We start from the raw sequence: 57,186 nt of genomic DNA, 5'->3' as shown, positions 1-57,186 counted from the left end.
GAACGGATACCGTGCGCACCGGGGGTGGACGCATGACCGAGCACGACGGCCGGGACCAGCCCGGGCCGCCGGACGGGACCGGAGGGACCCGGCCCGGCGAGGGCGCCCGCGGCCGCATGTCGCAGCAGGACGCGTCGACCGCGCCCCGCGAACCCACCCTCGCCGAGCGGCGCGCCCGTGAGCAGGGCGCCCGCCGCCGCGCCGAGGAGGCCCGGCAGGCCGAGGCCGACGCGGCAGCGCGGAAGAAGCGCAAGCGCGTCCTCGTCGGGTCGGGCGTGGTGGTCGGCGTGGTCGCGCTGATCGCCGTCGGCTACGCCGTGTCCTCGACCGGCGAGGAGGTCGAGGCCCGCTGCGTCGACGAGAACAACGTGGTCGTCGACGACGCGAACTGCGCGACCCCCGCCTCGAACAACACCTACTACGGGGGCGCCGGCTTCTACCCGATCTTCATCGGCGCCGGCGGCCGCCAGTACCACTACAACTACGGCGGCTCCGGCTCCGTCGGCCAGGTCGCCCGCGGCGGCACCACGACCGTGCCGCAGAACGCGACCGTCCGCACCCCCTCGGGCAAGACCATCTCCCGCGGCGGGCTCGGGGTGAGCGGCGGGAGCTCGTCCTCGGGCGGGTCGAAGGGGTCGTCCGGGTCCTCCGGCGGAAGCAGCGGGAGCTGAACCGTGCGCCGTGAACGCGGGGCCGTGCGCCCCGGCTGGCAGCAGATCGTCCGCGACCAGGGCCTGGTGTACGACGCCCCGGGCCGGGGCCGGAACGGGCAGGCCCGCCCCTACTGGGACGAGTCGGTGCACTACGTCTTCGAGATGGACGAGATCCTCTCCCTCGAGGCGGACGTCGAGCTGCTGCACTCGATGTGCCTGGAGGCCGTCGACCACAGCGTGACCACCGAGCGGTTCCGCGACTTCGCCCTCCCGGAGTGGGTGTGGGAGAAGGTCGCCGAGTCGTGGAGGCGGCACGATCCGCACGTCTACGGGCGCTTCGACCTGCGCTACGACGGCTCCGGGCCGGCCAAGCTGCTGGAGTACAACGCCGACACCCCGACGACGCTGCTCGAGGCGTCGATCCTGCAGTGGTACTGGCTGAAGGACACCCACCCGGACGACGACCAGTGGAACTCGCTGCACGAGCGCCTGGTCGAGCGGTGGGGTGAGATCAAGGGTGCGCTGCCGAGCTCGGAGGTCCACTTCACCTGGTCCGGCGGCGACTCGACGGGCGAGGACCACGTCACCGTCGGCTATCTGCAGGAGACCGCGGCGGAGGCCGGGCTCGACACCGTGGGCCTGCGGATCGAGGACATCGGCTGGGACGTCGACCTCGACCGCTTCGTCGATCTCGCCGAGGCGCCGATGGCGACGGTCTTCAAGCTCTACCCCTGGGAGTGGGTGCTCACCGAGGAGTTCGGCAAGCACGTCGCGCGCAGCCTGCCCGAGACGCTGTGGCTCGAGCCGCTGTGGAAGACGCTGCTGTCGAACAAGGCGATCCTCGCGGTGCTCTGGGAGATGTACCCCGGCCACCCGAACCTGCTGCCCGCGTACCTGAACGACCCGGGTCTGCTCACCGAGTACGTCCGCAAGCCGATCCTGGGCCGCGAGGGGGCCAACGTCGACATCGTCGCGCCCGGCTCGCAGGTCTCGACCGGCGGGGTGTACGGCGAGGAGGGCTTCGTCTACCAGCTCTTCGACCCGCTGCCCGAGTTCGACGGCTTCCGGCCCGCGCTGGGCGCCTGGCTCGTGGGCGACGGCTCGGCGGGCCTCGGCATCCGGGAGACCGCGGGCCTGGTGACCGACGACGGCGCCGCGTTCGTCCCGCACCGCATCCCCGAAGGCTGACCCCGGCGGCCGGCACCGGCCCCCGGACCCCCGTACCCCCGCGCTCCCCGTCCGCTTCCACCCGGAGGACCCCATGACCCTGGCCCTCGACGCGACGTACTTCGGCATCATCGGCCGCGGCGTCGGCGCGATCTTCCTCTACGCGCTGCTCGGCGCGCTGCTCATGCTCATCGGCTTCTGGGCCATCGACATCACCACGCCCGGCAAGCTGAACCGGCTGGTCCGCGACGGTCGGCCCGGTGCGGTGCTGGTGACGGCCGCCGGGATCCTCTCGATGGCGTTCATCGTGGTCGTCGCGATCTGGACCGCCTCGGGCCTGCTGGCCGAGGGCCTGCTCGCATCGCTGATCTTCGGCCTGGTCGGGATCGTCGCGCAGGTCGCGGCGGTGCGGCTGCTGGAGTGGGTCACGGGCATCCGGATCGGCGAGGTGCTGGCGGCCGAGGAGCTCAGCCCGGCGGCCTGGGTGGTCGCGGCCGCGCACGTGTCGCTCGGCCTCGTCGTGGCCGTCGCCATCATCTGAGCCCTCCCCGGGCCGGCCTGCCCTCCTCGGGCCGGCCTGCCCTCCTCGGGCCGGCCTGCCCTCCTCGGGCCGGCCTGCCCTCCTCGGACGGCTCGCCCTCCTCGGCCGAACGGCGCGATCCGGCCCTCGGTCAGGAGGTCTCCCGCACCCTCTCGACGACGTCCTGTGCGAGCGCCGCACGGGTCAGGGCGGCGGCGAGGTGGGCGAGCTCGCCGTCGGGCACGAGCGCGGCGAGGTCGTCCCGGTCGGTCGGCAGGCCCAGCCGTTCCGCGCCCTGCCGCGCCTTGCCGTCGAGCGCCGGACGCAGCTCCGGCCAGACCTCCTGGGCCTCCCGGCAGAAGATGTCCGCCCCGGTCGGCCCGAGCCGCGGGAACGCGGTGAGCAGCTCGCGGATGCGGCCGGGGTTGCCGCGGCCCTCCTCGCGCAGCCGCCGCAGGTCGCCCTTCCAACGGTCGAGGAGCAGCTCGGCGCCCTCGCCGAGGGCGGTGGCGGTGCTCTCGTCGTAGCGGGTGTAGTGGGCGCGGCCGAGGGCGTCGACGCGGTCCTGCCAGCTCGCGGCGCGCATCTTCTCCGGTGTGCCCATGCCGGAGCGGACCAGCTCGTGCGCCGCCTCGACGGCGATGTCCGCGCGGATCCGTGTCGACAGCAGCACCGCGAGCACCAGCAGCCGGTACAGCGGTGCCGGAGTGTTCCGGAGCGTGATCCCGGCCTGCTCGGCGTAGGTCTCACCCGCCTCGTCGAGCAGCGCGGTCACGGTGTCCCGGTGCGCACCCATACCGGCGGCTACCCGCCTCGGGGGACCGTCACGCACGCGCGTGCACGTTCTTCCCCGGCGGGTCACCCTCGCGAGTGGGCCATGGAGTACCGACGCGGATCAGGGGGAGATCGCGTGCACGGCCCGGCGGCGGGCGCGCAGACCGAGGACGGCCAGCGCGACCAGCACCCCGACCACCGTCGCGACCAGCCGGTCCAGCAGCAGGGTGCCGGTGGGGACCGGGTGCATCGTGGTGCCGACGACGAGCGCCAGCGGCGTGACGGCCAGCAGCGCGACCGCGTAGTTCCGCATCACCAGCAGCTCCGCCGCGGTCTGCAGCACCACGGCCGCGACCACGATCTCCCCGTCCGCCAGGTGCAGGTCCAGCAGCGCCGCGGCCACCCCCAGCCCGCCCAGCGTGCCGCCGATCCGCATCAGGGCGCGGGTCACGCGGGCGCGCGGGCCGGGCACCGACAGCGGGACGACGGCCGCGACCAGCGCCCAGTACACGTGCTCCACCCCGAACAGGACGGCCAGCGGCGCGGTGACCGCACACGCCAGCAGCATCTCGAGCACGATCTCGCGCCGGACGGCCGCGCGCAGCGGGACCGCGACCAGCGGCGCGCGTCGCCGGACGTGCCCGGGCAGCAGCGCCCCGGCGCTCCCGACGAGTACCGCGAACCCGGCCGAGCCCGCGGCCACGGCCACGACCTGGAGCGCGGCGGAGGAGCCGAGCGCGGGCGCCCCGGCGAACGCGCCGGCCGCGAACACGAAGAACAGCGGCCCACCCGGCTTCCAGCCGACGACCTCCCCGCCGATCGTCCCGGCGACCGCCACGCCGACCAGCACGAGCAGGGCGAGCCAGGGCGAGGCCGGCAGGCGCGCGGCGAGCAGGCCGATCGCCACGCTCGCGACCAGACCGAGGCCGGTGACCGCCTGCACCCCGGTGCGCGCCGGCACGGTCAGGTTCCGGCCGTAGATGGCCGCGAAGGCGCCGAAGGTGGCCGCGCCGAACAGGTCCGGCCGGTCCACGACCAGGAGCAGGACCATCGGGACACCCACCGAGATCCCGCACCGCAGCGCGGGCCGGTGCGCGCCGGCGTGGGCCTCGAACCGGACCAGATCACGGGCCATCGTCCCCTGCACGCGAACTCCTTTCACCGGTGTAAGAATGTACTTCACTGGTGAATGAACGGGGAGGCGATGGTGGCCGAACGTGACGCGGTCGACGAGATCCGGGCGGTCTGGGCCGCCCGCCGACCGGACCTGGACACCGAACCCGTCGCCGTCGTCGGGCGGATCCTGCGGGCCGCGCGGTTCCTGCAGCAGGCCGCCGACGACTGGCTGGCGGACGCCGGGGTGACCCGTGCGGAGTTCGACGTCCTCAGCCAGTTGCGCCGCACCGACGGTCCGCTGCGCCCCGGTGACCTCACCGCCGGCGTCGTGGGCTCACCGGCCGCCACGACGAAGCGGCTGCACAAGCTGACCGGCGCCGGGTTGGCGACCCGCACCCCCGATCCCGACGACGCCCGGGCCGCCCGGGTCAGCCTGACCGCGGCGGGGGAGCGGCTGGTCGACGAGGTCCTGCCGCGCCAGATCGCGGCCGAGGCGCAGCTGCTCGAGGCGCTGACCCCCGCGCAGCGCGACCAGCTCGCCGGCCTGCTGCGGACCGCGCTGCTCGCCTGGGAGCCGTGAGCGGCGAGGGTCGTCGCGACCACGGTGGAGCCGTCGGGTCCTCAGCGGTGCCGGCGGGAGCGGGAGGCGCTCAGTCCAGGGCCGCGACGTCGGGGACGCGGGCCTCGGGCGGCGGCATCGCCTCGAGCTCGGTACGGACCTCGCGGGCGTTGGCGGCCAGCTCCCCGTCGGCGACCAGGCGGTTTAGCGCCTCCGCGGTGACCCGCCCGGACAGGCCCGCGCCGCGCCGGGCGACGAGCTCGGCGTTGTGCCGCCGGTCCCCGGCCCCGGGCACCGCGAGCTGCGGGATCCCGGCGGACAGTGCGCCCATGGCGGTGCCGGACCCGCCGTGGTGGACGATCGCCGCGCACAGCGGCATGACGTCGACCAGCGGCACCCAGCCCACGGTCCGGACCCGGTCGACCCCGCGCGCCCGGCGCTCGACCCGGGGCTCCGGCCGGACCAGCACGATCTCGGCGTCGACCTCCGCCGCGGCCGCGAGCGCCGCCGGCATCGGGTCCGCGCCCGGGCCGGGGGCGGTGCTGCGCGAGACGAGGATGCGCGGCCGGTCCGCCGCGTCCGAGGGCACCCGCAGCCACGCCGGGATGTCCCCGCCACCGCGCTGCACCGGCCGCATGGGTAGCCCCGTCCGCTCGCCGACCACGCTGCGCGGCGCCGTCGTCAGCACCACCTCGGGCGCCGGGAGCCCGCGCTCCTCCAGCCCGTGCCGGCGCAGCGCCCGGCGCATGAGCTTGGACGCCGCCGTGACGCGGACCAGCGACGGCCCGTCGAACAGCGAGTTCTCCAGCAGCACGGTGGGGAGGTCGTGCCGGGCCGCCGCGGCCGCGGCGGCGACCGCGAGCGGCTCGTGCACCACGACGTCGGGCCGCCACTGCTCGACCACGGTGACCAGCCCGTCCGTCAGCTCCTCGTTCACCGCACCGAACAGCCGGGCCACCATCCGGGTGCCCGCGGTGCCGGTCAGCTCGGCGCGCGCGTCGAGCGGGTGGGTGGCCATGGTCCGCGCCGCGATCCGGGTGAACGACAGGTCCCGCGCGACGTCGACCACGGGGAGGTCGCCGGTGTCGGCGCCCATGGCGTCCCCGCCGGTGGCGACGAGCACGTCGTGCCCCGCCTCCCACAGCGCCTCACCCAGGGGCAGCATCGGCAGCAGGTGCCCGGTGAGCGGCGCCGACACCACCAGCACGCGCATGCGCGCACGCTATATCGGAGATCGCGTCCGCCGCTGCCCGTACGCTGGGGGCGTGTCCGGGCGGGTGGTGTAGCAATGGAGGCCCCGCGCCTCGTCGCGAGCGACGTCGACGGCACCCTGCTCGGCGAGGACCACGAGGTGAGCTCGCGCACGGCGGCCGTCGTCGGCAGGCTCGTCGCGCGTGGTGTGCCGTTCGTGCTGGTCACCGGCCGCCCACCGCGGTGGATCCCGCCGGTGGCGACCCAGCTCGGCGTGGTGCGCTACGCGGTGTGCGCCAACGGCGCGGTGCTCTACGACATCGAGGCCGACCGGGTGGTCGGCTCGCGGCCCCTCGCCCCCGACGACCTCGCGCGGCTCGAGGCGGCCGTCGCCGAGGCGCTGCCGGGGGCGACCCTCGGGGTCGAGCGGGTGGGCGAGCACGCCTTCGACGACCAGGTGGCCCAGTTCGTGGCGGAGCCGGACTACGAGCACGCCTGGCCCGGTGGCGGGCCGCCGACCGAGGAGCGCGGCCGGCTGCTGGCCCATCCGGCGGTCAAGCTGCTGGTGCGGGCGAAGGGCCTGTCGAGCGACGCGATGGCCGCCGCTCTGGAGCCGCTGGTCGGCGACACGGTCGACATCACCTTCTCCCACCCGGGCGGGCTGATCGAGGTGGCGCCGGGGGGTGTCTCCAAGGTCACCGGGCTGCTCGACCTCATGGGGCGGATGCCCGAGTTCGCGGACATCGCCGCCGACGAGGTCGTCGCCTTCGGGGACATGCCCAACGACCTGGCGATGCTCCGCTGGGCGGGGCACGGGGTGGCGATGGGCAACGCGCACCCCGAGGTCGTCGCCGCGGCGGACGAGACCACCGCGACCAACGTCGACGACGGCGTCGCGCTGGTCCTGGAGCGCTGGTTCTGACCCCGGGCCGACCAGCGGGGGACGGCGACCGGTACACCGGGTCGGGCGCGGTGCCCCGCCGCGTAGCATGCTTCGCCGTACACCCCCGCAGATCGGTGCCCGCGGACCCCCGCCGTGTGCACGAGGAGGCCTGCCCGTGACCGACCGGTCGCTCGACGTACCGGCCGTGCCGGACGCACCCCACGCTCCGGAGGTACCGGCCGCCGCGTCGTCCGACTCCCTCCCGGTCGCACCGGAGCTGCGGGTGCTCGCCGCCGTGCAACGCGGGGTCGCCCGGCCGCGGACGGTCCCGGCGGCCCGGGGCCTGTCGCACTTCGGGGAGCACGCGGCCGGCTGGCTCGCGCTGGGCCTGGTCGGCGCCGCCGCCGACCGTCGCCGGCGCACCGAGTGGCTCGGGTCCGCCGCCGCCGTCGCCCTCGCCCACGGGGTGTCCATCGGGGTCAAGCGGGTCGTGCGCCGGCCCCGTCCCGAGCACCCGTCGGTCGAGGTGCTGGTGGGGACGCCGAGCCGGCTGTCCTTCCCGTCCTCGCACGCCACGTCGACCACCGCCGCCGCCGTGCTCTACGGCGGGTTGCTGCGGTCCCGCACGCCCCTGGCCGTCGTCCCGGTGATGGCGCTGTCCCGGCTGGTCCTGGGTGTGCACTACCCGTCCGACGTGGCGACGGGCGCGGCGCTCGGCGCCGGCGTCGCCCTCGCCGCCCGGCGCGTGATCCCGGGTCTGACCCACAGGAAGAAGCGCTGATGACCAGCACGGACGTACCCCCGACGGTGGAGGCCCCGCAGCGGACCCCGATCGGCCTGGTGGTCGGTGTCGTCAAGACGATGCGCCCGCGCCAGTGGGTCAAGAACGTCCTGGTGCTGGCCGCCCCGTTCGCCTCCGGCGACCTGTTCCAGGGTGCGGTGGCCGTCAAGCTTGCCGTCGCGTTCGTGGCGTTCTCGCTGGCCGCCTCGGGGGTCTACCTGGTCAACGACGCCAAGGACGTCGAGGCCGACCGGGCCCACCCGACCAAGCGCAACCGCCCGATCGCCGCCGGCATCGTCCCGGTCCCGGTGGCCTACACCGTGGCCGCGGTGTCGTTCGCCGCGGCGATCGCCCTGTCCCTGCTGGCCTCGCTGCAGCTGCTGATCGTGCTGGTCGTCTACGTCGCCGTGCAGCTCGCCTACTGCTTCTGGCTCAAGCACCAGCCGGTGCTCGACATCTGCATCGTCGCCTCCGGCTTCCTCATGCGTGCCATCGCCGGTGGTGTCGCCGCCGCCATCCCGCTGTCGCAGTGGTTCCTGCTCGCCGCCGGCTTCGGCTCCCTGTTCATGGTCGCCGGCAAGCGGTACGCCGAGATGATGCTGGCCGAGCGCACCGGCGCGAAGATCCGCAAGTCGCTGGAGTCCTACTCCCCGTCCTACCTGCGGTTCGTGTGGGCGCTCTCGGCCACCGTGCTGATCATGACCTACGGGTTGTGGGCCTTCGAGATCCGCGAGGCGCACCACAACTCGGTGTGGTCGGTGATCTCCATCGTCCCCTTCGTCGTCGCGGTGCTGCGCTACTCGGTCGACGTCGACAACGGCGACGGCGGGGAGCCCGAGGACATCGCCCTCGGCGACCGGGTCCTACAGGTCCTCGCGGTCGCGTGGGTCGCGATGCTGACCCTGGCGGTCTACGTCTGAGGGAGCTCCCTGATCCAGGCCAGCGTCGCCCGCAGGCCCTCGACCAGGCTGGTCCGCGCCGAGAACCCGAGTTCCTCGCGGGCCCGGGTGACGTCCAGGCAGCTGCGCAGCACCTCGCCCGGCCGGGCGGGCCGGAAGTCCGGTGCGAGGACGTCGAGTCCGGCGGCCGTGCGTACCTGCTCGACGAGCGTCAGCAGGTCGACCTCGGTGCCCGTGCCGACGTTGTAGACGGGGTGCGGGAGGTCGGCGGCGTCCACGGCAGCCAGGTTCGCCGCGACGATGTCGCCCACGAACACGTAGTCGCGGGTCTGCGTGCCGTCGCCGAAGATCGTCGGGCGCTGTCCGGCGAGGGCGGCTTCGCAGAAGATCGCGATCACGCCGGCGTCACCGCGGGGGTCCTGCCGTGGCCCGTACACGTTCCCGTAGCGCAGGGTGACGACGTCGAGTCCACGGGCCGAGCGGAACCACTCGGCGTAGGTCTCGACCGTCCGCTTGCTCAGGCCGTACGGGGACAGGGGAGCGGCCGGCGCGGCCTCCGGGGTCGGCACGACGCTCGTCTCGCCGTAGATCGCACCGCCGGTCGAGGTGTTGACGACGCGGCGGGCGCCGGCCTCGTGCGCGGCCGCGAGCACGTTCACCGAGCCCACGACGTTGATCGCGGCGTCGAGGGCGGGCTCGGCCATGGACTTCCGGACGTCGATCTGCGCGGCGAGGTGGCACACGACGTCGGGCCGGAACTCCGTCATCGCCGTGCGGAGCGTCGGACCGTCGCGGATGTCCGCCTCGACGAGCCGTGCGCCCTTCGCCAGCGCAGACCGCAGGTTGGCGAGGGAGCCCCGGCTGAGGTCGTCGACGACGAGCACCGTGGCCCCGCGGCCGAGCAGGGCGTCGACCAGGTGCGACCCGATGAACCCGGCCCCGCCGGTGACGACTGCACGCACGGGCGGGCAGTCTAGGCCGTCCGAGCCGATCGCCCGGGCAGCCGTGCCCCGGTGGCCCGGTGTCGTGGAGAGCCGTCTCGGGGGAGGAGCACCGCGACGATACGCTGCACCGACTTGACTGCACGGCGACCGGAGTACCTGATGTCCTTGTCCGACGGCCGGAACGACGACGTCTGGATCGTGATCCCGGTGTTCAACGAGCAGACGGTCATCGCGGAGGTCGTCGAGGAGGTCCGGCGCACCTTCCCGAACGTGGTCTGCGTCGACGACGGCAGCAGGGACGGATCGGCGGCGGCCATCCGCGCGACGGGCGCCCACCTCGTCCAGCACCCGATCAACCTGGGGCAGGGCGCTGCGCTGCAGACCGGTCTCGACTACGCGCGCCGGCGCGGCGGCGCGGAGCTCTTCGTGACGTTCGACGCCGACGGCCAGCACCGGGTCGCGGACGCGCAGCGGATGGTCGAGGTGGCCCGGTCCGGGGACGCGGACGTCGTGCTCGGCTCCCGGTTCCTCGACGACGCCCGCGAGGTGCCGCTGCTGAAGCGGATCGTGCTGCGCGTCGCCGCCGCGACCAGCAGCTCCGCCCGCCGGCTGAACCTCACCGACGCGCACAACGGCCTGCGGGTCTTCACCCGTGCGGTGGCCGACTCGCTGCACATCTCGATGAACGGGATGGCCCACGCGTCGGAGATCGTCAATCTCCTCGCCGTGTCGAACTGGCGTGTCCGGGAGGTGCCGGTGTCGATCCTCTACACCGAGTATTCGAAGAGCAAGGGTCAGTCGCTGGTCAACGGCGTCAACATCCTCTTCGATCTCTCGATCCGGCAGCGGGGGGCGTGATCGCAGGTGTTGATCCAGCTCGTCCTCCTGGTCGCGATCCTCGGCCTGCTGTTCCTGTTCGTCCGCAACAAGCACAGCGTGCGGATGCAGGCGGGCAAGCGGATCGGCCTGGTGCTGTTCGCCCTGGTCAACGTCTTCGCCGTGCTGCGGCCGGACGACGTGACGCTCGTCGCGCGCTGGCTCGGCGTCGGACGAGGGACCGACCTGCTGCTCTACCTGCTCGTGGTCGCGTTCCTGCTGGGCATGCTGAACTTCTACCTGCGCTTCCAGGGTGTGGACCGCCGGCTCACCGATCTGGCGCGTGCACTCGCGATCCGCGAGGCGGAGATCGTCAACCGCGAGCGGGGGGTGCTGCGGGCGGCGGACCCGCCGGAGCCGTACCCGACCGAGCGGCCCTCCGCCGAAGGCGAGTCGAGCAGCGGTGCGGCCTAGCGGGACCCGGCGGCCCGGCTCCTCCGCGGCCGTGCGCTCGACCCTCAACCTGGGCCTGGCGCTCGGTGTGTTCGGGGTGGCGGGGTACGTCTTCGTCGGGGTCGTCGGACACACGTTCGCCGACGACGCGCTCGCGGCCAGCCTGGGCGCGCTGACCTCGTTCTACTTCCTCACGAACATCATCGGGCCCGGGCTGTTCGGCGCGATCGAGCCGGAGACGAGCCGCGCCGTCAGCGCGAGCATCGCGCTCGGCCGACCCATCGGGCCGGCGGTCGGTCGGTCGGTCCGCGTCGCGGTCCTGCTGCTGCTCGGGTTCGTCGTCGTCACCGTGGGCCTGTGGCCGGTGATGTTGTCCCGGGTGCTCGCCGGTGACCTCGGTCTGCTGTTCGCGTTGCTCGTGGGTGGGGTCGGGGCGGCCGCGGTCTACGTGGTCCGCGGTGTGCTGAGCGGGACGCAGGCCTACGGCCGCTACGCCGCGACGTTCTACCTCGAGGGCGGGCTGCGCCTGGTGGTGTTCTCGGCGTTCCTCGCGTGGGGTGTCGCCGAGCCGGACGCCTTCGGGTTCGCCTTCTCCCTCGCCACCGTCGTGGCGGCGGCCGCCCTGATCCCCGCCCTGCCCCGCGACCGGTCGTCGACCGCCGGCGACGACGCGAGCGGCGCGGACCAGATCGGCCGGATGGGCAGGTCGACGGTCCAGCTCGCCGTCGCGGCCGTCCTGGTCCAGCTGATCGCCAACATCGGCCCGGTGGTCGTGACCTACCGGATGCCGGACCAGCTGCTCGAGGCCGGGTCCTTCGGGACCGCCTTCATCCTGGCCCGCATCCCGCTCGTCCTCTTCTCGCCGATCCAGGCGCTCCTGGTGCCGCGGCTGAGCGCCGCGGCGGCCGCGGGCGACCTGGCCCTGGTCCGGACCAGGATCACCCAGGCGGTGCTGGTCGTCCTGGCGGTGGGCCTCCCGGTCGTCGCCCTCGGCACGGCCGTCGGGCCGTGGTTCGTCCGCGTGGTCTTCAACGCCGCGGCGCCGCCCCAGCGCATCGTCTTCGGGCTGCTGGCGGTGTCCGCGGTGCTCATCATGCTGGCGCTGGTCCTGCAGCCCGCGCTGGTGGCCCTGCGGCAGCAGGGGACCGTCACCCTCGCGTGGGTCGTGGGTTCGGTCCTCTGCGTGGGGCTGCTCTTCGCCCCGCTCGACCCGATGGCGGCGGCACTGGTCGGCCAGCTCGTGGGGCCCGGGGCGGTACTGGCGATCAACGCGTTCCGGCTGCGGAGCATCTTCCGCGCCGGCGACGGGCGTCAGCCCGCGCCGCAGGCGGTGAGCCGGTAGAGCTGGTTCCCGCGCCCGTCGGCGGCGACGAGCCGGAAGCCGGTGTCGGGGGCGGCCAGGCCGGGGTAGTCCGCCGAGCGCTTGTCCCACGGCCAGAAGTCGGGCCGCCCGACCAGCAGGTGGTCGACGTGCAGCCGCCCTGCCGCCGCGCACACGTCGGGGTCGGTGGCGGCGTCCCGCAGCCGGGCGGCGAGCAGCAGTTGGTCGGCCGACCACGAGCCGACCATGTGGGGGAACAGCACCCTGTCCCCGTCGAGTGCCCAGAGCAGGGCACTGCCGCTCCACGGGTTCTGCGCCACGACCGAGCCGGGCGGGACGAGCGCCGCGACCCGGGCGAAGAAGGCGCGCTCCGCCGGGTCGACGAGCTCCAGCGCGCCGGTCGGGGCGTAGGTCTCGCGCAGGAAGTCGGCGTGGTCGCGGACGTAGAGGCCACTGGAGGCCAGGACGAGGAGGGTGAGCACCACGACGGTGCCGACGGTCGAGCGCCGCAGCCGGCTGCGCGTGGTGGTCGCGACGTCGGACCAGCCCGCCGGGGCCGACGGGTCGCCGCCCCGGAGGCGGACGGCGCCGAGGGCGGAGCCACACCACAGGATGCCGAGAACCGCGAGTGGCACCCCGGTCACGGGGACGAGCGCCGCCAGCCGGTAGGGGTCGTTGTACCAGAAGCCGGTGAGCAGGGCCGCCGTCGGCGTTTCGAGCCCCGAGGCCAGCACGAAGAGGCCTGCTGCCAGCAGGTGCGCCGGGACGAGCCAGGAACTGACGGTCCTGCCCGCCGCGACGACGATGCCCACCACGACGAACGCCGAGATCGCCCACGCCGCGTCCTGACGGTTGGTCGCGTTGAGCAGGACCTCACCGGCGGCCTGCGTGGGTCGCTGGTAGGCCGGCCAGTCGAAGGCCCGGACGCCGTCGAACAGCGGTGAGGTCGCCAGGAAGGCGCCGATCCCGACCGCGGCGGCGGCCACGACCCCCAGGATCACGAGCGACAGCCACCACCGGCCCCCGCGCCCGATCGTCAGCACGCCGCGGACGAGCGCCCACAGGAGCACGGGCAGGGCGAGGACACCGAGGCCGAGCACGGCGTTCGGGTGGGCGAGGCCGAGCGCCACGGCACCCACGACCAGCAGGAGCAGCGCTGCCGGGCGGGTGAGGGCGGCGTCGTCACGGCCCACCCGGAACAGGACCGTGACCAGTGCCAGCTCGGCCGGGACGAGCGCGGTGCCGAGCAGGTTCGGCCAGAGCACGCCGAAGGTCATCAGCGCCCAGGGGAACGCGATGAACCCGACCGCCACGAGCGGGGTGGCCAGTGCTGCGGTGGCGGAGCATCCCGCGACCCGGCGGACCAGCGCGAGGCAGCAGAGTGGCCAGGCGAGGGCGGCCACCGCGATGGCGAGCGCATTGGAGGCCAGCGGGATCGACGCCCCGGTGGTCAGCACGACCAGCGAGACCAGGTCGTGCCAGGCGGCCGGGTAGAAGGCCGAGGCGGCGCCGGGATTGTTCAGCGTCCCGACCGCCAGGGACGACGCGTTGCCGGTGGCGAGGATCTGGGCGACCGCGTTGTCGTGGAAGACCGCGTCGTAGGTCTGGGACAGGGCATCGGGGGTGCCCATGCCCAGCCGCGCGGTGACGAGCGTCAGCAGGGCCGCGCCGAGGAGCCCGGCGAGGGCCCCCGCCACGGGCCGCCGCCCGTCGGACTCGGTGCTCGGTCCGGACGAGGGCCGCACACGCCGCACTCCGAGGCGCACCAGGAGCGTCAGGGCGGCGAGGGCGGCAGCCGGGAGGACCGCGACCACGGCCGACCACCGGATGCCGGCCGCGCCCGCCAGGACCCCGGCCACCGCGGCCGAGCCCACGCCGACCAGGGGGGCGAGGGCCCAGGCGGTGACGCCCCGCAGCCGTGCCGCGTACGTGACGAGGAGACCGGGGACGACCAGCCAGCCCGCCGCGACCAGGACCACAGGCACCGCCTGCAGCCAGCTGCCCGCTCCTCCACCCATGAATGCCGCTCCGAACCCGTGCCGACGTGCGGTGGGACACGCTAGCGCGTGCCCTCGACGGTGCACTCTGCCGTGCCGGGGGTGTGCCCGTGGTGCGCGCACGCCCTACGGTGCGCAGTCGCTCCTTCCCGACCCGCCCCCGGCGAGCCCGCCGGCGACGCGTGATGCCGCTTCGCTAGCGTTGCGGCGCAACTACGGCCGGGAAGGGTTCATGAGCGTCGTCGACATCATGCTGCCGTTCTACGGTGATCCGGCGCTGCTGCGCCGCGCCGTCGAGAGCGTGCGCGCCCAGCGGTGCACGGACTGGCGGATGACGGTCGTCGACGACGGCTACCCGGACCCCTCGATCGGCCCCTGGTTCGCCGGGCTCGGCGACGAGCGCATCCGCTACCGCCGCAACCCGGCCCGCCTCGGCGCGCAGTCGAACAACCGCTGGTGCCTGGAGGCGGTCGAGCTCGAGTACTTCGTCATGATGGGCGCGGACGACCTGATGCTGCCCGGCTATCTCGACCGGGTCCTCGCCCTGCACGACCGGTATCCGTCGGCGGCGGTCGTGCAGCCCGGGGTGGAGGTCATCGACGGAGAGGACCGCGTGGTCCGCACGCTCGCGGACTCGGTCAAGCGGCTGCTCTCGCCGGGACGCGGGGTCCGGGAGCTCGGTGGGGAGGCGCTCGCCGCGAGCCTCCTGCACGGCAACTGGCTCTACAACCCGTCGCTGTGCTGGCGCAGCTCCGCCCTGAAGACGATCGCGGTCCCCGAGTCCACCGACGTCTTCGACCTCGCGCTCCCGCTGGAGGTGGTCTCCGCGGGTGGCACGATCCTGGTCGACGACGAGGTGTGCTTCCGGTACCGGCGCTACCGCACCAGCGACTCGGGGTCCGCGGCGATCAGCGGAGACCGGTTCGCGGAGGAGGCCCGGTTCTTCCGCTCCGCCGAGACCGCCATGGTCGCGAGGGGCTGGCCGCGGGCGGCGAAGGCCGCGCGCCTGCACTTCTCGTCACGCCTGAACGCGGCGTGCCGGCTCCCCGGCGCCGTCCTGCGCCGGGACACGGCGGCGCTGCGGCTCCTCGCCGGGCACCTCGCCGGCTGACGTCGGCCGCTGCGTCGCTCACAGCGCCGTGGCGCCTCGCTCCAGGGTGTCCCCGCAGGACGCCAGGGGAGCCGCCTTTTGGTAGTGCGCCCACCGGGGCATGACGGTCCGCTCAGCCGCGTCGCGGAGCATCTGCAGCTGTGCCGGGGAGACGAGGTCGGCCCGGACCCAGAGGCCGGAGACGGGATCCACGTCCTCCACCTTCACGTACCCCGCCATCCTGGGATCCGCGAGCAGACCGGTCGACGTCGACCACCACCCGTGTGTCTTGAGCAGTTCCGGCCGGACGACGTCGAACACGTGGTCCCGAAGCCCCGCCATGTCGTCGGCCGCCCAGAGCGCAGCCATCTTCGCGTCCGTGAGGCCGACGAGATCGACGAGCCTGAGTCGGCTCACGAGGCCGGCTCCCCCCATGTCCGGTGCGACCAGGGTGGCGCGGTCGAGATGCAGCAGGTCGGCGTACAGGTTCGGGCCGGCACCGGTGTTGGCGGCGACGACGCACAGCGGCACGGTCGGGGCGGCGCGGAACTCGCGGGCCTGCCCCACGAACCCGAAGCAGGAGGATGCGGCCCCGACCACCACGACGGCCGCGGCCAAGGCTCGCCCTCGCCGAGCGAGCAAACCGGCGACGGACCCACCGGCCAGCACCACGGCGAACGAGAACAGTGGCCACACCGGGGAGGCGAACCGCTGCTGTCCCATTTGGTCCGGCTCGAGGACGACATATGCGACCACGGCCAGTGCGAGCGGCACCAGCCAGACGATCAACGCGTCCCGCAGACGTGACGGACGGGCCAGCGCGGCACCGACCGCGAGAGCGCCGATCACGACCGTCGACCAGCCGAGGTGGACGACGAGCTCACCGGGGCGAGCCAGGCTCTCGATGCCCGGCAGTCCCTGCGCCTTCGCGAGAGCGGTGTTGGGGAGCAACTCGCCGAAGGTGGCTGCGCGCCAGGCGAAGTACCCCGCGACGGGGAGCGCGAAGGCTCCCAGCGAGGTCGCGACGGCCCGGCCGACCACCCGGGCAGGCTGGGGGCGGGCGCTCACCAGCACCGCGAGGGGGAACGCCGCCCCGTAGACCAGGCCGTCCGGGCGGGTCAATGCGGCGAGAGCCGCGAGCAGACCACAGATCGTCGCCGTCCTGGAGGTCGTCAGGCGACCGGCGGCGGCCGCCCGGGCCAGGACTGCCGCGATGCCCGTCGCAGTGAGCGCCAGCAGCGAGTTCTCCAGTCCCGACACGACCCAGATCACGAACGAGGGCACGGTGGCCGTCGCCGATCCGGCGATCACGGTGACGAGCACCGGCCGACGAGTCACGTACCGTGCCGTCGCGTACATGCACGCGAAGACGCCGGCGGCACACAGCAACCCGAGCACCTTGGGAAACAGCACGTAGTCGGGAATGCCGAACCAGGCGCCGTGGTCGAACACGCCGAGCCAGCGACCGAGTACCAGCAGCGCCAGCCACGCCGGATTCGAATAGCCCTCGACGGGGTCGACGCCGGGCTGCAGCACGGGGCCGGCACCGGTCGCGATCGAACGGGCGTAGGCGAAGGTGATCGCGGCGTCGTCCACGATCCAGCGGCCGTACACCAGGCCGTGCAGGCCCGTCAGCACGGTCGGGATCGCGACGGCCAGTGGGGGACCGAGCCTGCTCGTCGTCGAGCGCGCCCGTGAAGGGGTGGCTGCAATCCCTGCTTCGGGGGTTCGTGCGACAGTCACGGTCACCTCGAGGAGTGTCTCGGGCGAGGCGTTCGAACGGATGGACGAGCCGCTGACCCGTTCAGGCGTTCCCTCGGTCGTTCGTCGGCCGCTGCTTCACCGCCACGACCAGCAGCGCTTTCGAGATCGTCCAGAGCGCGGGCCAGCGGCGCAAGGCCCGGACCCCCCACCGGTAGAGGGCCGACCCGCCACCCTCGGCGAGCGAGACGTCGCCGGGCAGGGTGAAGTGGGGGTCCAGGCCCGGCGCGTCCTCGACGAGCCGCCGCAGCCGGCGCGCGGTGGGCGCGTAGCTGGCGTCGCGGTAGTCCGTGCCCCTGCCCGAGAGCCGCAGGTAGCGCGTGGCGAGCGGCAGCGGCAGGTAGCTGAGGAAGGGCAGCGTGTAGTGCGCCTCGATCGGCCAGAGCTTGTTCGGCACCAGGATGTACACCACCCCGCCCGGGCGCAGGCAGTGGCTCACGCGCTCGAGGGCGAGATGCTGGTCGGGCAGGTGCTCCAGCACGTTGTCCAGGACCACGACGTCGAAGGCGCCGCCGTCACTGCCGGTGCCGAGGGACTCCACCCCGGCCCTGCGGAAGGCGAAGGGGGGCGTGGAGGTGCGGGCGAGCTCGCCGGCGTGCTCGGCGAGGAGTTCGTTCGGCTCGACGCCGACCACCTCGTGAGCCAGTCGGGCGAGCTCGGCGGAGGTGTGTCCGTAGCCGCACCCGACGTCGAGCACCCGCGCATCGGCGAACGGGATGTCGAGGAAGGGTTCGGTCGTCAGCTTGATCTGGGTCGCGAACCCCGCCGCGAGTCGGCGGCGCTCCGCCATCCGCAGCGAACGACGTTCGTACTCGGGCAGTGCGCTCACGTTGCCGGCCACGCCTCCCAGCGTGATGGGTGGCGGACGACGCTCACCCGGCGACCCGGTAGATTCGCACGTCGCCGTCGACCCGGAGGAGCTCCAGCCCCGCCGCCCGCTCGAGCCCCGTCATTCCGGGCACATGGCGGTCGCCGGCGATGAAGCCCTGTCCGATCACGGCGTACCGCACGCCGAGCCGGTGTGCTGCGGCTGTGACGGCGTGATCGGTGCCGATGCGGTTGAAGGCCTGGTAGAGGAGCTTCCGGTCGGCGTCCAGCTCGACGTGTGCCTGCTGTCGGCGCAGGGGAGTGGCGAACACCGGCCGCACTCCCGCCAGCGCCCACATCGCTGCGGACCCGTCGTTGGGGTCGTTCATCACCTTCTCCCCGGCCGGAACGAGGCGGGAGAGCTCCTCGTAGGTTCGTTGCTCCGCTGCGTCCACGGACCCGTCCGGCACGAACTCGACCGCCAGCCGCGCTTCGTTGCGCTCCTGGTACAGGCCGCCGGTGGCCACGACGAGAACGGTCGCGACGGCGAGGCCGGCGCCGTAGGGCACGATGCCCGATCGACGGAGCGACGGCCCAGGCACGGGTCGGAGCCTGTCGACCAGGGACCGGAGTGCGTCGTGGACGACGACGAGCCCCGCGGCCGCCGGGACCACGGCCGCCATGCCCCACAACGCCGCGAACCGCCACCTGTCGTTCCACCACGGCGCGGTCAGCAGGGCGACCGTCCCGCCCTCGTACGAGGCGGCCGCCACGTACAGCCCGGCGAACAGCGCACCTGCCACGACGATCCACGCCATCGGCGCGAGTGCGCGTCGCTGGAGCACCGCGAGCACCACGAGGCCGGCGAGCCAGTACTGCGGGTAGGCCTGACCGTGACTGAAGGTCAGCATGGCGCCGACCGCATCACCGGCACGGACGTCGGCCGGCCAGTCGTACGCGAGCCCGCCGGCCGCGCCGAGGCCGGCGACCACGAGCGGGAGACCCAGCACGAGGGCGGCACAGGCGGACGCTGCAAGGGCGCCGAGGTCCCTCGGCGTGACTCCCTCACCCCGCGCCACCTGGACGAGCAACGCGGCTCCGAAGACCACCGCCGCGATGAGCACGCTCGGGTGGACGGCCAGCGCACCGAGCGCACCCGCCCCCAGCGCGACCGGAAGACCGACGGGCGCCGCGCCACGCTGATGCAGGACCGCGGCCACCAGCGCGAGGAGAGCCGGAACCAGGGCGACGCCGGTGGCGAAGGGGAAGAGCGGGCCCCACGACAGGACGTCGTAGGGGAAGGCGGTGAACGCGCAGGCGAGCAGGGCAGCGGAGGCCGCGAGCGCAGCGCGGGCCCTGCAGGCGCGCAGCAGGGCGACCAGACCGAGGGCGAAGGCCCCGGGCAGCACGACGACGACGGCGTTGATCACCGCGACCGCGGATGCGCCCGTGAGCATCACGGCCGTCGCTCCGAGCACATGGAACCCGTTGGGATAGAAGAAGTCGTCCGGGGTCGATCCGGTGAGCACCTGCAGCGCGCTCGGCGCGGATTGTCCGCTCTCGGCGATGAAGGTGATCCCGTTCATGTGCCAGAACGCGTCCCACCACTGCGGAGTAGCCGTGAGTCCCCGTGTGGCGAACCACCCGTTCATCGCGCCGACGGCGCCACTGACGACGACAGCGGATGCGACGGCGACGTGTTGCGGCGCCTTCCAGTGCGGCCGCTCTTCCGCGGCGGGCGGATCCGCGGGGAAGAACGTGGACAGGAGGCGTCCGCACAGGAATACCGCACACGACAACACCACCGCAGACCCGGCGAGTGCGATCGGGGACCAGCGCAGGCCCAGCAGGGGCAGCAGCGACCCGGCGGCGCCGATGAGACCGAGCGTCAGCAACGGGCCCGCAGCGGCGAGTAACCAGCCTCGGAGACCGGCGCTCGCCCCGATCAGGAGACCGGGCAGGAGAGCGACGAGGACGACGGGGATGAGGACGTTCAGCGTCACAGTCGCTCCTGCCCGTTCAGGGTCGATGAGGCTGGGGTGCGTCGGACGCTAGTGAGGCAGGACGTCCTGGACGCGACGACGTCAGTAGCGCGTCCGGGTGCACTTCCGGCGAATGCACGCGGCGTACGAGATGCGGCGGTTCCGCGAATCGGCTTCTCGCGTCGCTGCGGCCTTCGGGGCCCGTACTCGGATCGATTCACGGACACCTCCTCGCCGGGCGCTCGGGCGAACGCCGTCACGGTGTTCCCGTGACCGGTTCACCTCGTTCAGGCCGTCCGTCCGCCGCCTGCGCCCGACGGATGTCGTCCAGCAACTCGGGCACGTTCGCGACGCATCGTGTCGGTGCGGAGTACGCCGGGCATCGGCCGTCCGGCTGCCGCACCATCTGCGCGGCGTAGGCGAGCACCCCCACGGAGTTGTCGGCACGGGGCATGTGGCGGTCGGCGACGGACGATCCCATCCACAGGGCGAGCAGGACCGCTCCGGCGAGCACCCCGGCGTGCGGGAGCCCCGCCCGGGTGCCCCGCACCCGGGAACCGGAGGCCTGTGCGGCCCGCACCCGCTTCGCTGCTGCCCGAACCGCGAGGACGGTCAGGACGAGGAGGCAGAACAGGATCTGCGCCGACGTGCGGGGCCACAGCTGGACCGACTGGGTCCCGTACATCTGCGAGGCGAGCCAGAGCCGCAGGAGCCAGGCGCTCACCAGGAACGAGCACATCACGACCACCGTCGTCGAGCGGCCGGCGAGACCGACGGCGGCACAGAGCCCGACCACGAGGAGCACGGCGAACACGCCGACCCCACCGAGCTCACCGGGCGGTGGCCAGGTGCCGACGTCGCCGGGCAGGTCGCTCCGCCACATCGAGATGTAGGCGGGGTCGACGAACGTGTCGAAGTAGAAGTAGGTGTCCCTGGTCGAGCTCGCGTTGGCGAGCATGTCGACGAGCTGGCGACCCACGACGACCAGGAAGCTCGCCGCGGCGACGAGCACCAGGACGGCACCACGCGCCGCCCGTCGCCAGGGGAACAGCGCGAGCGCCGCGACGAGCGCGCCCGGGACCGACCACACGAACCAGCCGTAGTAGAGGAGGAACAACAGGCCGGCGGCGACCCCGAGCCCTGCCCCCGTGGCGAGGATCCGGCCCCACGGCAGGTCGGCCGAGCGGCGGAGCGTCCCCACCAGCGCGACCAGCAGGGGCAGCAGCACCACGAGGACCACGTTGGCGTGCGGCTTGTACGGCTCGATCAGGGGGACCGCCGCGACGAGTGTGACGGCGAGCGCCCAGCCTGGACCGAGGACGAGCCGCCAGGCGAGGTAGGCCACCGGACCGAAGAGGGCGGTCCCGGCGATCTGCCACCAGCGCAGCGCGGAGGCCGTCGACATCCCGGACCAGTCGGTGAGCCGGGCGACGAGGTGGAGGATGCCGGGGGGATAGCTCACCGGGATGTTCCCGGTGGTGCGGAGGACCTCCGCCCACTCGGCGAGGCGGCCCGAGTCGCCGGCGTCGGCGAAGAGCGGCCAGGTGGTGCCCCTGAGGGCCAGCGCGACCCCTGCGGCGACCAGCCCGGTGGCCAGACCCGCCAGCACCGCGCAACCGAGCCGGAAGGCCGTGGCCCGCCAGGCGGGTTCGGCACCGGCGGCCGCGACGAGCAGGACCACCGGGAGGGCCAGGACCAGGAACCGGAGGTCGAGGCCTGCGAGACCGCTCACCTGGCCGACCCGGTCGAGCGGGTCGACCGTGACCGTGCGCCCGAACAGGAGGAGGAGAGCGGCGGCTCCGACGGCCGACACCGCCTCCAGCGCCCACCCCGTCGCACGGCGCGCCGGCCCGAGACCGGGACGGAGCCGGCCGGGCAGCAGTCGTCGCACCTCGGGGCGTCCGGGGTCGGTCCGGGCGAGGTCCGGCCCGCTGCCCTGGGTTCGTCCGACGATGCCGACCTTCGAGACCGTCGGGTCACCCTCCATGTGCAGACGCTAGCGCGAGCAGCGCTCCGTGCCGGGACCTGGTGGTGACGGCGTGGTGCCGGCGGGCACCAGGTCCCTCGGTTCGGCAGGTCGGCCGGGGCGCGCACGATCCGCGAGGTCAGCGCCGCTACCCTCGGTGCCCGTGACTGACGCACAGTTCGACCTGGTCGTGGTGGGCTCGGGCTTCTTCGGGCTGACGATCGCGGAGCGGGCCGCCGCCGAACTGGGCAAGAAGGTCCTCGTGCTCGAGCGGCGGCCCCACATCGGCGGCAACGCCTACTCCGAGCCCGAGCCGGAGACCGGGATCGAGATCCACAAGTACGGGGCGCACCTCTTCCACACGTCGAACAAGCGGGTGTGGGAGTACTGCAACCGTTTCACCGACTTCACCGGCTACCAGCACCGGGTCTTCGCCCGCTACCGGGACCAGGTCTACGCGTTCCCGATGAACCTGGCCCTGATCAACCAGTTCTTCGGCAGGTCGCACACGCCCGACGAGGCGCGGGCCCTGATCGCCGAGCAGGCCTCCGAGGTCGACACCGCGCAGGCGGAGAACCTCGAGGAGAAGGCGATCTCGCTGATCGGGCGCCCGCTGTACGAGGCGTTCGTGAAGGGCTACACGGCCAAGCAGTGGCAGACCGACCCGACGAAGCTGAGCCCGTCGATCATCACGCGCCTCCCGGTCCGCTACACCTTCGACAACCGCTACTTCAACGACACCTACGAGGGCCTGCCCGTCGACGGGTACACCGCGTGGCTCGAGCGGATGGCGGACCACCCCGACATCGAGGTCCGGTTGGACACGGACTACTTCGCGGTCCGCGACGAGCTGCCGGCCGGCATCCCGACCGTGTACACCGGTCCGCTCGACCGCTACTTCGGCTACGCCGAGGGCGAGCTCTCGTGGCGGACGCTGGACTTCGAGATGGAGGTCCTGCACGACACGGGGGACTTCCAGGGCACCTCCGTCATGAACTACAACGACGAGGGGGTCCCCTTCACCCGGATCCACGAGTTCCGGCACTTCCACCCGGAGCGGGACTACCCGAAGGACAAGACGGTCATCGTCCGCGAGTACTCGCGCTTCGCCGAGTCCGGCGACGAGCCCTACTACCCGGTGGGCACCGCCGAGGACCGGGCCAAGCTCGAGCGGTACCGGGAGCTGGCGCGCAAGGAGACCGCGGACCGCAACGTGCTGTTCGGCGGCCGCCTCGGCACCTACAAGTACCTCGACATGCACATGGCGATCGGCTCCGCGCTGACCATGTTCGACAACCGCATCACCCCGCACTTCGTCGAGGGCAAGGCGCTGAGCGGGACCGAGGCCGAGGACTAGGAGCCGAGGACCAGGAGCCGAGGACCAGGAGACGGTGGGGAGGCGGCCCCGGGCCTCCGTACCGCCCGGTTCAACGAGGTCCGGCTCCGCGTCCGGCCAGGATCAGATCGGCGAACTCCCGGAAGGCCCCGGAACCACCGGCCACCCGCCCGTGCACGTCGGAGGCCGCTGCGGCGGCCGGCATGGCGTCGACCGGGCACCCGGCGAGCCCGACCCGTTCGAGCAGCGGGACGTCGTGGACGTCGTCGCCGATGAACGCGACGTCGTCGAGCTGCAGGTCCCACTTCCGGCAGAGCGCCCGGGCATCGGCGAGCTTGTCCCCCGAGCCCATCACGAGCGCATCGACGCGGAGCTTGTCGGCCCGTGCCTGGATCTGCGGCCCCGTCTCGCTGGTGATGATGCCGGTGAGCAGGCCTGCGCGGCGGAGCAGCTCGAAGCCCTTGCCGTCGCGCGCGCTGTAGGTCTTGGACTCGCTGCCGTCCGTCGAGTACGTCATCCCGTTGTCGGTCAGCACCCCGTCGACGTCCGTCAGCACCAGGCGGATGCGCGAGGTGTCGGGTGCCGGCCGCCGCCGGCGGAGCAGCGCGTCGACGACGGTGAGGTCGGCGGGTTCGTCGACCTCGGTGTAGCTCTCCTCGGCCATCTCGTGGAGGCCGATCCGGCCGCTGATCCGGACACCGGTCCGGCGCAGCGCGTCCGCGCCGGTCAGGTACAGCGCGCCGTTCTCGACGAGGTGGCCCTCCAGCTCCTGCCGCCGCGGGCGCGCCGCGGGGTCGTAGTCGGGCACGGCGCCCTCGGTGCCCCGCCGCCAGAGGAACCTGCGCTGCCGGACCACGGTCAGGACGCTGTCGAAGCCGGACCGCAGGAGCGCGTGGGCCGCGTCGATGTCGGCCGGGGTGAGCAGCGGACTCGTCGCCTGGACCAGGCCGATCTCGGTCAGGCCGGCGGCCTCGGGACGGTCGAGGACGTCGAGCAGGACGCTCTCGGTGCCGGCGACGTCCGTGGCCGTCGCCGGTGCCCGTTCGGGGAGGAGGACACGATCGCCCCAGGTGTCGGCGACGTGGCCGCGCATCCGGGGGTCGTCGGTCGACACGAGGACCCGGTCGACGGAGTGGGCGCCGAGCGCCGCGTCGACCGTCCAGTCGACGAGGGGGCGGCCGCCGACGGACCGCAGGTTCTTCCCGGGGACGCCCTTGCTCCCGGCCCGGACCGGGATGACCACGCCGAGGGTCACGGCCGCCACTTCAGCTTGTCGCGCTGGGTCTCCTCGATCGGGAGGACCTCGGCCGGCTTGAAGGTCAGGGCCTTGGCCACGTTGCGCAGGTCGCGGGTGAGGCGCCGCAGCCCGTCCGGTTCGAGCGAGGCGGCGTGGTCGGTGCCCTTGCTCGTGCGGTCGAGGGTGAAGTGCCGTTCCACGAACCGGGCCCCGAGCGTCAGGGCGGCGACGTCCGCGGCGATCCCGAGGTGGTGACCGGAGAAGGCGACGGCGTGCACGTCCCGACCGTAGGTCTCCTGCAGCCGGGTCACCTCGAGCAGACAGACGTCCTCGAACGGGACCGGGTATCCGGAGGTGCAGGCGTACAGCACCAGGTCCCGGAGCCGTCCGTGCCGGCGGAAGCGCTCCACGATCGCCTCCTCCTCGGCCCGTGTCGTCATGCCCAGCGAGACGTGCACGGTGCCGCCGAAGTCCGCGCAGAGCAGCTCCAGGAGCTCGGCGTTGGTGTTGGTCGCGGACGGGACCTTGAGGAAGGGGGGAGCGAGCCCGAGGATCTCCTTCGCCGAAGGGACGTCCCAGACGCTCGTGCTGTAGGCGACGCCGCACTCGCGCGCGAACTCGGCCAGCTCCGCGTGCTGCGCCAGGTCGAACTCGAGGAACTCGCGATGCTCGCCGTAGGTGGCGCCGAACGCGTGCATGACGTTCGGGTGCGGGGCGGCGTACTGCTCCGGCGTGAGCAGGGTGCGGGGGTGCCGCTTCTGGAACTTGACCGCGTCGACCTCGCAGAACTGCGCGGCGACCGAGATCATGCGCTTGGCGAGCGCGAGATCACCCGCGTGGTTGCAGCCGACCTCGGCGATCACGTAGGGCGCCGTGAGCGTGTCGGGATCACGATCGGCGGCTACCGTCATCGTCACGTCCTTCGTGGCGGGGAGCGGGGTCCCACCGTCGAGGGACCCGTGAAGGGACCGTCAGCTTACGTCCACTACTTTTCCGACCATGACGGCGAGCATCGCCCGGGCATCGGTCGACGGGCGTCAGGCGCTCCGGGACCTCGTCACGTCGTACGCGCGTCGGGAACCTCCGCGGAGCGTGGCCGTCGTGGGTAACGCGCCGGTGTCGGAGAGCGCGCCCCGCGCCCGCGAGATCGACGACAGCGACCTGGTCGTACGGATGACGAGCTTCGCCACGGACCGGCCCGGCGAGCACCGGCTGGGTACGCGGACGGACGTGGTCCTGGTGCACCGCGCCGTGCGGGCCGGTCCGGCCACGTTCGCCGACCACAGCTCGCGCCTCTACCTGCTCGTCGAGCCCGGCCGGTTGTACTGGGAGCGCGAGGACCGTCCTGCGTGGTGGCCGGGCTCCCCGATCTCCGTCTCCAACCGCGACTTCACCGTGCCGCTCAAGGAGCTCTTGGGCCTCGACCCCGCCGAGGCCTCCTGGCCCACCACGGGCACGCTCGCCGCCTACATGATGAGCGAGCTCTTCCCGGAGGCACGGACGAGGCTCTACGGGTTGTCGATCCTCGAGCGTCCGGACCAGTCCCGGTTCGAGCACTCGTGGGGCTCGGCCGTCCCGGTGACACCGGAGCACCGGCTGCACGCCGAGTCGGCGCTCCTGCGGGTCTGGCACGACAGCGGCAGGATCGAGGTGCGGAGGTGAACGGCGGGCCTCTGGTCAGGAGCGCCGCGCGCAGGGTCCTCGCCTACCCGTGGCGCCCGGTCTGGGCACGGTTGCGGCCGCGCATCGAGCAGGTGGTGGCGCTGGAGAGCCGCGTGCAGGACGAGCGGCTCCGCTACGCGATCGAGACGCTGCGCAACGAGGTCCGCGAGGAGTTCCGTGCGGACGACGGCCGGCTCGCCGCGGAGCTGCGGGCCCGGGTGGACGACCTAGCGCACCAGTTGGAGCTGCTGTCCGTCCACATGGTCGCCCTGGAGGAGCGGCTCGGGACGCTCGAACGTCGGCAGGTCGACCTGCACAGCACCGAACCCGAGCGTGCGGAGGCGAGGTCGTTGGTGGAGGAGGTGCGCACCGAGCACCGGCGGGCCAGTTCGAAGCTCGCGGCGATCGCCTTCTACGAGGAGCGGATCTCGCGGCTGGAGGAGCTCACCGGATCGACGCGCGACCGGGCCTCGTGAGCCGGTCGTCCCACCGTCCCGTCACGGCGCTCCGCCGGCCCGAGTAGGGGGTGCTCCAGCCGTCCTGGCTACCCTCGCCGTTGCCCCACCGGTAGCGAGACACCGAGGACCGTGTGACGACCACCGCTGAGAAGCCCGCCTCCGCGCCCAGGCGCGAGGGGACCGCCGACACGCTGCTGCAGCGGATCATCCTGCCCCGCCCGGCGGACCCGCTGGCGGTCCGCGCGCTCTACGTCGACGAGCGGACCGGCACCACCCTGGCGCCGACCGAGCCGACGCCGGGGTCGCAGGAGAAGCCGATGACGCTCACGGTCTCGGCGAGCACCGGGCGGGCGCTGCGCGTGACCTCGCGGACCTCGGCCGTGCTGCCGGCGCAGAGCGAGGTGTCCTTCGGCGCCTACTTCAACGGCTTCGCCGCGGGCTACTGGCGCGCCTGGTCGACCCTCACCGACATCCGGCTGATGCTCTCGCTCGAGGGCTCTGGCCGGGTCGACGTCTACCGGTCGAAGGCGGACGGCTCGCACATCTACGTCACCGGGCAGCGGGTCGAGGGCCGCCACGAGCTGGACCTGCCGTTGGACCTGCGCCCGTTCGAGGACGGCGGCTGGTACTGGTTCGACCTCACCACCGACGACGGCGAGCTCGTCCTGCACGAGGGCGGCTGGCACGCGCCGTCGGCCGCCCCCGGCCGCGCGGCCGTCACGATCGGCATGCCGACCTTCAACCGGCCGGCGGACTGCGTCGCGACCCTCACCGCGATCGGCGAGGACCCGGCCGTGCTCGCGGCCGTGACCGCGGTGATCCTGCCGGACCAGGGCACGCAGAAGGTCCGGGACCAGGCCGGCTACGAGCAGGCCGCGTCGGTGCTCGGCGACCGTCTGCGGGTCATCGACCAGGCGAACCTCGGCGGCTCCGGCGGTTACGCGCGGGTGATGTACGAGGCGCTCGGGTCCACGGACTGCGAGCAGATCCTGTTCATGGACGACGACATCCTGCTCGAGCCGGACTCGATCCTCCGGGCCGTCGCGTTCTCCCGGTTCGCCCGCGAGCCGATGCTGGTCGGCGGGCAGATGCTGTCCCTGCAGGCCCGCTCGCAGCTGTCGACGATGGGTGAGGTCGTCGACCGCAACACCTTCATGTGGCGGGTCGCGCCGGACACCCACCCGCACCACGACCTGGCCGAGCGGACCCTGCGGCAGACCCCGTGGCTGCACCGTCGCGTCGACGTCGACTACAACGCCTGGTGGATGTGCCTGATCCCGCGCGCCGTCGCCGAGGACCTGGGCCTGCCGCTGCCGCTGTTCATCAAGTGGGACGACGCCGAGTACGGCCTGCGTGCCCGCGGCCGCGGTTACCGCACGGCGACCGTGCCGGGCGTCGCGATCTGGCACATGTCCTTCATCGAGAAGGACGACTCCAGCGACTGGCAGGCCTACTTCCACTACCGCAACCGCTACGTCGCGGCGGCGCTGCACGGGCCGGACTCGCCGAAGGCGTTGCTGCAGGAGTCGTTCAAGCGCACCCTGCGGCACCTGATGCTCATGGAGTACTCGGCCGTCGCGCTGCAGATCAAGGGGCTCAGGGACTTCCTGGCCGGTCCCGAGGCGCTGTTCGCGAAGCTCCCGGTGGTGCTCGGCGAGATCCGGGCCGAGCGCGCGGAGTACGACGACGGGCGCCCGCTGCAGTCCGCAACCGAGGTGCCGCTGTCGACCCTCGACGCCCTGGGCGCCCAGCTGTTCCCGGAGCCTCCGATCGGCAAGGTGAAGGTGGGCCTCGGCCTCGCGAAGGGCGTGCTGCGCAACCTCCGGACGCCGAACGCGGCGCACGCCGAGGTGCCGCAGCGCAACGTGCCGTGGAAGCAGGCCCAGTGGTTCGTGCTGGCCGGGCTGGACTCCGCCACCGTCTCGACGCCCGACGGTCGCGGGGTCACCTTCCGCCGCCGCGACCCGCAGCTGTTCCGGCGGATGGTGAAGGAGTCCTTCGAGCTCCACCGCGAGGTCGCCCGGCAGTGGCCGCTGCTGCGCACCCGCTACACCGACGCGCTCGCCTGGCTGACCAGCCGGCAGGCGTGGTCGGAGGAGATCTTCGACCGCTGACCTTCCCGACCCGACGCCAACCGCAGCCCTCAGGAGCGAGAACCGGTCTCCGAGGGCTCAGGCCGGGCGATCACCTCACGCAGGGGCGCGACGGTGACGGCCAGCTGGCTCAGCGCGGTCTTCGGCGCCCCGTGCTCCGCGAGGACCCCGAGCAGGCTCTCGATGGCGGCGTCGTAGACCGCGGGTGTGATGGCGCGGCCCCGCGAGTCGGTGACGGGCAGGTGCGCCTCCTGCAGCCGGCGGACCGTGCCTTCGGTCAGGCCGCTGCCGGTGAGCACCAGGAGAGCACGGACGAAGTGCTGCTGCAGCCGGACCATGTCCGTGCCGCTGAAGTAGTCGGCGATCTCGGGGACGGCGGCCGCCCGGGCGTAGAACGTGGCGACCACCGAGGGCCACACCTGGTCGCCGCTCAACGAGTAGTGCACGAGCCAGTCCCGCAGCGGCAGGTCGTCGACCATGGGCGGCGGCGCCAGGACCCGGCGGTCCGGGTGCAGGTAGGGCTCCGGCTCGGCGGGGGGACGCTGGGCCGGGACGAACGCCGCCCCCGGTGCCTCCGGCCGCGGAGCCGGCGGATCCTGCGTACCGACCCGGGCGGGCTCCCGCCGATCTTTCAGGAACAGTGCGCCGCCGGCCGCGAGGGCGGCCACGACCAGGACGACAAGGACCACGACGGCCCAGAACGGCATCGAGCACTCCGAGAAGCGAACGCGACTCCGGCCCCGAACCTCGAGACCGTCGGGCCGACACTGTCCGTCCGGCCACCTCCACTATCACTTGTCCGGGTGATGACTCGTGGCGTTGTGTGACGCTCGTGTCACGAGTTGACGCTCACGTCGCCGTCGTCGGTCAGCCCGTACAACCGCGTCCAGTTCTCCCGGCTCGTCAGCTCCGGCACCGCGGCGCGGTAGCGCTCGGCCACCGCCGGGCCCTCGGTGTGCAGCCGGCGCATCGCCTGCAGGCCGCGGCGGGCCAGCGCGATCAGCTTGGCCTTGTCCCGCTGCCGGATGCGGACGCCCTGCTCGCCCATGTCCGTGACGACGGCCCGCTCGAACAGCCCGACGTGCCACCAGTGCGCGTCCCCGGCGGGGATGAGGCCCATCGGGTACGGCGCCTTGCCGAGCAGCTGGTAGACGGCGCGCTTGATCCAGGTGAGGCTCTCGTTGCTGGGCTCACCGCCGGCGCGCTGCACGGTGAGGGCGCGGAAGTCCTCGGGCAGGTCGGTGAGCTTGTGGACCGTGGTCTCGGGGTAGTCCGCGCGGACCCGGCGGATGCGGGCCGCGGACCCGGCCGAGCCGTCCCGCAGGATCTCCGGGCCCTCGAGGAAGTCCTCCACGGCCTGCAGCAGCGTGGCCGACAGCCCGTAGTGCATGCCGATCAGGTACACCGACAGCAGGTGCCGGACCCGGGCGACGATCGTCTTCGTGGAGAAGCCGGTGTGCAGCGCCGCCATGATCAACCCGTTGCGCAGGTTGAAGTAGCGGTGCCACTCGTCCCAGTCCTTCCAGCCGAAGTCGCCGTGCCACACGCCGGCGCCGGGGAGGGAGACGGTCGGGAAGCCGGCCGCGCGGGCGCGGTAGCCGAACTCGACGTCGTCCCACTGGAAGAAGATCGGCAGCGGGTAGCCGATCCGGCGGACGATCTCGGCCGGGATCAGGCAGGACCACCAGCCGTTGTACTCGGTGTCGGTGCGCCGTTCCTGGTTGATGGGGAGCAGCCGCTCGTCGAGGCCGAGGAGGTACGCCTCCCTCAGCGAGCCGGGCGTGGGCAGGCCGTTGACCAGGTTCTCGGGGTCGGCCCGCTCGCCGGAGATGTGCAGGTGCGCCGGGTGGAGCAGGTTCAGCATCTGCCCGCCGACGATCGCCGGCTGCGGCGTGCAGGCCGCGAACGAGGTCAACCGGATCAGGATCTCGGGCTCGAGCATCACGTCGTCGTCCATGAGCAGGACGTCGTGGTGCTCCTCCGGTGCGCCGGCGGTGGCCTCGTAGAGGCCCCGGGTGAACCCGCCCGCGCCGCCGAGGTTGGGCTGGCGCAGGTAGACGAGCTTGTCGCCCAGCGCCTTCGACACGGCCGCGAACCGGTCCCGCGACGCCAGCGGGTCGCTGCCCTGGTCCACCACCCGGACCGTGCCGACCACGGCGAGGGCCTCGGGGTCGTCGGCGAGGGCCTGCATCGTGTCGAGGCACTCCTCGACCCGGTTGTAGGTGCAGATCACGATGTCGGTCGGCGGCACCGGCCGCGGGGCGAGGACGCTCCAGCGCACCTCCGACACGGTGAGCTCGCCGGTCTCGGTGGTGATCTCCAGCCACATCCCGCCGCCGTCGAGGAAGCGGTCGATCGGGCCCGACAGCCGGATCTCCCGCGTCTCGGGACCGGCGGCGGTGCCGACGTCGACCGCGTCGACGATCCGGGAGACCTTGTTGGTGTCCGAGGCGAACAGCCGGACCCGGCCCTCGCCCGCGGCGACCGCCGTGACCTCCACCCGGTCGACGGTCGTCCAGCGCTGCCAGTAGGTGGCGTGGAGCCGACCGAAGTAGGTGTTGGTGTGGACCCGGGTGCCCGGGGTGAGGCGGACCCGGCCGCGCTCCCGGCGCGCCACGCCCTTCTCGACCACCGAGTAGAGGTCCTCGGGCGCCAGCGCGGAGGGACCGAAGAAGAGCCCGCGCTGCGCGGTCAGCCGCACCGGGCCTTCCGCGCGACGCTCCGGGGACGCCGGGGCGGCCAGGGGTTCGTCCGGCGTCTCTGTGCGAAGCATGGGTGCGGCTCAGTCCTCCGGTGCGGGGTCGGACCGGCGGGGCCGGGCCGAAGGGCGTCGGTCGCCCCATTGTGGGGTATGACCTGCCTCGCAGGCGGGTGGGCGCGCCTCAGCCGACGGGATCGAGGCCGGGGACACGGGTACGCCCGGTGTGCACCCACCCACCGACCGTGCGCTCCGTGACCTGCGGCGTCGCGCCGGCGAGGGGCCGGATGGGCACCCAGCGGTAGACCTGGGCGGCGTCGCGGGTCGGGTCGCCGGCGAGATAGGTCGCCATCCGCTGCTCGACCACGAGCGTGCGGGCTGCGGCGAACGGTCCCCCGTAGTCCGGTGCGTAGGTGATCACGGCCGAATCGTCGGCCTGCGACGGGGCGACCCGCCACTGCGGGAGCACCGTGGTGCCCAGCGGCAGTGGTGCCGGGCTGAGGCACGGGAAGACGAAGGCGACGGGCCAGTCGAGGATCGCCTCGGTCTCGGCCGGCAGGACTTCGGTCATCGGCGTGAGCCGCGGGACCCGGGGCAGGGTGGCGACGGCCGGGATGTCGGCCGGCTCCCGGACGTCGACGACGAGCCGGACCCGCGTCGCGCCGTCGGGGGCGAGCAGCCGGACGTCCCGCGGGACCTTCCCGTCGGGCTCCAGCGCGGCGCGCTCGAGCGGCTCCCCGTCGTCGCCCGCGAACTCGGCGGCGAGGGTGTCGCCCGGTCGCAGCGCACCCGCGACCGTCACGACCACCGGGAGCCCGCGCGTCCGCTGCACCGGGTCGAGGACGAACCACGCCGTGTCGCCGGTCCCGGCCGCGCGGATCCCCGGCAGCTCGGTGCCGCCCGCGTCGACCGGCTCCGGCGGCAGCGCCGACGGTCCGGGCAGGGCGGGCAGCAGCCCGGCTGCCGGGTCGGTCTCGACGGACAACCGCTCCTGCAGCCCGCACGGTGCGTCGCGGGCGGTGGACACGGTGTCGGACAGGAGCGTGTAGCTGTCGCGGTGCTGCCAGCCGGTGCGCGCGAACGACCCGACCTGCAGCAGGATCACCGCCGTGAGCAGCGCGGTCGTGACGGCGGCCGGGCTGGGGAGCCACCGCGGCGGCCGCCCGTTCCGGCCGCCCGAGCGCTGCCAGGCGAGCACGAGCAGCGCCACGGCGACGACGACGAGTCCCACCACCAGCCAGACCGGCGCGAGCTCGACCCCCGCGACGAACGGCGGGAGCGTGCTCCAGGTCAGGCCCCACCAGTTGGAGACGAAGGGCCACACGTTCCGTCCCGCGAGCACCAGCGACCCGACGACGGCGAGCGCGCCGAGCCCGGCGAGCCACGGCGCCGTCCGCCCGGCCAGGGCCCGGCGCCCGACCGCGACGATCCCGACCAGCAGCACCGCCGCGCCGATCCCGGCGAGGTCACCGAAGTGCTGGGTCCACTTCGTGGGCGTGGCGGTCATCGACGCGAGCCCGAGCAGGAACACGACCGCGATCCGGCGCGTCGGCCCGGCCGGGATTTGGCGCCCGGCGGCCGCCCACAGCGCCGCCACCGCCGCGAGGATCGTCAGTAGCACCGGTGCCCGTTTCGCGAGCGAGCCCTGCATGTCGTCCTGCGTGAGCAGCAGCGCGTACCGGTCGTACTCCTCGTACCAGGGTTGCCCGCCGCCGATCAGGGTGCGCACCCGGGTGGCTTCGAGCATCGCCGCCAGGCTCTGGTCGGACACCATGAGGAAGACCGCGGCGGCCGGGCCGGCGAGCAGCACGAGCGCGAGCGGCACCGGCCCGAGCCCGCTGCGGCGCAGCGTCCGCAGCACCGGCACCAGGCCGGCGACCACGGGCGCGAAGGCCATCAGCCCGCCCGGCGTCACCGCCGTCGTCACCCCCGCGGCCAGCAGGGCCAGGACCAGCGGGGTCACCCGCCGCAGCGCGATCGCCCGTTCCACGCCCACGAAGACCAGCACCGTGCCGACGGCGACCCACGGCTCGGGCCGCAGGCCGAGCGTGTAGGGCAGCCACCAGGCGAGGAACGTGAGCGCGGAGAGCCAGGCGACGCCGCGGCCGGCCCGCGGCAGCAGCCGGGGCACCACGCAGCGGGACAGCAGCGTCCACGTGACCAGGCCGAGCAGGATCGACGGCAGCCGCATCCAGACCGTCGACGCCGAGACCTGCGACCAGGCGTAGTAGAGGTCGTAGAACCAGCTGAAGGGCGCCTCGGGGGCGTTGAGCCAGCGGTAGACGTTGCCCACGAAGCCGCTGCTGCCGCGGTCCCGGACGATGCCGGCGATGTAGCCGTCGTCGACGGTCACCGGCCCGGACACCCACCAGACCGCGAGCACGGCGGTCACGGCGAGGTCGGGGAGCCGGGGCCGCCACCAGCGGAGGGGCAGCACCCGGACCGCGCGGCGCCGCTCGCCGCAGGCCAGCACCACGACCATCGCGACCAGCGCCAGCGCTCCGACGACGGCGATCGCGGCCTTGCCCGGGGTGATCGTGGTCTGGAAGCGGGTGTCGGCGGTCAGCTGCAGCCGCAGGCCGGAGGGGTCGGGGGCGTCGGTGAGGGCCGCGGCGACGGCAGGCCGCAGGTCGCCGGGGCGGGAGACGATGGGCGCGCCGTCGAGCAGCAGCGTGGTGGCCGTGGTGTCGCTGCGGAACTCGACGGTGCAGTCGCCCGCGGGCAGGGGCAGCGGGTCGAGCCCGACGCCGGCGGTGGTCACGCGGAGCGAGCCGGCGGCGACCTCCATCCGCAGGCCGTCGAGCGGGGTCGCGCGGGGGTCCGGTGCGGCAGGGGTGGTCGCGAGGAGCGTGCCCTCGCCCAGCGCGCGGGCGGCGTCGCACGTGGCCCTGGCCGTGAGGGAGACGGGCTGGTAAGGCATCAGCGGCAGTGCGGTGGGGACCGCGCCCGGGCCGCCCCAGTCGTAGCGGGCCTCGGGCTGCACCACCGGCGCGAACGGGAAGGCGACCGCGCACGCCAGCACGACGAGCCCGAGCAGGGCGGCGAGGACCCCGGGCCGCCGCGGCGGGGCGACGGACGCCGCAGGGTCCTCCCGCGTCGCGTCGGGCGCGGGGCGCGCGGGGGAGACCACGCGGCCACCCTGCCAGCCCGCTCGTGAGCCACCGTGCCCCGACCCGCCGTCGGTCACGGTCGCCGAGCCGTCGGTCCGGGCGCGCAGCCCGCCCGGCGGATGCCCGGACTCACGGTCGGTCCAGGGGCGGGTCCGCGGGGGCCTCACCCATCTCGCCCACCTGCTGCCAGCCCCACGTCGTGCGGGTGCCCCGCTCGACGTCCGGGCCGCCCGGGGTGGGCGACCACGGCTCGAGCATCCGCAGCTGGCCCCAGTCGAAGTCCCACCGCCCCTGCAGGTAGGTCGGCAGCACGCGCTGCTGCGCCACCTGGTCGACCCACGCCTGGGGCCCACCCGTGGACGGGAAGCCCCAGTTGTCGCCGACCTCGCGCTGCTGGGTGTCGGCCAGGATGCGGTAGCCCGGCAGCTCGGCGACGCCCCGGTGCACCCCGAAGGGCCGCAGGCACGGGCTGGGGAAGGCGGTGGGCCAGTCGGTGTACCCGGCCGTCCCCGCGGTCACCGTGGTGAGCGGGGTCAGCTGCGGCACCCGCGGCTCGGCGACGGCGATCCAGCCGTCCTGGCCGAGGGCGCGGTCCGTCACGACGACCCGCACGGCGTCCGCGGTGGCGGCCGCTCCGTCGAGGGCCAGCCGGACGTCCCGCCAGCCCAGCCCGGACGCGGCCGTGCCCTTCGGGTCGGCGGTGGCCGTCACGGTGCCGGACGCGCCGTCCGGCGAGATCCGGTCGACGACCCGGTCGCCCCGCGCGAACTCCAGGGTCAGCGAGGTCCCGCCGCCGACCTGCCCGGCGATGCCGAGGACCAGCGGGGCGGAGCCGTCCCGGGCGGCGGGGGGCAGGGCGTACCAGCCGCTGAGGTGGTCGCCGACGGCCTGCTGGTCCGGGCTCCAACTGCCGGTCACCCGGCCGCCGTGCGGGCCGGTGCCGGTGACGCCGGGGTCGTGGTTGCCCTGGCCGTCCGTGTCGCGGTACGAGCCGGGTCCGCTCGGCGGGACGCCGTCGGGCACGAACCCGACCGTCTCCGGCGGACCGTCCGGCCCGCCCGCCGGTGGGAGCAGCCCGGCCTCGGGGTCGGTCTCCACGAGCACCCGGCCGGCGAGCCCGCAGCGCGACCCGGTCGGATCCCCGACGATGTCCGCGGCCAGGGAGTAGCTGCCCCACTGCTTCTGCACGCCCTTCGCGAGCGAGGCGATCTGGAACAGCACGATCAGCGCGCAGATCGCGGCGATCGGCGCGTTGTTCAGCCGGGGGCCCCGGCTGCCGGCGGACAGCGGCCGCGGGATCGCCGGGCCGCGCAGGTGCTCGGCCAGCGCGTAGAGCAGCACGAGCGCCGCCGCGAGCAGCAGCAGGGAGGTGGCCGAGATCCCGTTCACCGACGGCGGCTTGTCGAACCACGGCACGCCCCAGTTCGACACGTACCACCAGGTGTTGGGGCCGGCGAAGGCGAGCGCGGTGACGCCGAGCAGGGCCGCGACGAGCAGCGCCTGGTTGCGCCGGGACCGCAGCACGCTCGTGCCCGTGGCCAGGGCGGCGATCGCGGCCATCCCGGCGCCGAGTGCGGCGAAGGCGCCGAAGTGGTGCGTCCACTTGGTCGGGGTCAGCGCCAGCACGACGAACGCGAGCAGGCTGCTGCCGATCACCCGCCGGGACACGCCCAGCGCGGCCCCGGGGATCCGGCCGCGGCGCAGCAGCACGGCGATGCTGACGCCGAGGCACAGCAGGAGCAGCAGCACCGGAAAGCGCCGCACGAGCGAGCCGTCGCGGCTGTTGGAGAACAGCAGGTCGTAGCGGGAGAGCTCCTCGTACCAGGGCTGGTTCGGGCCGATCTCGGTGCGGACCCGGGTGGCCTCGGCGACGGAGGCCCAGGTCTGGTCGTCGAACACCGCGACCAGCACGATCACACCGGCGGCCAGCAGCGGCAGCAGGACGACCGCCCACCCCGCCCTGCGGGCCCGCTTCGCGAGCAGGCGCAGCAGCGGGCGGGCCGCGGCGAGCAGCGGGGCGAAGGCGATCAGCCCGGTCGGCGTCGCCGCCACGGCGAAGGCGCCGGAGACCAGGGCGCCCGCGATCGGCAGCAGCCGCTGGGTGACCAGGGCGCGCTCGAGCAGCACCAGGGACAGCAGCGCCGCGATCACCACGACCGGCTCGGGGCGCAGGCCGTTGTCGAAGGGGATCCAGAAGCAGAGGAAGACGCCGGCCGCGGCCCACCCGACCGAACGGCTGCGGCGCACCCGGGTACCGAGCCGGGGCAGCAGCGCGCGGCTGATCAGGAACCACGACGCGACGCCCATCCCGAAGGCCGGGATCCGCAACCACAGGACCGCGTCGCTGAGCTCGATCCACTTCGAGTACAGCTCGTAGAACCAGCCGAACGGCGCCTCCGGGACGTCGTACCAGCGGTAGTAGTTCCCGACGTAGCCGGAGGTCCAGGCGCCGCGGGCGATGTTGAGGATGTAGCCGTCGTCCGGCGTCATGCTGCCGAAGACGGTCGACCCGCCCAGCAGCACGACCACCGCGGAGTCGCGCACCCAGTCGTGCCCGCGCAGGCGGCCCGACAGCCGGCCGATCGGCGCGAGCCGGCGCCCGTCCCGGTCGTCGAGCCGGCGCAGGACCAGCAGGCAGCCGAGCAGGGCGACGACCGCGAGCGCACCGGCCGCCACCTTCGGTCCCGACGGGGCGCTGTCGAACCGGTTGTCGGTGACGAACCGGATCTCCGTGCCGGCCACCGGGTCGAGGGCCTGGTCGAGGTCGGACCAGATGCCGACGACCTGGGGCCTGCGGTCGTCGTCGAACCCGGCGAGCTCCCGGCCACCGAACGTGACGACCGTGCTCGCCCAGTCGGAGCCGACGATGAGCGTGCAGTCGCCCGCTCCGAGGTCGGCCTCGGCGATCCGCTGCCCGCGGTCGTCGACGGCGAGCCGGCCCCCGTCGACGCCGACCCGCAGACCCACCGCGGCGCCGTCGGGAGCTCCGGGGGCGACGGTGGTGAAGACGGTGGCCGCCCGGGGGGTCCGGGCGTCGAGGCTGCGGACGGCGGCGCAGGAGACGGTCGCGTCGAAGCTCTCCGGGCGCAGGGCGACGAGCGGAGCGCTCACGGGAGCGGTGCCCCCGCCGGCCGTCGGCCAGCTCAGCTCGACGGTGTTCTGCGCGACCGGCAGGAACGGGACGGCGAGGGACAGCACGGCCGACAGCAGGCCGAGGACGGCGGCGAGCAGTCGCAGACCGGGACGGTGGCGCGGGGGAGCGGAGTCACGCCGGGAGGGGGAGCTGCGGCGCGCCTCGTCCACCGTGTCGGTGGTCAGCACGACGCCCGAGGCTAGCTCCCGGCCCCTCGCGTCGTGCCACCCGTCCTCCCGGCCCCTGGGGCACACTGGGAGTCGGGTCGTCATCCGGTTCGGGCATCAAGAACGACACCGATGTAGTTCACGGGCCGTTCGAACACTCTGCGTAACGCATTGGGCCGTTCGGGCGCTCCGTGGGGGACACCCGTGACGGCTACTCGGGGGCATCGTTGTGGCCGATGTGACCACGACCGCCGAGCACGCCCCCGTGTCGGACACGGGCCAGGTTTCCGGATCCACCGGCTCCGGGCGCGTCGAGCTGCGTGCGCTGACCGGACTCCGTGCCGCCGCGGCGGCCTGGGTCGTGCTCTTTCACTTCCACTTCACGGCGCTGCCCGGCGTGGAGTGGGTCAACGGGGTGCTCGGGCCCCTGATCACGCAGGGGGCGCTCGGCGTCGACCTGTTCTTCGTGCTCAGCGGGTTCGTGATCGCCTACACCTACCTCGAGCAGCTCGGCCCGCGACTGAGCGCAGGGAGCACCGGGCGGTTCGTCTGGGCGCGGGCCTGCCGGATCTGGCCGGCCTACGCCCTCGTGCTCCACATGTTCGGGATCTGGCTCGTGGCCCGGGCGGTCTACGGGAGCGACCCCGACATCGCCTTCCAGGCCGTGCAACCCGTCCTGAGCCCCGGCGAGTGGCTGCAGCAGGTCGTGATGGTGCAGATGTGGGGCGACCCGTACCTCGACGGCGCCTCCTGGGTGGGCCCGACGTGGTCGATCAGCGCCGAGTGGCTCGCCTACCTGCTGTTCCCCCTGCTCGCGGTGGTGTTCCACCGGATGCGCGACCTGCCGGTCGGGGTGCTGGCCGCCGGTGCGCTCGCGCTGATGACGCCGATCGCCGCGGCCTACCTGACCACCGGCAGCCCGTACTACCCGTGGAGCTGGCTCGTCCGGGTCCTGTGCGGGTTCGGGGCGGGCATCCTGACCTACCTCGTGGTGCGACGGCTGCGCCACCGGCCCGACCTCGGCCGCGCGGCCTCGGCGGTCGCGACCGCCACCCCGGTGCTGATCGCCGTCGGCCTGCTCGCCGGCGAGCTCGTCGCCCCCGGCCGCGGCGGCGCAGTCCTGGTGCTGTTCCCGGTGCTGGTCGGCGCGCTGGCCCTGGCGGACCGGGGTCCGGCGTGCTGGCTGGCGCGGCCGGCCATGGTGCACGGCGGCCGGATCTCCTACGCGCTCTACCTGATCCACATCCCGATGTTCGAGGTCTACTGGCTCGGGCTGCGCCGCTACGGCGGCTTCGGGGGCAGCACGCTCCTCGCCGCCGACGGCGCGCTCGCACACGTCCTCGGCCTCGCCGTGCTGGGCGCCACGGTGCCCGCGGCGCACCTCCTCTACCGATGGGTGGAGGAGCCGGCGCGGACGGCGATGAAGGAACTGCCGGCGCAGTGGACGCAGCGGCTGGTCCCGTACCGGGCCCGGGTGCCCCTGGCCCTCGTTCGGTTCGTCCCGGCGGGCCCGGCCATGGTGCTGCCCGTCCCGGCGGCACCGGTGCCGCGGCGGGCGGAGGAACGCGGACCCGCGCGCGTCGGAGGTGCGCCCGCCCTCGCCGTGCCCGTGGCGCGACCGGCGCCCGACGCCCCCGCCTCGCTCGCGTCCGAGCCCGTGCCGCCGGTCGGGGCGCGACGAGTGACCGACGATCCTGCTGAACGCGACGCCGTGGAGGTGGCCGCCATGTCCGTCCCGTCCGCTCCGCCGACCGCGCCGCTGCCCACCGTGCCGGCCTTCGACCGGCCTCCGATGGGGATCCCCATCGACACCGATGCTGCCCGGCGCGACCCTTCGACCGCTGCGCTGCCGGTCGTCGCCATCGAGCCCGAGGTCGCGATCGGCCTGAGCGGAGCCGGGTCCTGACCCGAGCGCCCGAGGCGGCGGCTGGCCGAGCCGGCCCCGGTGCCGACGGTCGCGGCAGCGATCGACAGCGTCGCGGCGCGTCGCGACCCGGCGACCCGGGCACTGCCGGTCGTGCTCCCGCTGCCCCCGGTCGGGCCGCCGGCCCAGGCCCTTCCGGTGGTCGCGCGGCTCCCGGTGCGACCCGTTCCGGACGAGCCCCGCCCGGGCGACATCGGTCCCGGTCCCGTCGGCCCCGACGAGGTCAGCCCGGTGCAGCGGCTGCTCGGCACCCGCAACGCCGACCTCCGCTCGCCGCACCCCCGGCCCGCCGGGGAACTCGTCGGTGCCCACCTGGCCCGCGGCGCGCACCGGGTGAGGAACGCCCGGCCGCACGGGGCGCCGCACATCGCCGGCCAGCGGGGACCGGAGCGGCAGCGGCGCACGCGCTGATCGCCGACGCCGGAGAGCAGGGACGCCGGGGCAGCGGGGACTCCGGGGCAGCAGGGACGCCGGGGCAGCAGGGACGCCGGGGCAGCGGCGGGACGGGTCGCGGCCCGGTGCCACGATGCACCTGTGCACATCGAGCACCGGACGGACCATCCTGCTGAGCGAGAGCGTGACCGGCAGCCGCTGCGCTGGTACCTGAGGCTCGTCCTCCACTACGCGGGTCGCGGCCCGTACCTCGAGGTGGGTGGCGACGGTCGGCTGCTGCGTCGGCTCGCCGAGCACGGTCCGGCGTCCTCGGTGGCCTCGTCGCCGGAGAGGGCGGCCCGGGTCAGGGCGGTGGCCCCCGGCTGTCCGGTCCTCCCTCTCACCGACGTCCGCGGCGGCTCGTTCCGGTGCGTCGTCGCGATCGACGCGCTCGGAAACCCCGGCGACCGCGAGGGCGGGCCCGACGTCCGTGAGTGGAAGCGGGTGCTGGTCCCCGGTGGCCGCGCGCTCGTGGTGCTGCCCGACTCGGCCGGACGCGGCGCCCGGCTCACCGGCGACGCCGGTGCCCGGACAGGCGGCCGGCCCCACGCCGAATGGCGACGGCTCTTCGTCGACGCGGGTTTCTCCGTCCACCGCGAGGGATCCGACGGCCTGAGCCGCGGCCCCTACGGCCGGATCCCGACCTGGCTCGATCCCCGCACACTGCCGGCCCGGGTCCAGCAGGGACTCGGCACCCTCTTCCTCAACCCCGGCGAGGGCGAGGACAGCGTCTTCGTCCTCGAGAACCCGGGCTGATCGACACCGCCCTGCGCCGTCCGTGCTCGTCGACGACGCGAGGGCCCTCGCCGTCCACGGGCGGTGGGCGCTCGAGCCGGGACGTGTCGCCAGCACGGCGACCGCCGCTCGGTGAGCTACCTGCTCACCACCCGTCCACGTGCAGCACCTCGTCGAGCGGCTGCCGCGGGGCGGGCTTGAAGTCGGTCCCCTTGGTGTAGGCGACCGGCAGCAACACACCCTGCCTGACCGTCGGCGGGATGCCCAGGGCCTCGGCGACCTCGCTCTCGTAGCGGAGGTGGAGCGTGGTCCAGGCGCTCCCGAGCCCGCGGGCGCGCAGCGCGAGCTGCAGGCTCCACGCTGCCGGCAGCAGCGAGCCCCACAGCCCGGCCTGGTTGCCCGCCGGCAACTCCTCGGTGCCCGTCTCGATCGCGCCGATGACCAGCACCGGAACCTCGGCCATCACCTCGGCGAGGTACTCGGCGCTCGAGGCGACCCGCTTCTGCGTGGCCTCCCGACCGGCGTCGTCCGACGAGTGGTTGGCGGCGTAGCCCGCCGAGTTGCGGTACAGGTCGAAGGACCGCGCGTAGTGGCCGGCGACGATCTTCCGCTTGGCCGCGTCGGTCACCACGATCCAGTGCCAGCCCTGTTTGTTGCTCCCGCTGGGGGCCTGGAGCGCCACCTCGAGGGACTCGCGGAGGACCTCGAGCGGGACCGGGCGCTCCAGGTCCAGGCGTTTGCGCACCGAGCGCGTGGTGCTGAGCAGTTGGTCGGGGTCGAGCGGGAGCAACTGTGCCATGCTCCCGACTCTAGGGAAGGCCCTACAGCGGCAGCCTGCGGAAGATGGGGCGCGGGACGTGCCGGAGCGCCGACATCACGAAGCGGAGCGGGGCGGGTGCCCAGACCAGCTCCTGTTTGGTGCGCACCGCGTGGACGATGATCTCCGCGACCGCCTCCGGGGTGGTCGACAGCGGGGCCGGCTTGAGGCCCTCGGTCATCTTGGTGTGCACGAAGCCGGGCCGGACCACCGTGACGGTGACCCCGAAGGGCCGCAGCGCCTCGGTGAGGCCGGTGTAGAAGGCGTCCAGCCCCGCCTTGGTGGAGCCGTACACGAAGTTCGAGCGGCGCGCGCGCTCGCCGGCGACCGAGGACAGCGCCACCAGGCAGCCGTGGCCCTGCTGCTTGAGCCGGTCGCCCAGCGCCACCCCCACCGAGACCGCCGCGGTGTAGTTGACCTGCGCCAGCTCGACGGCCTTCGCGACGTCCGTCCAGGCCTCCTCGTTGTCCCCGAGCAGGCCGAACGCCACGATCGCCACGTCGACGTCACCCTCGGCGAAGGCCTTGTCGATCACGGCGGGATGGGTGTTCAGCGCGGTGGCGTCGAAGTCGACCGTCTCGACGGCGCAGCCCCTGGCCTCGAGCCGGGCCTTGGCGTCGGCCAGGCGCGGCGACGGCCGCGCGGCCAGCACGACGCGCATCGGCCGGTCCGAGGCGAAGGCCTCGACCGCGGCGAGCCCGATCTCCGAGGTCCCGCCCAGCAGCAGGATGCTCTGCGGGTTGCCCACGGCATCGATCACGACTCGCTCCGCTCGTTCCGGGTGTCGATCATCAGATGAGCTCCAGTCGTCGTGCGAGGTCGGAGGCGAAGACGCCCGCGGGGTCCACGGCGGCGCGCACCTTGCGCCACTCCTCGAGCCGGGGGTAGCCGCGCCGGATCGCCTCCGGCGTGGTCCGCGACTCCTTGGCCAGGTAGTGCCGGCCGCCGGCGTCGAGCACGATCCGGTCGAGCTCGTCGCACAGCTCGCCCAGGCCGGGCCCGATCGGGATGTCGACGCAGAGCGTCCAGCCGGGCTTCGGGAAGGACAGCGGGGCGCGGGTGCCCTCGCCGAACCGCTTGAGCACGTTGAGCGCCGAGACCTGGCCGGCGCCGGTCATCCGCTCCAGCACCGTGCGGATCACGTCGCCCCGGTCCAGCGGCACCACGAACTGGTACTGCAGGAAGCCGTGCGGGCCGTAGCCGCGGTTCCACTCGCCCGCGATGTCGAGCGGGTGCAGGAACTGCGTGATGTTCTGGATCGCGCCCCGCTTCGTCGGCGACTTGCGGTACCAGAGCTCGCTGAACAGCCGGCCGGTGAGGCGGTTGAGCATCCCGGGCGGGAAGACGTCGGGCACCGTCAGCAGCTGCGGTGCGTCGAACCTGAGCGGGTCCTTGCGCTGCTTCGGCCCCAGGTCCGCGAGCGTGGCGTGGTTGGCCCGGGTGAGCAGGCCGCGGCCGAAGTGCTCGCCGGTGGTCACGGCGTCGAACCAGGAGACGGACTCGGCGTACTTCTCGTCGTCCCGGGTCTGGCGCTCCATGAGCTCGGCCAGGTTGTCGATCTGCTCGGTGTCGACCTTGAAGTACGCGGTCTCCACGTGGTGCAGCTTCAGCCGTGCTCGCACGATCACGCCGGTCAGGCCCATCCCGCCGACCGTGGCCCAGAAGAGCTCCTCGTCCGGCCCGTCGGGCGTGAGCTCGCGGATCGAACCGTCGGCCAGCACGATCGTCATCGCCTCGACGTGGTTGCCGAAGGAGCCGACGACGTGGTGCGCCTTGCCGTGGATGTCCGCGCCGATCGCCCCGCCGATGGTGACCTGCCGCGTCCCGGGGAGGACCGGCACCCACAGGCCGAAGGGCAGGGCGCGGCGCATCAGGGTGTCGAGGGAGACACCGGCCTCGAGGTCGACGACGCCCGAGTCGGCGTCGATCGAGTGGATCCGGCCGAGCCCGGTCATGTCGAGCACGGTGCCGCCGGCGTTCTGCGCCGGGTCGCCGTAGGACCGCCCGAGGCCGCGGGCGATCACCCCGCGGCGCCCGGCGGACCGCACCGCGGCGGCGACCTCCTCCGGCGTCCGGGGCGTGATCACCGTGGCCACGGAGGGCGCCGTGCGCCCCCACCCGTGGAGGGTCCGGGTCTCGCTGGCTGGGCTGGTCATCGGGAGCCAGGCTACCGACGCCGCCGGGTGACACCCGTGCCGGCACCCGGGGCCGGTCGACACGGTCACCCGAGCCGGAACCGCTCCTTGCGCGCCAGCTTCGCGACCTTCCGGTGCACCGGGGCGTCGGCCACCGCGTCGAGGAGCGACACGAGGTCGGGATGACCACTGCGCACGCTCCCGCCGAGCAGGTCCAGCTGATCGGCCAGCGGCAGGCCTTCGAAGGCGATCTCGATCCCCCCGGACCCGGCCAGCGCACAGAGCATGTCGGCCGCGGCCAGCCGAGCTTCGTCCGCCGTGAGGTCGGTGGCCGGCTCCTCCACCGGTCGGGCTCCGGCCGGCAGGCGGTCGCCCAGGAGCCAGGCGGCGGCCCCCGCACCCCCGACACCACCGCGTGTGCGTGCCCCCCGCGCAGCCTCGGCGCCGTGCTCGCCGGTCCTGTCGAACACCGCGAGGGCGAGAGCGCGGTCCTCGGCCGTGGCGTCGGACCGGCCGAGGACCTCCCCCGCCTCCCGGGCGGCCCCTTCGGCTCCGCGGTGGTCGATCCAGCCTGCGAGGGCCGAATCGAGCGTCTCCGGGGAGGCGTCGGCGAGTGACCCGCACAGTCCGGGTAGGGAGTCGCGGACCATGTCCTCGACGACCGGCGCGGTGACCCCCTGCTCCACGAGCCGGTCGTGGACCGCCCAGAGTCCCAGCGGCGTCAGCGCGGCGACCCGGACATCGGCATCGCGACGTCCGGTGAGTTCGCGGATCTTCTCCTCGTGGTCCGTGTCGGGCGCCGGCCCGATGCGGAGGGCGCCGAGCGCCTCGGCCATACCCAGGGCATCGACCAGGGCGGCATGCCATTCGGCGCGCTCCTCGTCGACGAGGCCCGCCCAGACGGGAAAGCCGAGCATCCCCACCGGAGCCTGCAGCGTCGCCTCGGTCAGCAACTCGACCGGGACCGGTCCGCCGCCGGCGGTGTACAACGTCAGGTCGACGACCTCGGACATCGACGGCCAGTACCACCACACGCGAGGCCGGAAGCGGGGATGGGCGTCCCGGGCCTCGGCGATCCGACCGAAGGAGTCGAAGACGTGCCGCCAGAGCTCGAGGGGGCGGTGGCGGAGCGCGGCCCGACCCTTCACCGGGACCAGCCGACCCTTGAGAGTGCGGACCAGACCTGCCGCCCGCGCCCACCGCAGGAGCAGGTCGAGCCCGCACGCCTCCGGCTCGGCCTCGTCCGGGCGATCGAGCTCCTGCGCGATCTCCCGCGCCTGCGAGTCGTCGAGCCGGCCCGTCGGGTCGAGCGGTACGCCCGACCCGACCCACTCGATCAGCCGGACGAGTCGCCGGCAGACGAGGCTGGCTTCCGCTGCCGCGATCAGCTCCGCCGGTGGCGCGATCGACACCGGAGGCAGCCGTGGCGGCTCCTCGGGCACGTCCCACGGGTCCGCGGGATCGACGTTGCCGAGGCCGAGGAACCGGCCGGTCGCGCTCGTCACGCCGGGAGACTGGCACACCGGCATCGAGCGCCGGACAGCCGGGCGGTCGTGTCGCGGCCCGATCCTCGTGACACTGTCGATGCGGCTGCTCCCGGGCCGAGGGCGCCGGGCAGCGCCGCGGCCCACCCGTGCCACGCTTCCGCCCGTGTCCGCCCCGCCCGTTCCCGCACCCGCGGTCACCGTGCGTGCGGCGTGGAGCGGGTACGGGCACCTGGGCGTCGCGGCGCTGGTCTACCTCGCGGTCTCGCTGCTCCTGCAGCACGGCGCCCTCGGCGACTTCGCCGGGGCCGCGATCGGGCGGGTCCCCACCGATCCCACCCTCTTCTCCTGGTGGCTCGGCCACACCGCACACGCCCTGACCACGGGCGCGGACCCGCTGGTCACGGACCTGCAGCACTATCCGGTCGGGGTCAACGCGCTGTGGAACACCTCCGTCCCGCTGCTCGGGGTGCTCCTCGCGCCGGTGACGCTCACCGCAGGCGCGACGGCCGCGTTCAACACCGGGATGGTCCTCGGACCGGTGGTCTCGGGCGTGGCGGCGGCGGCCGCGCTCGACGGGCTCGTCCGGTCGCGAGCCGCGCGGGTCGTGGCCGGGGCGCTGTACGCCTTCTCCCCGTTCATGATCGCCCATCTGCAGGCCGGGCACCTCAACCTCGTGTGGGCGGTGCTGCCGCCGGTCCTGCTCGCCCTCGCCCACCGCCTGTTCGTCCGCGACCTCCGCCGGCCCTGGCTCCTCGGCGCCCTCACCGGGCTCGCGCTGGCACTGCAGGCCTGGCTCTACACCCAGACGCTCGCGATCGGCGTGCTGATGCTGGTCGTGCTGGCGGTGGTCCTCGCGGTCCGCTTCCCGGCCCGCGCCGCCGATCGGCTCCCCGGCCTGCTCAGGGCCGCGGCGTCGGGCCTCGTCGTGTTCGCCGTCGTCGCCGGGTACGCGGTGTACCTCGTCCTGGCCGGTCCCGCCCGGCCCCGCGGCCCGCTCCGCTCGCCGGAGTACGGCAGCGCCGACCTCGCCAACACGCTCACTCCCACCTGGTCGACCGCGCTCCGCCCCTGGCCGGCGCCGGCCGAGATGCAGGGCAACCTGGGTGAGCAGGGCGGCTACCTGGGCCTGGCCGTCCTGGTTCTGGCCCTCCTGGCCGTCCTGACGGGTGGCACCGCGGCCCGGGTCGCGGTGGCCACCGGCGTGATCGCCTGGCTCCTCGCGCTCGGTCCCCAGCTGTTCGTCGCGGCCGAGCCGGCCGGGCTTCCCCTGCCGTGGCGCGCCCTCGTGGAGGTGCCCCTGCTGGGCCAGATCGAGCCCGTCCGGCTGCAGGTGGTGGTCACGCTGGCCGTGGCGGTGCTGGCCGGTCTCGCGCTCGACCGGTTCCCGCGACCCGTCGCGCTGGTCGCGATCCTGGCCGCCGTCTCCTGGCTGCCGGCCGACGCCCAGCGCACCACCCCCGCCGTCGCCCCCGCGTTCCCGCAGCTCACGGGCCAGGTGGTCGAGTCCTGGCCGCGGATCACCAGCGACTGGTACGGCGGCGCCGACCCGCTGCGGGTGCAGCTCGCGTCCGGCTTCGGCTACCGGCTCACCGGCGGCTACTTCCTCGGGTCCGACGCCGACCACCCCGTGCTGATCGAGTCGCCGTGGAACCGCTACCAGGCCGGTGCGGCCTGGTCCGAGCTCGTCGCCGGGCCGTGGCGCGGGCTCGCGCCGCTCCTCCCGCCACCGGACGCCGACGCCGCGGCCCGCGACCTGCGCGCGACCGGCACGACCGTGGTCCTCGTCGTGCCGCAGCCGGGTCGCGACCCGGCCCCGGTCCTCGACTGGACCCGCCGGGTCACCGGGTCCGCGGGCTTCCCGCTGGAGGGGGCGTGGGCCTTTCCGCTGGCCGCTACCCTGCAGGGGTGACCGTTCCGCCCCGTCCGGAGTTGAGGATCTCCGACGCCGACCGTGAGCGTGCCGCCGCGCGCCTGCACACGGCGCTGGGCGAGGGCCGGATCACGGTGGCCGAGCTCGAGGAACGCCTCGCCGTGGTCTACGCCGCGCGCTTCGCCTCCGATCTCGTCCCGCCGCTCGCGGACCTCCCCGGCGAGCCGCTCGACGTCATGCAGCCCACCGCGCTGTCCACCCCGGTCGGCCCGCCGATGGTGCTGCGGACGGGGATGGGCCAGCTGCGGCGCACCGGTCGCTGGGTCGTCCCGGCGCGCCTGCGCGTGCACAGCACGATGGGCTCGGTGCTGCTCGACTTCACCGGCGCCGAGCTGACGCACCCCGTGATCGAGGTCGAGCTGGAGCTGGGCGCAGGTTCGGCCCGGTTGCTGGTGCCGGACGCCTCCAGCGCCGACGTCGACGGCCTGGTCGCGGTCATGGGCACCGTCCGTAGCAAGGTGCCGAGCGTGGCCCGTCCCGGCGCACCCCATTTCCGGGTCTACGGCCGCGCGGGCATGGGTTCGGTGACCGTCCGGCGGCGCTACCGCCTGGGTGGCTACAGCTTCTGATCCGACGCCGCGGTCGCGCCGGTCGCAGCAGGGTCGTGCGGTCGTGGGGGCTGGGGTGGTCGGCTCTCAGCGAGCCCGGAACACCACGGTCCGCAGCATCACGAAGTTGATCGCGGTGGCGGTGCCCTGCGAGATCACCCAGGCGATCGACGCCTTGAACCCGATCTCGGGCAGCAGGTAGAGCGCGAGCGCGTTCACGCCGACCGCGATGCCGAAGGTCGTGGCGTAGAGCAGCACGAACCCGGCCAGCCGGTCCCGGCCGCCCGCGGCGTCGGCGAAGGTGAAGCGCTTGTTCAGCAGGTAGGCGGTGGTGGTGCCGCAGACGAAGCTGATCGCCCTGGCGAGCCAGGTGGGCGCGTCGAGCGCCAGCAGCAGGTGGTAGATCCCGAAGTCGACGGCGGCGGACAGCACACCGACCACGGCGAACCGGACGAGCTGGCCGACGAGCCCGTGGCCGGCGCGAACAGGGGTGGCCTCGGGCTCGGTCGCGGTCACGCGTCGAGGGTACCGAGGCCCGCCCCGGCCGGCGTTCAGGGGGCGCGGTGGAAGCGCTCGGCGCGCCCCTGGTTGAGCAGCCGCAGCCAGTTCCGGAACCCGCGCGGGTCCTTCTTCGTGACGAGGAAGTACCAGGCGAAGCGGGGCAGCTCCAGCAGCCCGATCCGGCGCATCCCCGGCTGGCTCATGAGGAAGCCGCGGTTGCGGTAGGTGTAGTACCGCTTCGTCGGGTCCTCGGGGTCCTGCGCGTGCAGCCGCCCGCCGAGCATCGGCTTGAACTCCTCGCCGCCCTGCGGGTGCAGGTAGGTGGCCTGCAGTGCGGTGCCGAACGGCAGCCCGGAGCGCAGCATGCGGCGGTGGGTCTCCACCTCGTCCCCGCGCACGAAGAGCCGCAGGTCCGGCACGCCCACGACGTCGAAGGTCGACGCCCGGAACAGGGCCCCGTTGAAGAACGACGCGATGCCGGGCAGCAGGTCCTGGTCGCCCTCCGGGTCGGCGGCGAGCAGGGCGGGGCGGGTGCGGTGCCAGGTCAGGCCGCGGCGGAGGGGGAACGCGAGGCGCTCCGGGTCCGCCTTGTCCGCGACGACCGGCGAGACGGCGGCGAGCCCGCGCCGCTCGGCCAGGTCCAGCAGGGTGGCGAGGGCGGACTCGTCGCCGGCGTGCCCGTCGTCGTCGCCCAGCCAGATCCAGTCCGCCCCCAGGGCGAGCGCGTGCAGGATGCCGAGCGCGAACCCGCCCGCGCCGCCGAGGTTGTGCCAGGACGGCAGCCAGGTGGCGGGCACGCCGCAGGCCTCGACGACCTCCCGAGCCGGCCGGTCCGGGCCGTTGTCGACGACGACGAGGTGTGCGAGCGGGTGGGTCTGCTTGGCCAGCGCGGCCAGCGAGTCGACCAGCAGTTCGCTGCGGTGCCGGGTGACGACGACGGCGACGACCGACCCCGGGGGGAGCGCGTCGCTCACGAGGCGGCGTCCTCGTGGGCCGGCTTCTGCAGGCGGCCGTGGACGGGGTGATCGGCGAGGACGTCGCGGCCCTTGTAGTGGTGAAGCACCTCGCGCAGCGGCCCGTACTCGCGGATCGTGCCGTGCTCCATCCAGATCGCGGTGTCGCACAGGTCGGCGAGGAACTCGTCCGAGTGCGAGGCGAAGACGAGGATCCCGGAGCGCTCCACCAGCTCGTTCAGCCGGTTGCGGGCCTTCGCGAGGAACTCGGCGTCGACCGCGCCGATGCCCTCGTCGAGCAGCAGGATCTCGGGATCGATGCTGGTCACGACGCCGAGCGCGAGGCGCACCCGCATGCCCGTGGAGTAGGTGCGCAGCGGCATGGACAGGTAGTCGCCGAGTTCGGTGAACGCCGCGATCTCGTCCACCCGAGCTTCCATCTCCTTACGGGTCATCCCGAGGAAGAGGCCGCGGATGATGATGTTCTCGAGGCCGGAGATCTCCGGGTCCATGCCGACGGCCAGGTCGAAGATCGGCGCGACCTTGCCGCGGACGGCGGCCCGACCCCGGGTGGGCTCGTAGATGCCCGACATCAGGCGGAGCAGCGTGGACTTGCCGGCGCCGTTGTGCCCGACGAGCGCGACGCGGTCGCCCCTGCGCAATGCGATCGTGATGTCCCGCAGTGCCTCGATGATCGGCACCTTGGCCTCGGTGCCGATCCGGCCGCCCGCGCGCCCGAGGACGGACTTCTTCAGCGACCGCGTCTTCGCGTCGAAGATGGGGAAGTCGACGCAGGCGGCGTCGAGGTCGATGCTCGGCTCGGTCATCTCACACCCAGTACGCCACGCGGGCCCGGTAGTTGCGCATGCAGATCAGGCCGACGGCCCAGCCCACCACGGTGATGGCGAGGACGACGTACCAGTACCGCCACACGGTCTCCTGGCCCAGCAGCGGCCGGCGCAGGATCTCCAGGAAGTGGAAGACCGGGTTGAGCTCGACGAGCCGGGCGCGCTCCTGCACCGCCGGGTTGTCGCCGAGGATGTCCACGGACCAGACGATCGGGGTCAGGTAGAAGATCAGCTGGACGACGCTCGCGATGATCGGCGGGATGTCCCGGAACCGGGTGGCGAGGATGCCCGACAGGATCGCGATCCACCCGCCGTTGATCGCCAGCAGCGCGAACGCGGGGATCGCCAGCAGCAGCGACCACCCCAGCGGGTGCGGGAACACGATCATCAGGACCACCCAGATGACCAGGTTGTGCAGGAAGAACAACGTCTGGCGCCACACCAGCCGGTAGACGTGCAGGGACAGCGGCGCCGGGAGGAACTTGATCAGCCCCTCGTTGGCGATGAAGACCTCGCTGCCCTCGAGGACACAGCCGGAGACGAAGTTCCAGATCAGCAGCCCGACGGCCACGTGCGGCAGGAACTCCGCCAGCGAGACCTGGAACAGCAGCGAGTACAGCAGCCCCAACCCGAGCGCGATCACGCCCATGCTGATGCTGATCCACAGCGGGCCGAGCACCGAGCGCCGATAGCGCTGCTTGATGTCCTGCCAGCCCAGGTGGCCCCACAGGGCGCGCTGCTGCCACCCCTGACGCAGGTCCCCGAACGCGCGCGCCCAGCTCCGCGAGCCGGGCGCGTCGGCGATCACCGGGCGCGCCCGCCCTGCGGTGCTGTCGTCCACGGTCACGGCCACCCGATGAGGGTACCCACGGGGCGGTGATCGGCCGCGAGCGGTGGGAGACCCGTCGCGACCTGCGCGGACACCGGCCTACAGGTACTGACCGGTGCCGCGCCCGCCGCCCTCCGGGACCTGCCCCGGCAGCTGGCCGCCGATGCCCGGGGGGAGCCCGCGACGCATCTGCTCCAGCTGGGCCCGCGCGGCCATCTGCTGGGCGAACAGCGCGGTCTGGATGCCGTGGAACAGGCCCTCCAGCCAGCCCACCAGCTGCGCCTGGGCGATGCGCAGCTCACCCTCGCTCGGGGTGGCGTCCTCGGTGAACGGCAGCGAGAGCCGGTGCAGCTCCTCGCGGAGCTCCGGGGCCAGGCCGTCCTCGAGCTCCTTGATCGAGTTCTCGTGGATCTCGCGGAGCCGGGCGCGCGAGGCCTCGTCGAGCGGGGCGGCACGCACCTCCTCGAGCAGTTGCTTGATCATCGTGCCGATCCGCATGACCTTGGCCGGCTGCTCGACCATGCTGCCGACGCCGCCCTGGTCGCCGTCCTCGTCGTCGGCCTGGCGGATCTCCGACTGCGGCACGCGGGCCATGCCGACCGGGCGCCCGTCGGGCCCGATCACCATGACCTGCTGCTGGCCGTCGTCCTCTGGTGCCGTCATGACCCCCATCATGCCCGCCTACTCGGCCACCAGCAGCAGCTTGCCCACCACGCCGCCCGCCTCGAGCGTGCGGTGCGCCTCCGCGGCCTGCGACAAGGGGAAACGGGCGTGCACGATCGGCTTCACCCGGCCGTCGCCGAGCATCGGCCAGATCTGCTCGCGCACACCGCGCACGACCGCGCCCTTGCCGTGCGGGCCCTCGACCGGGCGGCCGCGCAGCCCCATGGCGGTGACGCTGCCCCGCTTCGCCAGCAGCGCACCGATGTTCATCTCGGCCTTCACGCCGCCCTGCATCCCGATGATCATCAGCCGCCCGTCGGACGCCAGCGCGGCCAGGTTGGCCTTGAGGCCCTTGGCACCCATGTTGTCGAGGATGACGTCGGCGCCGTGGCCGTCCGTCGCCTTCTTCAGCTCCTCCGGCACGTCCGCGTCGTAGTCGATCACGATGTCGGCCCCGAGCTCACGGCAGACGTCGAACCGGGCCGGGTTGGCGGTGGCGGCGACGCGGGCGCCGAGCGCCTTCGCGACCTGGATCGCGTGCGTGCCGATCCCGCTGCTGCCGCCCTGGACGAGGAAGGTCTCGCCCTCGGCGAGCCCCGCGCGGTCCACGACGTTGGACCACACCGTGCAGGCGACCTCGGGCAGGCCGCCGGCCGTCTCCAGGTCCACGCGCTCGGGCTGCGGCAGCAGCTGGGCGGCCGGGACGACGACCTTCTGCGCGTACCCGCCGCCGGCCAGCAGTGCGCAGACCTCCTCGCCGACCGACCAGCCCGTGACCCCCTCGCCGAGCGCGGCGACCCGACCCGAGCACTCCAGCCCGAGGATGGCCGACGCCCCGGGTGGAGGCGGGTAGTTCCCCTGCCGCTGCAGCAGGTCCGCCCGGTTGACGGCCGTGGCGACGACGTCGAGCAGGACCTCGCCGGGACCCGGCTCGGGATCCTCGACCTCGGTCCAGCGCATGGTCTCCGGGCCGCCCGGCTCCGCCACCGTGATCGCGTACATGCCCGTGGACGCTATTCCGTCGTGGCCGCGGACGCAGTCCGGCAGGCTGGTGCGCCATGGTGGAGACGGTCCGGCACTGGCCGCAGCGCGATCTGGTCCTGCGCACCCCGCGGCTCGAGCTCCGCCCCGACGACGACGCGGGCCTGGCCGAGCTGGTCGAGGTCGCCTACGCGGGCGTCCACCCGCCCGGGCGGATGCCCTTCCTCGTCCCGTGGACGGACGCCGATCCCCGGTACATGGGCCGCGGCACGCTGCAGCACTTCTGGGCGGAACGGGCCCGGTTCGCGCCCGACGCGTGGGCGCTGCACTTCCTGGTGCGCCACGGGGGCCGGGTGATCGGCGTGCAGAGTCTGACGAGCACGCAGTTCGCCGCACGCCGCGAGGTCGACTCCGGCTCCTGGCTGGGCTTGGCCCACCAGGGCCGCGGGTTCGGCACCGAGATGCGCGCGGCGATCCTCGGCTACGCCTTCGACCACCTCGGGGCCCGGTACGCCCGCTCCGACGCCTTCGCCGACAATGCCGCCTCGCTGCGGGTGTCGGAGAAGCTCGGCTACGTGCGCGACGGGATCTCGATCGCCGCGCCGCGCGGGGAGCCGGTGAAGAACCTGCGGATGCGGTTGACACCCGAGCGGTTCGCGCGCCCGGGCTGGACGCTGGTGGTGGAGGGGCACGGCCCGGAGCTTGCCGGACTGCTCGGCGCGGCGTGAGGAGTTGTCCACAGGACCCGGATCCTGTGGACGACCCGGTGTCGATCCCGGCCCGGACCGCTCCGAGCGTCGGTGCCGCGGCCGAGCGTGCGGCCATGACCACCCACGGCCGCGAGCCGAACCCCGAGCGGACCTCCTCCCGCGCCCCCTCCGCCTCCTCGCCCGCCTCCTCGCCCGCCTCCTCGCCCGCCGCCTCCTCCGCCGGCCCGGTCTCGGCCTGGCAACGGGTCCTCTGTGTGGTGCTGGGGATGGGCGCCGGGCAGGTCGACGCGCTGCGCAGCCGGCTCGCGGCCGGACTGGTCCGGCGCGAGTGCGACGGTTCGCTCCGCGAGGTGCAGCGCTGGGCTCGGATCCACCGCGTGCCCTGGGATCCGCTGGAGGGCGGCCTGCGCACGCTCGGCGCCCGGTGCGACTGCGAGGCGCTGGAGGTCGTGGAGCGGGAGTGACCTCCCTCAGCCCAGGCTGTTCGTGCCGAAGGTGTCGCAGCGCGCGGGGTCGCCGGTGCGGTAGCCGGTGGTGAACCACTTCTCCCGCTGGGCCGAGCTGCCGTGCGTGAACCGGCTCTGGTCGACGCGGCCCCCGCCGAGGTTGCTCTGGATGTAGTCGTCCCCGATGCGGGAGGCGGTGTCGAGGGCGGCGGCCACGTCGGCGTCGGTCACGTCGGTGATCAGCGGCCGGCCGGTGGCGGTCGGGGTGGTGGTGGCGTGGTTGCCCCACACCCCGGCGTAGCAGTCGGCCTGCAGCTCCAGCCGCACCGAGCCGGAGGTCGGGCCGCTGTCGCCGGCGCGGACCCGGCCGTTGGTGCCGAGCAGGTTCTGGATGTGGTGGCCGTACTCGTGCGCGATCACGTAGGCACGGGCGAAGGGGCCGCCCTCGGCGCCGAACCGCTGCTCGAGCTCCTGGAAGAAGGTGAGGTCGATGTAGACCTCGGAGTCCGCCGGGCAGTAGAAGGGCCCGACGTCGGAGGTCGCGCCGCCGCAGCCGTTCGTGCTGACCTGGCCGGAGAAGAAGTTGGTGCGCGGCGCGGTGTAGGTCTGTCCGGCGCGGGCGAACGCGTCGGACCAGTAGCCGTCGAGCGAGTTGACCACCGCGGTCACCTCGCAGTCCAGATCGGAGTTGGCGTCGGCGCCGGTGCGGCAGCTCTGGGCGATCTGCGTGTTGTCGGCGCTCTGGCCCGCGGGCAGCCCGGACAGCCCGCCGGGCGGCGCGAAGCCGCCCGAGGTCCCGCCACCCCCGCCCAGGGAGGAGAGCACGAAGAAGAGGAGCAGGCCCACGATCCCGAGCCCGCCGCCGCCGAGCGCGACCCGGCCGCCGAGCGCGCCGCCGCCACCACCGCCGGAACCGCGCAGGTCGTCGATGTTCGACGTGTCCAGGTCCGCGTTCTCGTCGAACCGCATGCGTGCTCCTCCTCCGATGCCCGGGGCGGGTGACCCGCGGACCGACGCGAAGATCCCACCACACCCGCGCAGTCGGGTCGACACGACGCGAGCCCGACCGAGCGAAGGCCCGCGTGCGGCCGCGAGGTGGGCGGATGCGAGGTGGGCGGATCACGGGACGGGCACCGCGGAGTCCCCAGTAGTGTGCGGACTGTGACGGATCACGCGTCGGCCGACCCGGAGGCCTCCTCCACCCCGTGGCTGGACGAGGGGGAACAGCGGTTCTGGCGGGCGTGGATCCTCTCCTCGACCCTGCTGGAGAACCGGTTGAACCGCGACCTCCAGGAGGCCCACGGCCTCTCCCACGGGGACTACGGCGTGCTCGGCGTGCTGTCCGAACAGGAGGGGCACCGGATGCGGATGAGCGTGCTGGCCGAGATGCTCGCGCTGTCCAAGTCCCGGCTGTCGCACCAGGTATCCCGGATGGAGAAGGCGGGGCTGGTCCGCCGGGACGGCGACGTGTCCGACGGCCGCGGCATCTTCGCCTGCCTCACCCCGCACGGGCACGAGCGGCTCGTCGCCGCGGCGCCGACCCACGTCACCGGGGTCCGCAAGTACGTCGTCGACCTGCTCGACACCGAGGAACGGGCCCAGGCCGCCGTCTTCCTGGAACGCGTCGCCGCTCGCCTCCGGGACTGCTCGTAGCGGCAGCCCCTCCCGGGGCCAGCCGCTAGGCTGCCCGACGGAAGCGTGGCAGAGAGGCCGAATGCACTCGCCTTGAAAGCGAGAGACACGAGAGTGTCCGGGGGTTCGAATCCCTCCGCTTCCGCAACGTCCCTGCTCACGGGGCTCTTACAGCCCCGGACGATAGCACGGTGAAGATCACTGGGACAGTCGTTGTGCACTCGCCATCGAAGTTCTGACCGGGCGGTCAGACGGGTTTCAAGGCTCCGGGCTACGGGGTCTCCTCGGCGAGCCTCCGGGGACTCCTCGCCTGATTCGGCCGCTCTGCCACGCAGCGGTACGACAACCCACGGGACAGGAGCCAGGACTCAGCGGCAGGAATCCCGCCGATCTCCACGGCGTCGAGAAGGTCCGCAACATCGGTCCTGACGGCCTCCCAGGCGTCACGAGGAATCACGATCATGTCCTCGCCGCCCTTGTCCTCTGCGGCGATTTCCTCGTCCGTCTTCTCCCGGTGAAGCCCTGCCCACGCTCGGAGATCCCGGGACCACGTGAGCTGTCGGCGGCCGTGAGACACCCGCTCCCACGTCCACCAGAGTTCAACGTCGTCGGCTAGCCCGGTCGCGAGAGCGTCACGGAGGATCGCGAATGGGGATCTATTGCCATTTCTAGCGTCCTTCGCAGACGGAGCCGTGATCTCGGCGGTGATCTTCGCGATGTAGTCGGAGACCTGTTCGATTGAGTCGGCGGTCATCCGGACCGGCCGGACGTCCAGGCCCCCACGATCGGCGACGGCGGAGAGACCGATCTTCGTTAGCTTCCGCTCCCACCGGGCGAACATCCGATCCCCGAGTGCCCACATCATCTCCGGAGACGTCGGACCGTCGAGAGCGACGACGACGTGAGTGTGGACGTGCCACCCGGCAGGGCCGTGCGTGACCTCCACCGTCCGGACCCACCCGAGGACCCCGAACCGGTCCTGATCGTCCTTCCACCCTCGTCCGGTCGTCACAGCCCCCCACGCGGCCGTCAGAGCGTCCCAGAGATCCGACAACCGGTGACCCCGGTTGTGCCGCATCGTCAGCGTCACCAGAGCGGCAGAGCCACCCTCAGCGGCTACGGCGGTGAGGACGTGGGCGACATCCGCCGACCGCTCCGCACCGATCTTCCGGGCACAGACCGGGCACGCCCACGGAGACCCGCACGACTGAAGCCCCGAGAGACCCGCTCGGCGACCCTCGTCGGTCTCGGACACCCGGACGACAGCGCCACCCTCCGACGTGTGCGCCACCCGCCCACAGTTCCGGAGCCTCGGAAGGTTCGTCAGCTCCCACAACCGGGACCGCCACGCCATAGCCTCACGACGCCGCGACCGCCGCTGAACCTCCCGGGAAGGGTTCTCCGCAGTGGTACTGAACCTCCCGGGAAGGGTTCTCCGCAGTGGTACCAAGCGGCGGCTTCGCCGCCGGGCCGACCGCCCCGCTTACGCCTCCGGCGACGCGGGCGGCGGCCACGCTCTGAGCCGTCATCACGCGGCCACCCGGGAGACATACTCCGCGTACCCGCCGACCCACGGACCTCGGACACGGGAGAGCGGACGACCGGGAGCGGAGAGCAGAGCGACCCCGGGGACCTCGGACGAGTGGCGCGCCGCTGTCTCGGTGTCAGCGTCGGTGTGCAGGAGCCGTACGGCGTCGAGGTTGTCGACCCGGAACGAGAGCCGTAGCGAGCACTGGGCGCGCTCGTTCGCCCCGATGATTCCGGCCTCGGCGCGCTGGGCGACGAGGACCAGGCGGAAACCCGCCTTACGTCCCTCGGAGAGCAGACGGGCGACGAGGGCACGCACCCGCTTCGCTTGCTTCGCGTCCAGGGCGTCAAGCCACCGGAGAAGACCCGGATACTCCTCTAACACGAGGAACAGGAGCGGGAATTCCGGGGTGATATCGAGGACATCTTTATCGTGCGGAATGCTCGCGACTCGGTTATCCATTTTGGCGACGGCCTCGGAGAGGAACCGTTCAATGGCGTCGGGGTCCTTTAG

The 57,186-nt window shown here is 73.5% G+C and carries 51 protein-coding genes and 1 tRNA gene (1 of these 52 cut by a window edge); 24 read left to right on the top strand and 28 right to left on the bottom strand.

Annotated features, from left to right (window positions below; all coding sequences use genetic code 11):
• Positions 1 to 32: 32 nt before the first annotated feature.
• The 3 genes from ACL02T_RS13245 to ACL02T_RS13235 all read left to right on the top strand — a co-directional run bounded on the left by ACL02T_RS13245 (position 33) and on the right by ACL02T_RS13235 (position 2,361).
• Entirely contained in the window at positions 33 to 671 is a 639-nt protein-coding gene (locus ACL02T_RS13245; RefSeq protein WP_412830983.1) for a hypothetical protein, read from the top strand.
• Between the two features lie 3 nt (positions 672 to 674).
• Complete coding sequence (locus ACL02T_RS13240) at positions 675 to 1,841, top strand: glutathionylspermidine synthase family protein (protein ID WP_412830982.1); 1,167 nt, start codon at positions 675 to 677, stop codon at positions 1,839 to 1,841.
• Positions 1,842 to 1,914: 73 nt separating this feature from the next.
• Complete coding sequence (locus ACL02T_RS13235; protein WP_412830981.1) at positions 1,915 to 2,361, top strand: DUF350 domain-containing protein; 447 nt, start codon at positions 1,915 to 1,917, stop codon at positions 2,359 to 2,361.
• A gap of 130 nt (positions 2,362 to 2,491) precedes the next feature.
• On the opposite strand, the gene ACL02T_RS13230 is transcribed toward ACL02T_RS13235, so the two are convergent.
• Both ACL02T_RS13230 and ACL02T_RS13225 read right to left on the bottom strand, forming a co-directional pair.
• Positions 2,492 to 3,136, bottom strand: a complete 645-nt coding sequence (locus ACL02T_RS13230) for an endonuclease (protein ID WP_412830980.1) — start codon at positions 3,134 to 3,136, stop codon at positions 2,492 to 2,494.
• 99 nt (positions 3,137 to 3,235) lie between these two features.
• Complete coding sequence (locus ACL02T_RS13225) at positions 3,236 to 4,261, bottom strand: FUSC family protein (RefSeq protein ID WP_412830979.1); 1,026 nt, start codon at positions 4,259 to 4,261, stop codon at positions 3,236 to 3,238.
• A gap of 57 nt (positions 4,262 to 4,318) precedes the next feature.
• Here ACL02T_RS13225 and ACL02T_RS13220 point away from each other — a divergent pair, with 57 nt between their 5' ends.
• Complete coding sequence (locus ACL02T_RS13220; protein WP_412830978.1) at positions 4,319 to 4,810, top strand: MarR family winged helix-turn-helix transcriptional regulator; 492 nt, start codon at positions 4,319 to 4,321, stop codon at positions 4,808 to 4,810.
• 70 nt (positions 4,811 to 4,880) lie between these two features.
• On the opposite strand, the gene ACL02T_RS13215 is transcribed toward ACL02T_RS13220, so the two are convergent.
• A complete protein-coding gene (locus ACL02T_RS13215) occupies positions 4,881 to 6,002 on the bottom strand; it encodes a nucleotide disphospho-sugar-binding domain-containing protein (protein WP_412830977.1) in 1,122 nt (373 codons plus the stop codon).
• 75 nt (positions 6,003 to 6,077) lie between these two features.
• Between ACL02T_RS13215 and ACL02T_RS13210 the strand changes: the two genes are divergently transcribed.
• The 3 genes from ACL02T_RS13210 to ACL02T_RS13200 all read left to right on the top strand — a co-directional run bounded on the left by ACL02T_RS13210 (position 6,078) and on the right by ACL02T_RS13200 (position 8,564).
• Complete coding sequence (locus tag ACL02T_RS13210; protein ID WP_412830976.1) at positions 6,078 to 6,902, top strand: HAD family hydrolase; 825 nt, start codon at positions 6,078 to 6,080, stop codon at positions 6,900 to 6,902.
• A 136-nt stretch (positions 6,903 to 7,038) separates the two neighbouring features.
• Entirely contained in the window at positions 7,039 to 7,644 is a 606-nt protein-coding gene (locus ACL02T_RS13205) for a phosphatase PAP2 family protein (protein ID WP_412830975.1), read from the top strand.
• Entirely contained in the window at positions 7,644 to 8,564 is a 921-nt protein-coding gene (locus ACL02T_RS13200) for a decaprenyl-phosphate phosphoribosyltransferase (RefSeq protein ID WP_412830974.1), read from the top strand. Before ACL02T_RS13205 ends, ACL02T_RS13200 begins: the two co-directional genes overlap by 1 nt.
• Here ACL02T_RS13200 and ACL02T_RS13195 read toward each other — a convergent pair.
• The gene (locus tag ACL02T_RS13195) at positions 8,555 to 9,505 is read right to left on the bottom strand and encodes an NAD-dependent epimerase/dehydratase family protein (RefSeq protein ID WP_412830973.1); all 951 of its coding nucleotides are present in this window, start codon (positions 9,503 to 9,505) and stop codon (positions 8,555 to 8,557) included. The genes ACL02T_RS13200 and ACL02T_RS13195 overlap by 10 nt on opposite strands.
• A gap of 114 nt (positions 9,506 to 9,619) precedes the next feature.
• On the opposite strand from ACL02T_RS13195, the gene ACL02T_RS13190 reads away from it, so the two are divergent.
• Genes ACL02T_RS13190 through ACL02T_RS13180 form a run of 3 tightly spaced genes read left to right on the top strand, consistent with a single transcriptional unit; the run spans position 9,620 to position 12,098 of the window.
• Entirely contained in the window at positions 9,620 to 10,345 is a 726-nt protein-coding gene (locus tag ACL02T_RS13190) for a glycosyltransferase family 2 protein (RefSeq protein ID WP_412830972.1), read from the top strand.
• Between the two features lie 6 nt (positions 10,346 to 10,351).
• Complete coding sequence (locus ACL02T_RS13185) at positions 10,352 to 10,777, top strand: DUF2304 domain-containing protein (RefSeq protein ID WP_412830971.1); 426 nt, start codon at positions 10,352 to 10,354, stop codon at positions 10,775 to 10,777.
• A 31-nt stretch (positions 10,778 to 10,808) separates the two neighbouring features.
• Positions 10,809 to 12,098, top strand: coding sequence for a lipopolysaccharide biosynthesis protein (locus ACL02T_RS13180; protein ID WP_412830970.1), 1,290 nt, complete (start codon positions 10,809 to 10,811; stop codon positions 12,096 to 12,098).
• On the opposite strand, the gene ACL02T_RS13175 is transcribed toward ACL02T_RS13180, so the two are convergent.
• Positions 12,068 to 14,095: a DUF6541 family protein gene (locus tag ACL02T_RS13175; RefSeq protein WP_412830969.1), complete on the bottom strand. Its 2,028-nt coding sequence runs from the start codon at positions 14,093 to 14,095 to the stop codon at positions 12,068 to 12,070. The genes ACL02T_RS13180 and ACL02T_RS13175 overlap by 31 nt on opposite strands.
• A 211-nt stretch (positions 14,096 to 14,306) precedes the next feature.
• Here ACL02T_RS13175 and ACL02T_RS13170 point away from each other — a divergent pair, with 211 nt between their 5' ends.
• Positions 14,307 to 15,185 (top strand): glycosyltransferase family 2 protein, encoded by an 879-nt coding sequence (locus ACL02T_RS13170; RefSeq protein WP_412830968.1) that lies wholly within the window; start codon positions 14,307 to 14,309, stop codon positions 15,183 to 15,185.
• An 18-nt stretch (positions 15,186 to 15,203) separates the two neighbouring features.
• Here ACL02T_RS13170 and ACL02T_RS13165 read toward each other — a convergent pair whose 3' ends face one another.
• The 4 genes from ACL02T_RS13165 to ACL02T_RS13150 all read right to left on the bottom strand — a co-directional run bounded on the left by ACL02T_RS13165 (position 15,204) and on the right by ACL02T_RS13150 (position 21,701).
• Entirely contained in the window at positions 15,204 to 16,907 is a 1,704-nt protein-coding gene (locus tag ACL02T_RS13165) for a hypothetical protein (protein ID WP_412830967.1), read from the bottom strand.
• Positions 16,908 to 16,968: 61 nt separating this feature from the next.
• Positions 16,969 to 17,766 carry a class I SAM-dependent methyltransferase gene (locus ACL02T_RS13160; protein ID WP_412830966.1) on the bottom strand — a complete coding sequence of 266 codons (798 nt, stop codon included), beginning with the start codon at positions 17,764 to 17,766 and terminating at the stop codon, positions 16,969 to 16,971.
• A 31-nt stretch (positions 17,767 to 17,797) separates the two neighbouring features.
• A complete protein-coding gene (locus tag ACL02T_RS13155) occupies positions 17,798 to 19,735 on the bottom strand; it encodes a DUF6541 family protein (protein WP_412830965.1) in 1,938 nt (645 codons plus the stop codon).
• Between the two features lie 235 nt (positions 19,736 to 19,970).
• Positions 19,971 to 21,701, bottom strand: a complete 1,731-nt coding sequence (locus ACL02T_RS13150) for a hypothetical protein (protein ID WP_412830964.1) — start codon at positions 21,699 to 21,701, stop codon at positions 19,971 to 19,973.
• A 142-nt stretch (positions 21,702 to 21,843) separates the two neighbouring features.
• Between ACL02T_RS13150 and glf the strand changes: the two genes are divergently transcribed.
• Entirely contained in the window at positions 21,844 to 23,037 is a 1,194-nt protein-coding gene (gene glf / locus ACL02T_RS13145) for a UDP-galactopyranose mutase (protein ID WP_412830963.1), read from the top strand.
• A gap of 70 nt (positions 23,038 to 23,107) precedes the next feature.
• Here the strand turns inward: glf and ACL02T_RS13140 are convergent, their stop codons facing one another.
• Together ACL02T_RS13140 and ACL02T_RS13135 are read right to left on the bottom strand one after the other, a co-directional pair.
• Positions 23,108 to 24,271 carry a cytidylyltransferase domain-containing protein gene (locus ACL02T_RS13140; protein WP_412830962.1) on the bottom strand — a complete coding sequence of 388 codons (1,164 nt, stop codon included), beginning with the start codon at positions 24,269 to 24,271 and terminating at the stop codon, positions 23,108 to 23,110.
• Complete coding sequence (locus tag ACL02T_RS13135; RefSeq protein ID WP_412830961.1) at positions 24,268 to 25,164, bottom strand: N-acetylneuraminate synthase family protein; 897 nt, start codon at positions 25,162 to 25,164, stop codon at positions 24,268 to 24,270. The genes ACL02T_RS13140 and ACL02T_RS13135 overlap by 4 nt, the downstream gene beginning before the upstream one ends.
• Before the next feature lie 88 nt (positions 25,165 to 25,252).
• Here ACL02T_RS13135 and ACL02T_RS13130 point away from each other — a divergent pair, with 88 nt between their 5' ends.
• The 3 genes from ACL02T_RS13130 (at position 25,253) to ACL02T_RS13120 (ending at position 28,487) form a co-directional block, all read left to right on the top strand.
• Positions 25,253 to 25,915: a glycosyltransferase family 29 protein gene (locus ACL02T_RS13130; RefSeq protein ID WP_412830960.1), complete on the top strand. Its 663-nt coding sequence runs from the start codon at positions 25,253 to 25,255 to the stop codon at positions 25,913 to 25,915.
• Entirely contained in the window at positions 25,912 to 26,391 is a 480-nt protein-coding gene (locus ACL02T_RS13125) for a hypothetical protein (RefSeq protein WP_412830959.1), read from the top strand. Before ACL02T_RS13130 ends, ACL02T_RS13125 begins: the two co-directional genes overlap by 4 nt.
• A gap of 113 nt (positions 26,392 to 26,504) precedes the next feature.
• Positions 26,505 to 28,487: a glycosyltransferase gene (locus ACL02T_RS13120; RefSeq protein ID WP_412830958.1), complete on the top strand. Its 1,983-nt coding sequence runs from the start codon at positions 26,505 to 26,507 to the stop codon at positions 28,485 to 28,487.
• Between the two features lie 29 nt (positions 28,488 to 28,516).
• Here ACL02T_RS13120 and ACL02T_RS13115 read toward each other — a convergent pair whose 3' ends face one another.
• From ACL02T_RS13115 to ACL02T_RS13100, 4 genes are all read right to left on the bottom strand, one after another.
• The gene (locus tag ACL02T_RS13115) at positions 28,517 to 29,173 is read right to left on the bottom strand and encodes a globin family protein (protein ID WP_412830957.1); all 657 of its coding nucleotides are present in this window, start codon (positions 29,171 to 29,173) and stop codon (positions 28,517 to 28,519) included.
• 128 nt (positions 29,174 to 29,301) lie between these two features.
• A complete protein-coding gene (locus ACL02T_RS13110; RefSeq protein ID WP_412830956.1) occupies positions 29,302 to 31,239 on the bottom strand; it encodes a glycosyltransferase in 1,938 nt (645 codons plus the stop codon).
• A gap of 109 nt (positions 31,240 to 31,348) precedes the next feature.
• Positions 31,349 to 34,441, bottom strand: coding sequence for an arabinosyltransferase domain-containing protein (locus ACL02T_RS13105; RefSeq protein ID WP_412830955.1), 3,093 nt, complete (start codon positions 34,439 to 34,441; stop codon positions 31,349 to 31,351).
• On the bottom strand, positions 34,404 to 37,595 hold the full coding sequence (locus ACL02T_RS13100; RefSeq protein WP_412830954.1) for an arabinosyltransferase domain-containing protein: 3,192 nt from the start codon (positions 37,593 to 37,595) through the stop codon (positions 34,404 to 34,406). The genes ACL02T_RS13105 and ACL02T_RS13100 overlap by 38 nt, the downstream gene beginning before the upstream one ends.
• A 217-nt stretch (positions 37,596 to 37,812) precedes the next feature.
• Between ACL02T_RS13100 and ACL02T_RS13095 the strand changes: the two genes are divergently transcribed.
• From ACL02T_RS13095 to ACL02T_RS13085, 3 genes are all read left to right on the top strand, one after another.
• Positions 37,813 to 39,480 carry an acyltransferase family protein gene (locus ACL02T_RS13095; protein ID WP_412830953.1) on the top strand — a complete coding sequence of 556 codons (1,668 nt, stop codon included), beginning with the start codon at positions 37,813 to 37,815 and terminating at the stop codon, positions 39,478 to 39,480.
• Between the two features lie 39 nt (positions 39,481 to 39,519).
• Complete coding sequence (locus tag ACL02T_RS13090) at positions 39,520 to 39,909, top strand: hypothetical protein (protein WP_412830952.1); 390 nt, start codon at positions 39,520 to 39,522, stop codon at positions 39,907 to 39,909.
• Positions 39,910 to 40,032: 123 nt separating this feature from the next.
• The gene (locus tag ACL02T_RS13085; RefSeq protein ID WP_412830951.1) at positions 40,033 to 40,686 is read left to right on the top strand and encodes a class I SAM-dependent methyltransferase; all 654 of its coding nucleotides are present in this window, start codon (positions 40,033 to 40,035) and stop codon (positions 40,684 to 40,686) included.
• Positions 40,687 to 40,810: 124 nt separating this feature from the next.
• On the opposite strand, the gene ACL02T_RS13080 is transcribed toward ACL02T_RS13085, so the two are convergent.
• The 4 genes from ACL02T_RS13080 to ACL02T_RS13065 form a co-directional block, all read right to left on the bottom strand.
• Complete coding sequence (locus tag ACL02T_RS13080) at positions 40,811 to 41,464, bottom strand: nitroreductase family protein (protein ID WP_412830950.1); 654 nt, start codon at positions 41,462 to 41,464, stop codon at positions 40,811 to 40,813.
• Between the two features lie 22 nt (positions 41,465 to 41,486).
• Entirely contained in the window at positions 41,487 to 42,242 is a 756-nt protein-coding gene (gene dprE2, locus ACL02T_RS13075) for a decaprenylphospho-beta-D-erythro-pentofuranosid-2-ulose 2-reductase (RefSeq protein ID WP_412830949.1), read from the bottom strand.
• A gap of 31 nt (positions 42,243 to 42,273) precedes the next feature.
• On the bottom strand, positions 42,274 to 43,638 hold the full coding sequence (gene dprE1, locus ACL02T_RS13070) for a decaprenylphosphoryl-beta-D-ribose oxidase (protein WP_412830948.1): 1,365 nt from the start codon (positions 43,636 to 43,638) through the stop codon (positions 42,274 to 42,276).
• A gap of 65 nt (positions 43,639 to 43,703) precedes the next feature.
• Positions 43,704 to 45,122, bottom strand: a complete 1,419-nt coding sequence (locus tag ACL02T_RS13065; RefSeq protein WP_412830947.1) for a hypothetical protein — start codon at positions 45,120 to 45,122, stop codon at positions 43,704 to 43,706.
• 145 nt (positions 45,123 to 45,267) lie between these two features.
• Here ACL02T_RS13065 and ACL02T_RS13060 point away from each other — a divergent pair, with 145 nt between their 5' ends.
• On the top strand, positions 45,268 to 47,013 hold the full coding sequence (locus tag ACL02T_RS13060) for a DUF6311 domain-containing protein (protein WP_412830946.1): 1,746 nt from the start codon (positions 45,268 to 45,270) through the stop codon (positions 47,011 to 47,013).
• On the top strand, positions 47,010 to 47,603 hold the full coding sequence (locus ACL02T_RS13055) for a DUF1707 domain-containing protein (protein ID WP_412830945.1): 594 nt from the start codon (positions 47,010 to 47,012) through the stop codon (positions 47,601 to 47,603). Before ACL02T_RS13060 ends, ACL02T_RS13055 begins: the two co-directional genes overlap by 4 nt.
• 66 nt (positions 47,604 to 47,669) lie before the next feature.
• On the opposite strand, the gene ACL02T_RS13050 is transcribed toward ACL02T_RS13055, so the two are convergent.
• From ACL02T_RS13050 to ACL02T_RS13025, 6 genes are all read right to left on the bottom strand, one after another.
• Positions 47,670 to 48,098: a GtrA family protein gene (locus ACL02T_RS13050; protein ID WP_412830944.1), complete on the bottom strand. Its 429-nt coding sequence runs from the start codon at positions 48,096 to 48,098 to the stop codon at positions 47,670 to 47,672.
• 35 nt (positions 48,099 to 48,133) lie between these two features.
• The gene (gene glfT1, locus ACL02T_RS13045; RefSeq protein ID WP_412830943.1) at positions 48,134 to 49,057 is read right to left on the bottom strand and encodes a galactofuranosyltransferase GlfT1; all 924 of its coding nucleotides are present in this window, start codon (positions 49,055 to 49,057) and stop codon (positions 48,134 to 48,136) included.
• Positions 49,054 to 49,863, bottom strand: coding sequence for a galactan export ABC transporter ATP-binding subunit Wzt/RfbE (gene wzt / locus ACL02T_RS13040; RefSeq protein WP_412830942.1), 810 nt, complete (start codon positions 49,861 to 49,863; stop codon positions 49,054 to 49,056). The genes glfT1 and wzt overlap by 4 nt, the downstream gene beginning before the upstream one ends.
• 1 nt (position 49,864) lies before the next feature.
• Positions 49,865 to 50,737 (bottom strand): galactan export ABC transporter permease subunit Wzm/RfbD, encoded by an 873-nt coding sequence (wzm, locus tag ACL02T_RS13035; RefSeq protein ID WP_412830941.1) that lies wholly within the window; start codon positions 50,735 to 50,737, stop codon positions 49,865 to 49,867.
• A gap of 75 nt (positions 50,738 to 50,812) precedes the next feature.
• A complete protein-coding gene (locus ACL02T_RS13030; RefSeq protein ID WP_412830940.1) occupies positions 50,813 to 51,376 on the bottom strand; it encodes a bacterial proteasome activator family protein in 564 nt (187 codons plus the stop codon).
• 18 nt (positions 51,377 to 51,394) lie between these two features.
• On the bottom strand, positions 51,395 to 52,378 hold the full coding sequence (locus ACL02T_RS13025; protein WP_412830939.1) for an NAD(P)H-quinone oxidoreductase: 984 nt from the start codon (positions 52,376 to 52,378) through the stop codon (positions 51,395 to 51,397).
• 56 nt (positions 52,379 to 52,434) lie between these two features.
• Here ACL02T_RS13025 and ACL02T_RS13020 point away from each other — a divergent pair, with 56 nt between their 5' ends.
• Together ACL02T_RS13020 and ACL02T_RS13015 are read left to right on the top strand one after the other, a co-directional pair.
• Positions 52,435 to 53,085, top strand: coding sequence for a GNAT family N-acetyltransferase (locus ACL02T_RS13020; RefSeq protein WP_412830938.1), 651 nt, complete (start codon positions 52,435 to 52,437; stop codon positions 53,083 to 53,085).
• 95 nt (positions 53,086 to 53,180) lie between these two features.
• The gene (locus ACL02T_RS13015) at positions 53,181 to 53,531 is read left to right on the top strand and encodes a DUF2695 domain-containing protein (protein WP_412830937.1); all 351 of its coding nucleotides are present in this window, start codon (positions 53,181 to 53,183) and stop codon (positions 53,529 to 53,531) included.
• 6 nt (positions 53,532 to 53,537) lie between these two features.
• Here the strand turns inward: ACL02T_RS13015 and ypfJ are convergent, their stop codons facing one another.
• On the bottom strand, positions 53,538 to 54,482 hold the full coding sequence (ypfJ, locus tag ACL02T_RS13010) for a KPN_02809 family neutral zinc metallopeptidase (protein WP_412830936.1): 945 nt from the start codon (positions 54,480 to 54,482) through the stop codon (positions 53,538 to 53,540).
• A gap of 192 nt (positions 54,483 to 54,674) precedes the next feature.
• Between ypfJ and ACL02T_RS13005 the strand changes: the two genes are divergently transcribed.
• Positions 54,675 to 55,166 (top strand): MarR family winged helix-turn-helix transcriptional regulator, encoded by a 492-nt coding sequence (locus ACL02T_RS13005; RefSeq protein WP_412830935.1) that lies wholly within the window; start codon positions 54,675 to 54,677, stop codon positions 55,164 to 55,166.
• Between the two features lie 39 nt (positions 55,167 to 55,205).
• Positions 55,206 to 55,290, top strand: a tRNA-Ser gene (locus tag ACL02T_RS13000).
• A gap of 126 nt (positions 55,291 to 55,416) precedes the next feature.
• Here the strand turns inward: ACL02T_RS13000 and ACL02T_RS12995 are convergent.
• Complete coding sequence (locus ACL02T_RS12995; RefSeq protein WP_412830934.1) at positions 55,417 to 56,400, bottom strand: protein rep; 984 nt, start codon at positions 56,398 to 56,400, stop codon at positions 55,417 to 55,419.
• Positions 56,401 to 56,673: 273 nt separating this feature from the next.
• Positions 56,674 to 57,186: the 3' portion of a P-loop NTPase family protein gene (locus tag ACL02T_RS12990; protein WP_412830933.1), read on the bottom strand. The gene runs 612 nt beyond the window's last position; 513 of the gene's 1,125 nt are visible here — the last part of the coding sequence; the start codon falls outside the window, past its right edge; its stop codon occupies positions 56,674 to 56,676.

Origin of the sequence: Pseudonocardia oceanicola (assembly GCF_047200735.1) — a bacterium.
GTDB lineage: Bacteria > Actinomycetota > Actinomycetes > Mycobacteriales > Pseudonocardiaceae > Pseudonocardia.
This window is presented reverse-complemented; position numbering and strand designations above follow the sequence as displayed.

Coding starts and splice junctions, on each gene's coding strand:
- ACL02T_RS13030 (WP_412830940.1), bottom strand. CDS start 51,376: ATGACGGCACCAGAGGACGACGGCCAGCAGCAGGTCATGGTGATCGGG.
- ACL02T_RS13230 (WP_412830980.1), bottom strand. CDS start 3,136: ATGGGTGCGCACCGGGACACCGTGACCGCGCTGCTCGACGAGGCGGGT.
- ACL02T_RS13025 (WP_412830939.1), bottom strand. CDS start 52,378: ATGTACGCGATCACGGTGGCGGAGCCGGGCGGCCCGGAGACCATGCGC.
- ACL02T_RS13150 (WP_412830964.1), bottom strand. CDS start 21,701: ATGGAGGGTGACCCGACGGTCTCGAAGGTCGGCATCGTCGGACGAACC.
- ACL02T_RS13210 (WP_412830976.1), top strand. CDS start 6,078: ATGGAGGCCCCGCGCCTCGTCGCGAGCGACGTCGACGGCACCCTGCTC.
- ACL02T_RS13245 (WP_412830983.1), top strand. CDS start 33: ATGACCGAGCACGACGGCCGGGACCAGCCCGGGCCGCCGGACGGGACC.
- ACL02T_RS13080 (WP_412830950.1), bottom strand. CDS start 41,464: ATGGCACAGTTGCTCCCGCTCGACCCCGACCAACTGCTCAGCACCACG.
- dprE1 (WP_412830948.1), bottom strand. CDS start 43,638: ATGACCAGCCCAGCCAGCGAGACCCGGACCCTCCACGGGTGGGGGCGC.
- ypfJ (WP_412830936.1), bottom strand. CDS start 54,482: ATGCGGTTCGACGAGAACGCGGACCTGGACACGTCGAACATCGACGAC.
- ACL02T_RS13215 (WP_412830977.1), bottom strand. CDS start 6,002: ATGCGCGTGCTGGTGGTGTCGGCGCCGCTCACCGGGCACCTGCTGCCG.
- wzt (WP_412830942.1), bottom strand. CDS start 49,863: ATGACCGAGCCGAGCATCGACCTCGACGCCGCCTGCGTCGACTTCCCC.
- ACL02T_RS13220 (WP_412830978.1), top strand. CDS start 4,319: ATGGTGGCCGAACGTGACGCGGTCGACGAGATCCGGGCGGTCTGGGCC.
- ACL02T_RS13170 (WP_412830968.1), top strand. CDS start 14,307: ATGAGCGTCGTCGACATCATGCTGCCGTTCTACGGTGATCCGGCGCTG.
- ACL02T_RS13020 (WP_412830938.1), top strand. CDS start 52,435: ATGGTGGAGACGGTCCGGCACTGGCCGCAGCGCGATCTGGTCCTGCGC.
- ACL02T_RS13115 (WP_412830957.1), bottom strand. CDS start 29,173: ATGCCGTTCTGGGCCGTCGTGGTCCTTGTCGTCCTGGTCGTGGCCGCC.
- ACL02T_RS13175 (WP_412830969.1), bottom strand. CDS start 14,095: ATGGGTGGAGGAGCGGGCAGCTGGCTGCAGGCGGTGCCTGTGGTCCTG.
- ACL02T_RS13135 (WP_412830961.1), bottom strand. CDS start 25,164: ATGACGGTAGCCGCCGATCGTGATCCCGACACGCTCACGGCGCCCTAC.
- ACL02T_RS13235 (WP_412830981.1), top strand. CDS start 1,915: ATGACCCTGGCCCTCGACGCGACGTACTTCGGCATCATCGGCCGCGGC.
- ACL02T_RS13015 (WP_412830937.1), top strand. CDS start 53,181: ATGACCACCCACGGCCGCGAGCCGAACCCCGAGCGGACCTCCTCCCGC.
- ACL02T_RS13200 (WP_412830974.1), top strand. CDS start 7,644: ATGACCAGCACGGACGTACCCCCGACGGTGGAGGCCCCGCAGCGGACC.
- ACL02T_RS13110 (WP_412830956.1), bottom strand. CDS start 31,239: ATGCTTCGCACAGAGACGCCGGACGAACCCCTGGCCGCCCCGGCGTCC.
- ACL02T_RS13130 (WP_412830960.1), top strand. CDS start 25,253: ATGACGGCGAGCATCGCCCGGGCATCGGTCGACGGGCGTCAGGCGCTC.